Genomic DNA, 56,034 nt, shown 5'->3' with positions numbered 1-56,034 from the left:
CCGCCGAGCTCAGCCGACGACCTCATGTCCGGCCGCGGGGCCGCGGACCGACCCGCGCAAAACGCCCACAGCGAACCAAGCGCTTGCTAGTGTCGGTGGGATGATCTCGACGATCGTCTGGGGCACGGGCAATGTCGGCCGTGCCGCGATCCGCGCCGTGCACGCACACCCCGAACTGGAATTGACCGGGGTGCTGGTGCACGATCCGGCGAAGGTCGGGCGCGATGCGGGCCGGCTGGCCGGACTCGACCACGACCTCGGCGTCACGGCCTCGGCCGATGTCGACGCCCTGCTGGCGCGCCATCCCCGGGCGGTCGTGTACGCCGCGTCCGGCGATATCCGGCCCGACGACGCACTGCGCGATATCGTCGGCGCGATCCGCGCCGGCGCGGTGGTCGTCACGCCCGCGCTGTACGCGCTCTACGATCCCCGCAACGCCCCCGCCGAGGTGCGCGAACCGGTGCGGGCGGCGATCGCGGCGGGCGGCGGCTCACTGTTCGTCTCCGGTATCGACCCCGGGTGGGGTAACGACGTGCTGCCGTTGCTCGTGAGCGGGCTGGGTCACCGGGTCGACACGATCCGCTGCCAGGAGATCTTCGACTATTCCACCTACGACCAGCCGGATTCGGTACGTTACCTGGTCGGGATGGGCCAGCCGATGGACTACGAACCGCCGATGACCGCACCCGGCGTCCCGACCATGGTGTGGGGCGGGCAGATTCGGCTGATGGCACGCGCCCTGGGCGCCGAACTCGACGGAATCCGCGAGACACTGGACCGCCGCGCCCTCGACACCACGGTGACCACCGCGGCGATGGGCGACTTCGAGGCGGGCACCCAGGGCGCGGTGCGGTTCGAGGTGCAGGGCATGGTCGGCGGCCGGCCGCGCATCGTGATCGAACACGTCACCCGCATCCATCCCGGCTGTGCACCGGACTGGCCGTGCCCGCCCGACGGTGCGGGCGCGCATCGCATCATCGTGGAGGGCGATCCGCGCATCGAGGTGACCGTCGAGGCCGAGACCGAGGGCGGTAACCGCGCCGCGGGCGGAAATGCCACTGCCGTCGGCAGATTGGTCAATGCCATCGACTGGCTGGCCGCGGCCGAGCCCGGTCTCTACGACGCCCTCGACGTCCCGTTGCGCCCCGCCGTCGGCAGATTCGCGAGCGACCCATCCGAAAGGACACCGCAATGAACATCGATATCCCCGAGGGGAAGGATCCGATCGGCTACGTCTGGGGTGAGATGGTGCCGGGCATCGGGCCCGCCGCCTCGAAGTTGTCGCTGGCGGTCTACTCGCACAGCACCCTCGGACTGCGTGAGTTCGAGGCGGCGCGGCTGCGGATCGCCCAGATCAACGGCTGCCTGTTCTGTCAGGACTGGCGCACCGAGCGCGACGGGCAGAAGGTCGAAGTCGGTTTCGACCAGGCCGTCACCGAGTGGCGCACCACCGATTCCTTCGATGATCGGACCCGGCTGGCCGCCGAATACGCCGAACGTTACGTACTCGATCACCACAACCTGGACGACGAGTTCTGGACCCGGATGCGGGCGCACTACAGTCAGGCCGAGATCGTCGAGTTGAGTATGTGCATCGGCTCGTGGCTGGCGTTCGGCCGGCTCAACCGCGTGCTCGGACTCGACACCGTGTGCGTCCTGCCGGGCCACTGACCGCCGCTACTGCTTTGGCAGGGCCCCGGCCATCCCGCCGACGTCGGTCACCTTCCAGCCGCTGCCCGGATCGATGTCGACCGTGTAGGTGACGGTGGTTTGTGCACCCTGTGGCGTCTGCGCGCTGGTGGAGTTGACGTTCAGGAACACGTCGACCTTGTAGACGCCGTTCTCGGTGCTCATCACCTTGGCCGCGATCGGGGTCGCCGACGAGGTCCACTTCAGCGGGACCAGGATCTCCTGCAGTTTCGGTGCGGTGGCGTCGAATTTCTGCGCCAGCTGCGACGAGGTGCCGGCCTTCAGTTTGCCGATCCACGCGCCGACGTTCTGGTAGTCGATATTCGAGGCGCCGACCGCGTAGTCGGTGGCGACCTGTTCGGCGTGCTGCTGCGCCGCCGCCCGGTCGTCGCGGTCGTGCAGATCGCCGCGCGCCGACAGCCACAGCGATCCGAAAACCGCGGCGAGCGCGATCAATACCACTGCGGCCGCCGCGGTGACCACGGTGGAGAGCCGGATCGACAGTGTGCGAGGTGCTTTCGCGGGTTCCACCCCCGTCCCGGCGGTGGTGGGCTCGGCGGTGGTGGGCTCGGAGGACTCGGCCTCCGCGTCGACTGCCCGCTTCGGTTCGGTACCAGTGTCGTCCGACATGGTGTCCTCCTTCTCGGTGGTACTACTTGACATTGATCCGCACCCGCACGGTTCCGTCGGTGCCCACATCGTCGAGGGCCTGCGTGATCAGGCTGGAGATGTCGATGCGCGGCGCGGCATTCGTGGTCGCCTCCGCGAGCGGAGCGAGCGCCGGGCCCAGGGACTTCAGCTCCGGGCCGAGTTCTGCCAGCCGGTCGGTCAGCTTCGCCAGGAACGGCGCCAGACCGTTGCCCTCGGTGTAGCTTGCGGCGGGACGCGCGTCCACCATCCGGCCCACCGCCGCCACCAGATCGTTCAGGGCGTGGGTGAACCGCACGAACGCCGGCGCCGCGGTACTGGTGGCCGGACCGGCCCACTCGATGTCGGCCGCCGCGGCCTGAAAGCTGTTGAGCAGATCCGCGATCCGCGGGCTGCGGCTCATGATCGCGGCCGCCAGCAGATCTCCGGATCGGGTGAGATTCGGAATCGCGGCGTCGGTGCCGTTCAGCGCGGAACTCGCGGTGGCGACCAGCGAGCCCACCACCTCGGGATCGAGCTGATTCATGGTCTTGGTGACCAGCCGCGCGACGTCCGGAATCGACAGCGGCATGCGCACATTCGACGTTTCCAGGCGCTGGCCGTCGTGCAGATACGGCCCGTTGCCCGAGACGGGCCGGAATTCGACATACGGTTCGCCGAGGGCCGACAGATGTTCGATGGTCACCGTGCTGTCGGCCGGCACCCGTTTGGCCGCGGCCAGCCGCATGCCGACCTCGACACCCGCGGCGGTATGGCGCACGGCGGTCACCCGGCCGACCTCGAGCCCGGTGAGCAGCACCGGCGATCCGACCCCCAGCCCCCCGGAATCCGTCAGCACCATGGTGGTTCGGTTGTAGTCGGCGAAGGGGTCGGCGCGGACGACGCCGAAGGTCAGATAGCTCGCTCCCAGGACGGTGATCGCGACGATGCCGCCCAGCGAGGTCAGCGCACCCCACCTCATCGCACCACTCCGATCATCCGCAGGGTCGCCAGGATGCGGTCGGTCTGCTGATCGGGCGGCACGTCCGCCGACGCGTCCGAGCGCACCCCGACGATGTTCACCTTCGGCCCGCGCTCGACGAACGGAATCAGCTTGTCGCGCAACAATTCCACGACGGCCTGCAGATTCGACGGCCGGCTCAGATCCACCGGGCCGGCCGAGAGCAGCAACGGCGCGAACGCCTGGGCCGCCCCGTCGGCATCACGCAGCACGGGCCCGAGCCAGGTCAGCGACGCACCCACCGGCCCCAGCCCACCGAAGATCTTCGTCACGCCCACGATGGAGTCGGTGATGCCGTTCATCTGATCGACCGAGGTACGGCTGAGGATATCGTCGAGTTCGGGCTGAATATCGTGCAGCACCTGCGCATTCGTGCCCAGGCCGTCGAGCAGCGCGTCGACGCTGTCCAGGTTGTTCACCAGATCCGTGGCATCGGTGGCCATGGTGTGCGAGATCCGGGCGGTCTGCGCCGGATCCTGCGGCAGCGTGCGATTGAACTGCTCGATGACGTCCTGTAGCTGGGTCACCGCACCGCCCTGGGTGAACGCGGCGATCAGCGCCATCGTGTCCTCCAGTTGCACAGGCGGTTTCGTCTGTGCCATCGGAATCGTGGACCCGTCGTGCAACAGGGTGGCGAAACCGCTCGGTGGGGTGGTCAGCGCGACGTGGATATCGCCGAGCACCGTGTTCTGCCGCAGCTCGGCGACCGTGGCCGCGGGAAGGCGCACCGACCTCGAGATGTCGGCGTCGACCACGACGTAGCCGCCGCGGCCGTCCGCGGCGCCCGGTTTCACGACGGTCACCCCGGAGACCGTGCCGACCTGCGCGCCGTTGGCCATGATCTTGGCGCGCGCCGGCAGGTTCAGCACATTCGAGAACTCGATGCGCACGTGGTAGGTCGGACCGGACACCGTGGTTCCCGGCACCGGTACCGACGAGGGGTCGAACGCGCATCCGGCGGCCGGCAGCGCGGCCGCCACGACGATCGCCGAGCCGAGCGTGAATCGCCGAAATCTCATCGCGCACCTGCCAATCCGAATATGAGGGCCGCCATGTCCACCTTCGCCAGACCGTCGGCCGGGGTGCAGCGTCCGGGGGCGAGGGTGTCGATCGCGGCGCACACCTGGTCGGCGTGGTCCTGCGCAATCGCCACCTTCGGCGGGGCGTAGCCGATCCCGGAGTCGCCGACCGTGTGCACGGCCTGAGCCAGAACCGGTGTCAGCGAGATCATCTGGGCCAGTGAGCCCACGTTCGCGCGCAGGAATTTCACCAGCGGGACCGTGTCGTCGAGGGCGCGCATGATCGGATCGCCGAACAGGGTGGTGATGTCGTTGAGCATCGGCAGCACCTGACCGAGGCCGTCGAACAGCGCGGCGCCGGGCCGCAGCAGATCCTCGGTGGCCTGGTCCAGGACCGGGCCCAGGCGGGTGAGCATCGTCTTCAGCTCACCCCAGTGCGCCTCCACATCCTTGGACACCGAGGCGAACGCATCGAAAATACCTGCCAGATGGGCGATATCGGCGTCCGGCGCGGACAGTGCGGCGCCGAGCTTCTGCACCAGCGCGTTGATCTGCGGTCCGGTGCCCGCCGTGGCGTCGTTCAACGAGGTGAGTCCGCGCTCGAGCGCATCGGGGTGCGCGGCGTCGGGACCCTGGATCTGCGACGACAGCTGGGCCAGCGCGTTCAGGGTGTCGCTGATGCTCTTGGGAGTCAGAGTTCTGGTGAGGCAGTGAGCGGGATCCCAGCGTGCGGTCTCCTTGCCACCGGAGACCACCGCGAGTTCGCGGGAGGCGACGATGCTGTCCGACAGCGTCGTGGCACCGGCGTCGGCGAGGATCGGGTGATCGGAGTCGACATCGAATTCGACCTTGACCGCATTACCTTGCACGGCAACGGATTTCACCGTGCCGACGGTGATGCCGCGCATGGTGACCTGATTGCCGGGGTAGAGCCCGACGCTTTCGGGCATGATCGCGCAGTAGGCCGTGGTCGCCTTCAGCGGCTGGAAGGCGACGAGATAGCCGACCACCGCGACCGCGACGACGGCCACCGTCCCGGCGATCGACATGAAGGCCCGCGAACCGAGCAGCTTGTGCAGCATCAGCAGTCCTTCCCCGGTACCGGAATACACAGGTGGCCGGCCGGTGCGCTGACCGTCTGCCCCGACTGATCGACGGTCACCGGCCCGTCGGTCCCGGCGAGCTGGGAGAACTTCTGCTGCAGGCTCTGCACCGTGCCGATCACCGGCTCGAGTTCGCCACCGAGCTTTTCCAGCTGCGGCAGTGCGTCACCGAGCTGCTGGAGTTTCGGTTTCAGCGCCGAATCGTAGGTGGGCGCCAGGGCCGCGACCCGCTCGATGACCGCGCGCAGCAACCGCACGCCCTCACGCAGTTCGGCGCGCTTGTCGACCAGCAACGTCTCCATCTGGTTGACGTTGACCATCAAGCGCCCGAGATCGTGTTTGGCCCCGTCGTACATGGTGACGTATTCGTCGGCCACCGCGATCGCATCGGTGACCTGGGTGCGCTGCCGGTTGAGTGCGTCGACGTAGGTGCCGAGCGTGTTCAGGGTGGTGCGCAGCGCATCCGGCGCGGACTCGATCGAGGTGTCCAGGGCGGCGAGATTGCGGCGCAGCGTGTCGCCGTCGATCTGCCGCAGCGGTTGCGCCGCGTCCTGGAAGGTCTGCACGAGACTGTAGGGCAGCCGCACGCGATCCGTCGGAATCGCCTTGTCGCCCAGCGGTTTATCGCCCGCGGGAAACAGCGCGACGTAGTTGCCGCCGACGATGGTCAGCATCCGGATGTCGAGTGTGGACCGGTCGCCGACGAAGACGTCCGAATCGACGGTGAACCGCATCCGCACCCGATCCGGATGCAACTCCAGCGATTCCACCTTGCCGACCGGGATACCGGCGACGCGAATATCGTCGCCGACCTTCACCGACTGCGCTTCGGACAGTTCGGCGCTGTAGGTCTTCTTGCCGAACGGCACCACGTACAGGATGCCCGCGGCGGCCGCGCAGACCACGACGAGCGCGACGCCGACGATACCGAGCCGGATTTCGCGGCGGCGGGTGGTCGCCGCGTCCGCGACGCGCCGATCGCGCGGCCGGAACAGGCCGGACCCGAACCGATTCAGCTGTTGCATATCGCCACCTGCTGTCCCGCGACGAGCACCCGCACCACCTGCGGCAGTTCAGCATTTCCCTTGGAGCACTGCGGTTTCCAGCCCGCCACCGGCTTCGGTGTGGCCGCGTCCAGACCGCCGAGCAGGGCCGGCAACCTGCCGAAGACGTCCACGGCCTCTTTCGGGTCGGGGAACAGCCGCCGGATGAGCGCGTCGACATCGGTGCCGGACTGCAGGCCGAGCGCGTCGAACAGGCTGTCCAACGGTCCCAGCACCGACGGCGCGGCCATCGCGAACTGCGCCAGCCCGCCGATATTGGTCTGCAGGGACTCGAAGATGTCGGTCAGCCGGGCCAGCAGCGGCACCAGGTAGTGCACCCGCCCGCCGACGCGCTGCGACAGATCGGACATGTTGTGGATGAGGGCGCCGATCACCTGCTGGCGGTTGTCCACGTAGGAGGCGAGCCGGCCGATCGCGGCCAGCACCGGTTCGACGTTGCTGCCGTCGCCCTCGATCAGCGCGACCATGCTGGCGCTGAACTGGTTGATCGCGTCCGGGGAAATGGTGGCCAGCACCGGTTTCAGGCCGTTGAACATGCTCGTCACATCGAACGACGGCACGGTGTGGTCGACGCCGATCGTGCGGCCGGCCGGCAGCCGCGTCCCCGGCTTCGGCTGCTGCTGCAGATCGATGTAGCGCTGACCGGTGAGATTCTGATAGCGGATGGCGAGCTTCGAATCGTCGAAGATCGGCGTATCGGTCTTCAGCGACAACCGGACTCGCGCCAGAGCGCCGTCGAGCGAGATGTCGTCGACCTTGCCGACCTGCACACCGAACTGGCGCACGTCGTCGCCCACCTTGAGCCCGTTGGCATCGGTGAACAGCGCCTGATGCGTCTCGGTGTCGCCGGCGACGGGCCGCTTGATCGCGGTGAACACCACCGACAGCACGACGATCATCACCACGGCGAACAGACCCAGCCGCCAGGCGGCGGCGCCGACCTTCATCGGATTCCTCCCAGCAGCGGTGCCAGCACCGGCACGCCGCGCACGTCGATTTCCGTGTCGAGCACCGGGCCGTCCGGGGTGTCGTGCAGGCCGGCGCGCAGGCGGCGCACGAGTTCGGCGAGATCTGCGCCGGATTGCTGCGGATGCGGTACCAGCCGCGCCGGCACCGCGAGCATCGGCGCCAGAGTGTCTGTGGTGCCGGATAATTCGGATCCGGCACGTGCGCCCAGACCGGCCAGCGCGGGCAGCACCGAACCGGTCAGCGCCGAGGTTCCGGCGTCGTAGGAGCTTCGATGATCCTGCAGCCGTGGAATATTGCGCAGCAGATCGAGCACCTGGATCGTCGCGCCCGCGAAACGCCCGCCGCCGTCGAAGGCCGGGCCGAGCCGTCCGACCAGTTCGGAACTGGGCATCTTCTGGTTGTCGGTGATGGTCTGCGCCACCGAGATCAGGGCCTGGGCCAGCGGCGTGAAACCGCGTACGTCGTTGGAGACCTGAGCGATCACCGTGGCCATCTGCGGAGTCAGCAGAGCGTTGCCGGTCTGCGAGAGCCCGCGCAGCAGACCACCCATGGTCGCGTCGTAGACCGCGTCGGCGTGCTGTCCGGTCAGTTCGATCGTCGATCCGCCGCGCAACGGGGCGCCGCCGGCGCCGGGCCGCAGTTCGATCTCGCTGATGCCGAACAGATTCACCGGCGCGTAGTCCACCCGCAGGCTGTCGTCGATGCCGTGCAGCTGAGATCGGTCCAGTCGCAGGCTGATTCGCTGGGTACCGCCGTCGGCGGGCACGATCGCCGCGACCTCGCCGACCTGCACACCGTCCACCCGCACCGGCGTGCCGGCCAGCACGCCGTCACCGATCTGCTCGGTGTGCAGGGCGATGCGCAGACTGTCGTCGGAGCGCAGCCCGCGATAGGCCAGCGAGGCGATCGCGACGGCGGCCACGACCGCGATCGCCACCCCACCGACGAGCAGCGAGCGCCGCTTGTCCACCGCCACTCCGGGCATTCCGTAATTCGGCACCTGTACTACCCCGTGAAGTCGATCGACGCGTTGAAACCCCAGAGCGTCAGCGTCAGCACCATGTCGATGGCCACGATCGCGACCGACGACGCACGCACCGCGCGGCCGGACGCGATGCCGACACCCTCGGGCCCGCCGGTGGCGAAGAAGCCGTAATAGCTGTGGATGAGGATCACGACGGTCGCGAAGATCGCCACCTTGAGCACCGCGGCGATCACGTCGAATCCGGAAACGAACTGGAAGAAGTAGTGGTCGTAGACACCGGCGGACTGGCCGTGGACCAGTGTGATGAGCCCGCGGCAGGCCAGATACGACAGGATCAGCCCGATCAGGAAGGTCGGCACGATCGAGATGGCGCCGGCGATCACCCGAGTGGTCACCACGAACGGGACCGACCGCAGGCCCAGCGCCTCGATCGCGTCGATCTCCTCCGAGATGCGCATCGAGCCGATCTCGGCGGTCATGCGGCAGCCGGCCTGGGCGGCGAATCCGATGGCGGCCACGATCGGCGCCAGCTCGCGGGTGGTGGCGTAGGCCGAGACGATGCCCGACACGGGACCCATTCCCAGAATGTTGAGCATGGTGAAGGATTCGACGGCCACCGAGGCGCCCATCACCAGGCCGAGCACGATCATCATCGGCACCGTGCCGCCGCCGACGATCACCGACCCGCGCCCCCACGTCATATCGGAGATGATGCGCAGCGTCTCGTCGCGATATCGCCTGAGCGTCAAGGGAATCGACGACAGCACCTGCCAGATGAAGGCCAGGACGAAGCCCAGTCCCTCGACGCGCGCCAGGAGCAGGCCGCGGCGGCGGTAGAAGCGCACGAAGCGGCTGAGCCCCTTGGGCATATAGGTCGAAATCGCCACGTCAGACCAGCCTCGTCGGCAGGAACATCTCGACCACCTGGGTCACGCCGAGATTGACGATGGCGATCGACACCACCGACAGCACCACGGCCGCGTTCACGGCATCGGCCACCCCGCGCGGACCACCCTTGGCCTCCAGTCCGCGCTGACAGGCGATGATCACCACCAGGAATCCGAACAGCACGGCCTTGAGCAGCGAGACCCACACGTCGGCGACGGTGGTGAAGGATCCGAAAGTGGCCCAATAACTTCCGGGCGTCACGTTCTGCCCGCCGACGGCCACCGCATAGCCGGCGACGATGCCGACGAAGATGATGAGGATGTTCAGCAGCGGCGCGACGAGGATCATCGCCACCAGCCGCGGGATCACCAGCCGGTGGATCGGCGAGATGCCCATGGTGTTGAGCGCGTCGATCTCCTCGCGGATGGTGCGGGCGCCCAGATCGGCGGCGATCGCGGCGGCGCCCGCGCCGCCGAGCAGGAAGCCGGTGGCCAGCGGTGCGCCCTGTTTGATCACGCCGAGCCCACCGGTCGCGCCGAGCAGCGAATCCGCGCCCAGGGTGTGGATGAGGTTGCCGACCTGCACCGAGACGATCACGCCGAACGGGATGGCGATCAGGATCGCGGGGATCGCGGTCACGGTCACCAGCCGCCACGCCTGCAGAATCGCTTCACGCCACTGGAATTCGCGCCGGACGATGTCGGTGGTCGTGCCGGTCACCGATTCCCGGGCGATATCCACTGCCCTGCCGAAGGTTCGCAGTGCGGACACGACGGTGTCCGAGAAATTCTTGCGAACGATACGAACAGCGGACGCGCCCGAGGAAGCCCGGGTCACCGGCGCCATGAGCGGCGGGCCGGGTCCGGGCGGTGTGGCTCGAATTTCACAATCGTCTCTCCGTGATCGGCAACACTGCCAACACGAAGCTATCGGTTACAACTAGTTACAGTAAAGCTGATCACGGTGTGAGGGTGACCGCTCCGAGACCGGCTCGAAGGACGGTAAGAAATCCAGCTCACGTGCATGTTTTATTAAGTGAACGAGTGTTCTGAAACCTGTTATCAGCACTGATCTGCTATCGCTATGACCCGCGTCACGTGTGGCCGGCCACAACGATTCGCCGTTACGGACTCGCCGCGAGAAAGACGAATCCGGCCAGCAACACCAGGTGAACACCACCTTGCAACGGAGTGGCGCGACCCGGGACAACTGTGAGCACACCCGCGCCGACGGTCAACGCCAGCAACACCATCTGGGTGGCGCCGAGGCCGAGGGTCAACGGCCCATCGAGCCAGATCGACGCCAGGGCGATCGCCGGAATGGTGAGACCGATGCTGGCCATCGCCGAACCGAGCGCCAGATTCAGACTGACCTGCACCCGATCGCGGCGGGCCGCGCGCACCGCTGCGATCGTTTCGGGCAGCAGCACCAGCAGGGCGATCACCACACCGACCGCCGAGCGCGGCAGTCCCGCGGCGGCGACCCCGCGCTCGATCGAGGGCGAGACCATCTTCGCGAGGCCGACCACGCAGATCAGCGCGAGGACCATCAGCGCGAGCGACAGTGCCGCGGTGCGAGCGGCCGGGCGGACCTCGTGCTCGTCGATCTCGGTCGCCTCGACCGGGAGGAAGTCGTCGCGATGCCGCACGGTCTGCACCATGACGAACAATCCGTAGAGCAGTAGTGACATGCCCGCCGCGAAGGCCAGCTGCGAACCGGAGAATTCCGGTCCCGGCTTACTGGTGGTGAAGGTCGGCAACACCAGGCTCAAGGTCGCCAGGGTCGCGACCGTGGCCAGGGCAGCGCCCGCGCCCTCGGCGTTGAAGACCGCCACGCGCCGGCGCAACGCCTCGACCAGCAGCGACAGGCCGAAGATACCGTTGCAGGTGATCATGACCGCGGCGAAGACGGTGTCGCGGGCGAGCGTCGAGGCATCCTGCCCGCCGGAGACCATCAGGGTGACGATCAGCCCGACCTCGATCACCGTGACCGCGATCGCCAGCACCAGTGAGCCGAACGGCTCCCCGACGCGATGCGCCACCACCTCGGCATGCTGCACCGCCGCCAGGACCGCACCCGCGAGCGCCAGCGCCACGAGTACCGCCGCCGCTCCGGTGGGATGGGTGAACCATGCGATTGCCAGCACCGCGGCGGCCAGGGGTGGAACAACGGTCGTCCAGTGTCGGGTCAACGCATACTTCATGATCACCATTGTCCCGGCAAATCGGACAAATCGACCAAAAGGAGAGATGTGCCTCCATTGGCCCGAACGATGTAACGGGCTACCAGACGCCGGGGACGAGCCGCCTGCTGCGGGCGCGATAGTCCTCGTAGGAACGGCCGAGGGTTTCGACCATCGCCGCCTCTTCCACGTCGATCCGGCGCAGAAACGCCAAGGTGGGCACGACGATCAGGAGCAGCAGCGAGATCCAGTTGCCAGCCGCGACGCCGAAACCCGTGGTGAGCAACAGAACTCCGGTGTAGGAGGGGTGGCGCACCCAGTGGTACGGCCCCCGATCGATGCCGCGACGACAATCATGATGGTGGTACGGGTTCCGCCCCTGGAATTCGATGCCACGGTAGAAACCCATCACTTCGCCCGCCCGCTCCTGCGACCGGCGGCGCGGCGGCTACTTCCACCTCGGTCGGAGAAGGAGAACCGATGAGCATTCTCGGCAAGCTGCTCGCCCATCGCCGCGCCGGTGAATCGGAACTGGCCTGGAATCAGCCGAACCTGCTCGGCGACACCGTTTTTCGACTCACGAGTCCGGACTTCGAACCGGAGGCCACGCTCGACATCCGGCACGCCTCGCACCGGATCGGTGGCGCCGACGAGTCTCCCGCCTTGAGCTGGAGCGGCGCGCCCGACGCCTCGGCGGGCTATCTGCTGGTGGTCGAGGATCCCGACGCTCCGATGCGGAAGCCGTTCGTACACTGCGTCGCGTTGCTCGATCCGTCGGTGCGGAGCCTGTCCCGCAACGCGTTACGCGCCGATACCGACGAAGCGGGTGTACGGATACTGCGGTCCGGATTCGGCCGCGGGTACCTGGGCCCCGCACCGATCAAGGGACACGGACCGCACCGATACGTCTTCGAGTTGTTCGCCCTGGGCGCGCCCCTCACCACCGCCGCGGGGAAACCGCTCGAGAGTGCGAAACCCCGGGAGGTGCTGGCGGCCGCACAGGCGGTGGGCCGGGCGCGGATCGACGGCTTCTACGAACGCCCCTGAGGCTCAGTGGCTCAGGGGCAGATTGCCGCGCAGCGCCTGCCGCAGGACCGTCAGTCGCTGTTCGCGAAAGTCCGTCCGGCCCTGTTCGACAGCGTCCAGCACGTCGAGCGCGGGATCGGCACACGCCCAGAAGCGCAGTTTGTTCTCGGTGACGGGTCCGAGATCCCGTGCGCGACACCGCTGAATCTCGCGCACGAACTCGTGCCCCGCCTCCGGGTACAGGTAGCAGAGGTCGTAGTCGGGGTCACCGATCTCCACATCGCCGAAGTCGATCAGGCCGCTGATCGTGCCGTCACTGATCAACAGATGATCCAGGCTCATATCGGCATGGATGAGCGTCGGTTCGAAGTCGAAGTTGGCGTCGTCGTCGAGATATCGCTGCCACGCACCGGACAGCGCCGCGGCCTCGGCCGCGTCCAGCAACGGAAGCACTTCGGCACGAACGGACTTCAGATCCGCAGCGAAATCACCGCGCATATCCGTGACCTCGACACCGAAGTCCCGGGCGCGGTCCACCGGAAACGAGTGGATCCGTTCGATCAGCTGCGCGATCGTGCGTGCCGTATCGGGGCGCAGCAGCCCCCGCTCGGCCCAGTCCGCTTCGTCGAGCGATTCGCCCGGCACGAGCGGATACACGCAGAACTTCCCCGGCCCCAGCGGATTCGGCGCGGTGAACAGGAATTGCGGAATCGGCACCGGCAGCAGCGGGGCCAATTCCGGAAGCAGCCCGGCCTCGCGGGCGATCCCTTCCGCCCCGTGCGGATCCTGCGGCAGGCGCAACACGTAGGCATCCCGCGCCGAATCCAATTGGAGCGCAACGCTGTCCAAACCCGCACCCAGCAAGCGCAGTGCACCGTCGGCCAACTCCGGCCGGGGTGAGTCCGCGAGAGCGCCGCGTACCCGGGCCTGCCAATCGGAAGGAAGTTCCACGCTCGCGCGCATATCCATGTCCGCATCGTAGAACCGGTGTCCAGCGGTTATCGGCGCCCGGCGATCCGCGCCCGGACGGGCGGGGTGGCGGCCGTCTAAGATCGGCGGCGTGCCGGAATCCGGGAGCTCAGTACCCGCCTCGGTCCAGGTGTGGCGGGCGCTGCAGCGGGTGTACGTCGACCTGCGCCCGGAACTGGATGCCGCGCTGCGCCGGGGCCACGGCATGCCCGCCAGCTGGTACGACATGCTCGTCGAACTCGCGGGCACCACCCGCCTGCGGATGAGCGACCTCGGCGAGACCATGGTGCTCAGCCGCACCCGGGTGAGCCGGCTGGTCACCGAATTGGAGGCGCGCGGCCTGGTCACCCGCGAAACCAATCCCGCGGACGGCCGATCGGCGTATGTCGCCATCACCGCGGCCGGGCGGCAGCGGTTGCACGAGGCCACCCCGCATCACCATGCGGTCGTCGATCAGCATTTCGCCGGTCTGGCCGCCGACGAACTCGGCGCCCTCGCCACCGCCCTGCACAAGGTGCTCGCCGACGACCGGCCTTGACCCGGTCGCGCACAATGGACCGATGTCCACTCTCTCGACGGTGCTCGATCCGCTTCGGCACACCGCCGGCTATGCCCGCTACTTCCTGAACAAGAGCGCGGGCGACCGTGCGGACGCGCAGGCGTTGCGCGAGCTCGAGGCCCGGCCGCTCACGCTGCCGGCCGGTCTGGAGATCGAATGGCTGGGCACCGCCGGATACCGGATGACCTACGAAGGCGTGACGCTGCTCGTCGATCCGTTCCTCACCCGGGTGCCGCTGTCGACGGTGGTACGCCGTCGCACCGCACTTCCCGATCCCGCGTCGATCGACCGCTTCCTGCCGGCCCTCGAAGACGTGGCGGGAATCGTTGTCGGACACGGCCATTGGGATCACGCCTTGGACGCACCCGAGCTCGCGCGCCGCTTCGGCTGCGCGGTCTACGGCTCACGATCGGTGCGCAACCTCATGGAGCTGCACGGGCTCGGTGCGCGCGGTGTGGAGGTGGAACCCTACCGCCGCTACGAACTCGGGCCCTTCACGGTGACCTTCGTACCGAGCGTGCATTCGAAGATCCCCTTCGGCACCCGGATTCCGTCCCCCGGCGACACCAGTTGCGAATCCCTGGCCGCGCTGGCGCCGATGGCCTACGGCTGTGGACAGACCTGGGGTATCCACATCGCGGTGGCCGGTGTCGAGATCTACCACCAGGGCAGCGCCGACCTCGTCGACGAGGCGATCCGGCATCGCGATGTCGACATCTTCCTCGCCGGAGTGGCCGGACGGTCGGTGACACCGGATTACTGGCGCCGAATCCTGACCCGGCTGCGCCCCACCACGGTGGTGCCCATGCACTACGACGATTTCCTCCGGCCGCTCGACGCGCCGATGGGCTTCACCGTCGATATCGCCCTGGCCTCGGTGCCCGACGAGATCGGCGCCGTCAGTCGCGCGATCGACGTGGTCGCCCTGCCGCTGCTCAGTCCTCGCGCACCCGGCGGCCGATGAGCAGATGAGCCGGAATCGGCTGCCGGTCGATCCGCCGGTGTTCGACCGCCAGCCCGGCTCGTTCCAGCGCATCCGATACGTCGTCGACCGGCCGCAACCGGAAACCGTGCGCGGTGAACGGCATCCTCGCCATCGCCGCCGGATCACCGATACCGACCACCACCCGCCCGCCCGGACGCAGCACGCGCGCCAACTCCGCGCCGGCCCGGTCCAGATCATCGACGAAATAGACGGTATTCACCGTGATCACCGCGTCCAGGCTCGCCGAGGCCAGCGGTAGCTCGGTGAGTCCACCCTCGACGATCCGCAGCCGGCCGGTGCCGATGTCACGGGTGAAGCGCGCACGGGCTCGAGCCGACATATCCGGAGAGATCTCCACACCGTGCACGGTCCCGGCATCGCCGACCTCGCGCAGCAGGATCGACAGTCCCACCCCGCCACCGAACCCGATATCGGCCGCGGCCTGCCCCGCACCCACCTCGGCCGCCTCGGCCGCGGCGTCGATGGCGAAGCGATTGGCTCGGTTCAGCATCGGCGCGACCACCTTGCCCAGCACCCCGTGCGGATTGCCCAGCTGCGCGGCGACCGTGGACATTGCGCGCGTGACAAGGGAATTCATGCCACGCATGCTACCGATCCGGAGTGCCCCGCAGCGGCGCGCGGCTCGCCTGCGGCGCGGATCCACCGCCCGGCCCGGCCGGCGGCCTACTCTGCATCCGTGGCCGACTCCGACAATGTGCGCGACACCGGGAGCTGGAAACATCCGCACGAACCACACGGCGGAGGTTTCGCGTCCCGGCTGAACTGGTTGCGCGCCGGGGTGCTCGGCGCCAACGACGGCATCGTGTCGACCGCGGGCCTGGTGGTCGGCGTCGCCTCGGCCACCGCGGCCACCACACCCATCCTCACCGCGGGTGTGGCCGGGCTGGTGGCGGGTGCGCTGTCGATGGCGGTCGGCGAATACGTCTCGGTCAGTACCCAGCGCGACAGCGAACGTGCCCTGCTGTCGCAGGAGAAGCGGGAGCTCGCCGAAGATCCCGATTACGAGCTCGCCGAGTTGACCCAGATCTATCGGCACAAGGGACTCACGGAGGCGACCGCGCGGCAGGTCGCTCGGGAGTTGACCGCGCACGATGCCTTCGCCGCCCACGCCGAGGCGGAATTGGGCCTGGACCCGAACGAACTGACCAACCCGTGGCAGGCCGCGCTCTCCTCCGCGGTGTCGTTCACCTGCGGCGCCCTGCTGCCACTGCTCGCGATTCTGCTGCCGCCGCCGACCTGGCGCATCCCGGTGACCTTCGCCGCGGTGCTGCTGGCACTGGCCGCGACCGGGTCGCTGAGCGCGCGCCTGGGTGGCAGCAATCGGCGCCGGGCCGTCCTTCGCGTGGTGATCGGTGGCGCGCTGGCCATGGCGGTGACCTACGGTATCGGCCAGATCCCCGGGGTTTCCAGCGGCTAGCCGCGGATTCGGTTGTCGCGCACGATGATTCCCGCGGCACGCGCGAAGGCGGGAGCCATCTCCATCAGCTGGGGTGTGGTGATGATCGCGCCCTTCAGTGTTCCGATATCGGCGACGAGATCGAGCGCGGCCGCGTCCCGCAGGTCCACATCCTTCAAGGTTGCCCCGTGGAGGGCGACGCCTTCGAGCCGCGATCCGGGAAAATCGACCTTCCGCAGTGTGGCGGCGGAGAAGTCGGTATCGCGGAAGACGCATTCGGCGAAGGTGACGTTCTGCAGTGTGGCCGCACGGAAGTTCACCGATTCGAATTTGCAACCCTCGAATCGGATGCGGCGCAACTGCGCGTCGACGGCGACCACCCCGGACCACGCGGAGTCGACGAATTCGGCATCCAGCCAACGAGTTTCGCAGGCGTCGATCCCGATCCACCGCACCCCGCGCAGCCAGACATCGTCGAATCGGCAGTGATTCAGACTGCCACCGCCGAGCACCACACCGGTCAGCGCCGACTCACTGAACCAGGAGCCGCCGGCCGACACCTCGTCGACGGCGGTGGCGTCGAGGTGGACCCGCTCGTACTCGGTATCGGGCGCGAGCGGTTCCAGCAGCGGCGTCAGACTCCGGGCATAGGGCAGATCGGCGAGGTCGCGAGGCATTCCTGCACCCTAGACATGCACACCGACAGGTCCACACCGGCTCAGTTCACGAATTCGTGGTCGGTGCGCACCCTCCCGTCCGGATCGAAGGTCAGCACCTCGAGTCCGGAGCCGGCGACGGTGCCGTCCGCACGCGAACGCATCACCCAGGTCAGCACCACCGCCGCCCCGGCATGCCGAACCGGCTCACCCTCGGCCTCGAAGAAGTGCTCACCATCGGCGACGAACATTTCGTACGCCCGGGTGACGCGGGCGAACATCGCGTCGTAGCCGCGAACCTCGACCGCCGGGGCGGGCACCCCGTACTGACGGGCGGTGTCGCGAATGCCCTCGGGCGGGTTGACCAGGATCTGATAGCCGTCTTCTGCCCAGACCTCGCGGATCAGCTCGCGGCGCCGGTCGGCATCGGGCTCGTTCCACTGGCCGATCCAGTGGTCGAGCAGATTCTTCAGTTCGATATCGGTCGGTTCGTAGCTCATGCCGCCGAGTCTGTCCGCCGGCGCGCACTCGCGCGATTCCCCGCAGGGTATGGCGGAGCGCCGCACAGCAGCCGACGATGATCCCATGACGACAGTCGCGCAACCGGGCCCCTTCGCGCAGGAACTGCGACGCTGGCGAGGGCTGCGGCGGTGGAGCCAACTCGATCTGGCCATCCGCGCCGACACCACCCAGCGCCACCTCAGCTATCTCGAACAGGGGCGTTCCCGGCCGGGTCGCGCCATCGTGCTGCGGCTGGCCGAATCGCTGGAACTGTCGCTGCGCGAACGCAATGCCCTGCTGGCGACGGCCGGCTACACCCCCGCCTACGACGAATCCGGCGTCGACGCACCGCAATTGGCTCCGGTACGCGAGGCGCTGCGCACGATCCTGTCCGGGCATATGCCCTATCCGGCGCTGATCGCCGACCGCTACGGGAGCCTGATCGAGGCGAACGCCGCCTTCGACGTCTTCACCGACGGCTGTGCGCCCGAACTGCTCACCGCGCCGATCAATGTGCGCCGCTTGGCATTACATCCGGACGGCCTCGCGCCGCGGGTGGTCAACTTCGCCGAATGGGGCCGGCACGTCACCGAATCCATGCGGGCACGCAACCGCACGTCACCGGACCCGCGCGCTGAGGAACTGGTCGCCGAACTCGAGAGCTATCTCCCGGAGACCGACCCCGGACCCGGCTACCTCGGCTTCGCGGTGCCGCTGCGACTGCGCAGCGAGGCCGGTGAATTGCGATTGATCACCACGCTCACCTCGTTCGCCACCGCCACCGACGTCTCGCTGGCGGAACTGCACCTCGAGGCCTTCCTGCCCGCCGACGAGTCCACCGCCGAGGTGCTCCGGCAGCGCGCCGGGTGAACTGTCGCCGACGATCGGCGGGCTTCGAAACTACTGCACCGGTTCGAAATCCACGCGGCCGTCTTCGGTCACCGCGTAGATGCCCGAGGCCAGATCCAGCGCGACCACCGTCCGCGCCGCGGCCTCGGCGATGTGAATGCGCGGCGGATCGGGCCGGTCCGTGTTCTCGGGATAGTAGGTGCCGGGACCGTAGAACTGGCCGTAGCGCAGGACGACGCCGCGGACGCCGAGCACCGCGTCCTCCAGGAACTCTTTGGCGGCCTGTCCCTCTCCGGTCATCTCCCACGCGACGCTCTGGGCGAGAAAACGTTTCGCGCCGGCCGCCTGTGCCGCGGCGAGCAGGTTGGCGGTGCCCTCGCGACGCATCCGCGAATTCGCCGCCCGGCCGGCGGGCAGATCGGCGGGATCGTCGGGCAGGTCGGTGAGCTGATGCATCACCAGATCGGGCGCGAAATCGCGCACCGCCTGTTCCAGCGCCGCCGCGTCGTAGACATCGCAGACGACGGGCCGGGCGCCGAAACCGGTCAGCATCGATGCCTTCGACTCCGAGCGTGTGAGCCCGGCGACCTCGAATCCGGCCGAGACCAGCAGGGGTGTCAGTCTGGCGCCCAGTACTCCGGTCGCGCCCGCCACAAAGATCCGCACGACGAATCACGATAACCGCCCGGCGCCGGTCGGCCGGTTCGACACTCTTGACCGACCCGGGCCGTTAACCTACTGTCTACGTACACAAATAGTAGATGTGGTGACGCCGAGCGCGTCATCACCCTCGAACGTCACGCCGTCTCGCGCGGGGCGCGAGCGACGGGGTAACCCTCATCGGCCCCGGTCGCCGTCGCCCACCGGCAGCCCGCCCCTCGGCGGTCGCGCGCGTCGCTCGTGACGATCCACCCCCGGGACGGCGCCGGCACGCCATCTCCCGGGGGTGCTCGTCGTGCGTCTTCATCACGCCACGGAGACTCTTGCCCAGCCATACTCGTAGACGTATATTCGTAGACGAGTAAGGAGGTGCGGGTGATGCCCAAGAAGCGAAAAGTCGCCAATCTGCTGGCCCTGGCGGTCCTGGCGACGCTGATCGAACGTCCCATGCACCGCTACGAGATCGCGGCCCAGATGCGCGAACGCGGCAAGGACCGCGATATGGACATCAAATGGGGGTCGCTCTACACGGTCGTGCAGAATCTCGAGAAGCACGGATTCGTCGAGGTCATCGGCAGCGAGCGCGACGGCGCCCGCCCCGAGCGGACGATCTACCGGCTCACCGACGCCGGCCGCGCCGAGGCCGAGGACTGGATCCGCGAACTGATCTCGACCCCCGAACCCGAACCCCATCGGTTCGTGGCCGGCCTGTCGGTGGTGGCCCTGCTGCCGCCGGACGAGGTGATCCCGCTGCTCGACGAACGCGCCCGGCTGCTCGCCGCGGAGATCGCCGTGCGGCGCCGCGAAATCGAGGAGCAGACACAGTTTCTGCCCCGGCTCTTCCTGGTCGAGGCCGAATTCGGCGTGGCGATGCTCGAGGCCGAGGCGGCGTGGGTCGCCGGAATGCGCACCGAACTCGCCTCCGGCACCTTCCCCGATATCGATTTCTGGCGGCGCGCCCACTCGGAGCAGATTCCGCCCGCCGAGATCGCCGCGATGGTGGAGGGAGGGACGTTCCGACAGCCGACCGACGACTGAAATCCCCAGGACGACAACCACGATACGAACCGGGCCCGGCGAAGTGCGGCAACACCGCGCCGAGCCCGATCCACCTACCTCTCGAACCGCATTCACGCAGGCGAACCCAGCCCGAGTATGGCAACTTCAGGATAACTGGGCAGCGCGTGCGCGGATCGGATCGGGTTCATCCACTCGAGGAGAACTCCCATGTCCGCAGTCACATCCGCCCTCGTCATCGGAGGCGGCGTCGCCGGCCCCGTCGCCGCCACCGCCCTGCGCGCGGCCGGGATCGAGGCCACCGTCTACGAGGCCTATCCGGGACCGGCCTACAACATCGGCAGCGCCCTGGGCTTCGCACCCAACGGCCTGGCCGCCCTGGACGTCATCGGTGCCGGCGATGCCGTGCGCGCGGTCGCACTGCCGATCCGTCACATGGTGATGTCGTTGGGCCACAAGGACATCGAGCTGCCCACCACAGCCGGCCTGGAACCGCTGCACGCGATCGATCGCAGCGATCTGCACCAGGTCCTGCACGATCATGCCGTCGACGCCGGTGTGGCCGTCGAATATTCCAAGCGCCTGGTCGGCGTCGAGGAACATCGCGACGGTGTGACCGCTCGCTTCGCCGACGGCTCCACCGCCACCGCCGATATCATCGTCGGCGCCGACGGCATCAAATCGCGCGTGCGCACGCTCATCGATCCGAACGCCCCGGGGGCCGACTACACCGGCATGCTCGGATTCGGCGCCTACACCGAATGCTCGGCTCCGGTTCCCCCGGAGACCATGGTGTTCGCCTACGGCCGCAACGCCTACTACCTGTACTGGTCCATGCCCGACGGCCGGATCGCCTGGGGCGCGAATCTGCCCCAGAAGCACTATCTTTCGCTGACCGAGGCTCGGGAGGTTCCGGCCGAACAGTGGTTGCGGACACTGCGGGAGGTCTACGCCGAGGACACCCCCGGCGCCCACCTGGTGCGCAACACCCCGCCGGAAGAGCTGGTCGTCACCGGCGGCCTGCACATCATGCCGCCGGTGCCGCACTGGTATCGCGACCGTATGGTCCTGGTCGGCGACGCGGTGCACGCGCCGTCCAACAGCACCGGCCAGGGAGCGTCACTGGCCATCGAGAGTGCGGTGCAGCTCGCCCGGTGCCTGCGCGATTTCGATTCACCGGCAACGGCTTTCGCCGCCTACGAACGAATCCGCCGTCCGCGGGTGGAGAAGGTCGCGGCCCGCGGAGCCAAGATCAACCAGTCGAAGACCGTCGGCCCGGTGATGCGCCGGATGATGCCGCTGGTCATGCCGCTGGCGACCAAACTCTTCAAGATGGAGGAGGTCATGGCCCGCGAGCAGAGCTACACCATCGACTGGGACGCACCGGTCGACGAGCGCGCCGAACTCGCTGCGGCATGATCGTAACGCCCTGTGGTGCAGGGTAATTCGGTGCGGCGCTGCGGCCGGCGGTGATCACACCGTCAGCCGCAGCGCCTCCGGTCGTTCCACTTCCTCCAGAAGTTTCGCCGCGATATTGTCCAGCGCCCGGTCGAAGAGTGCGCGATCGTCCGGATCGGCGCAATCCCAATCATCGAGATAGCGGCACAGCCACTTGCGCCAGGCGGCGAGAATGCGGTCGTATTCCGCCTGGCCGCTCGCGGTCAATTCCATTCGGTCGCCGTCCACGTCGATGTAGCCGGATCGAATGGCCTTGTCGTACACCGGTTCCAGCACTTCCGGCGGCATCCAGTGCGCCCGGGCCACCGCCGCCAGATCTGCCGATCCGCGGGCGCGCTGCAACATCTTCACCTGCCCGATGGCCCAGGCCTGATCCCGGCCGAGCGGACTGTCGGCGGCCGCCAGGATCCGCGGATCGGGCAGTTCGTCGTCGCGCAGCCTGCGCAGCACGTTCGCCAGCGAATGTTCCAGGCGGACAGTGCGATCCGGGGAATCGGGCACCGAGAAACCGCCACCCACGTCGGCCGCCTCCGCGCGGACGCTGTCGCGCAGCGGTACCTGTTTCAGGAACCACGCCACGACGAAGCCGACCACGGCCACCGGCACCACCCAGCGGAAGACGTAGTCGATGGTGTCGGCATAGGCGTCGATGATCGGGATCGCCTGCGCGTACGGAAGCTGGTGCAGCAGTTGCGGACTCTGCGCCACCGCGGGCGGCACCCCCGGCACCTCGGTGAGGGCCTGACGCAGATTCGGTTCCAGCTGATTGCTGTAGAGCGTGCCGAAGATCGCGGTGCCGAAGGTCGACCCGACGGTCCGGAAGAAGGTCACACCCGAGGTGGCGGTGCCCAGGTCCTGATACGGGACGGTGTTCTGCACGACGATCGTGAGCACCTGCATCGCCAGGCCGATGCCCAGACCCAGGATCAGCATGTACAGCGATTGCAGCCAGAAGCCCGTGGTCCGGCCCATGGTCGACATCAGATACAACCCCACCGCCATGACCGCGGTGCCCGCGACCGGGAAGTATTTGTAGTAGCCGGTCCGGCCGACCACCTGCCCGGAGATGATCGAGGTGGTGAACAGGCCGACCACCAGCGGCAGCGTGCGCAGTCCGGAAGCGGTGGCCGAGACGCCGTTGACGTACTGCAGATAGGCCGGCAGATAGGTCATCGCCCCGAGCATGGCGAAGCCCACGATGAAGCTGAGGATCGAGCAGACGGTGAAGACGTTGCTGCGAAACAGATGCATCGGCAGCATCGGCTCGGCCGCGCGAGTCTCGACGAAGACGAACGCGGCCAGCAGTACCACCGCGGCCGCGAACAGTCCGAGGATGGTCGCCGAACCCCACGGATATTCCTGGCCGCCCCATTCCAGTCCGAGAATCAGACAGCTGACACCGATCGCCACCAGTGCGATACCGGCGTAGTCGACCACCGGCCGCACCGCCGCGCGGATCGACGGAATCGCCCGCGCCGCAACGGCGATCATCAGAATCGCCAGCGGCACGTTCACGTAGAAGCACCACCGCCAGCTGGCATGGTCGGTGAACAGCCCGCCCAGCGTCGGGCCGACCACGGTGGTGATACCGAAGACCGCGCCCAGCGCACCCTGGTATTTGCCTCGGTCGCGTAGCGGGATCACATCGGCGATCAGCGCCATCGAGGTCACCATCAACCCGCCCGCGCCGACGCCCTGGATACCGCGCGCGACGATCAGCAGCGTCATGCCGTGGGCGAGCCCCGCCACCATCGACCCGATGATGAAGATCAGGCCACTGAGCTGGAAGATCAGTTTGCGGCCGAACAGGTCGCCGAATTTTCCGGCCAGCGCGGTGGCGACCGCCTCGGCCAGTAGATATGCCGTCACCACCCAGGCCATATGCCCGGCGCCGCCCAGGTCGGCGACGATGGTGGGCAACGCGGTCGACACGATGGTCTGATCCAGCGCGGCCATCAACATCCCCAGCACCACGGTGATGAAGACGACATTGGCGCGGGTATGACTCACGGGTGCGGGCGATTCGGCGACTGCGGCAACACCGGACATTAGCTCAGTATGTGCCCTGAGTCCGATTCGGTCGGCGCAACACGGCAATACGCCAGCTCGCTCGCCGACACCGCAAATCTCCGGCACTCAAATCGGGCGTGCCGAAACCACGATCGATACCCTGAGGACACTGTGACAGAACCCTACCGCCGGAACTTACTCTGAAGTAAGGTCGTGCGGTGAGGATGCGACGAGGCTCCTTTCCCCAACGGTAAAAAGTGAGGTCTCACCATGGCGTGGAATCCCAGCGAGATCCCGGCGCAGCACGGACGCACGTTCGTGATCACCGGGGCCAACGGCGGTATCGGCAAGCACACCACCCGGGCGCTGGCGGCCAAGGGGGCGACCGTGATCATGGCCTGCCGCAATACCTCGACCGCCCAGCAGGTCGCCGACGGCATCGACGGAGACGTCCGGGTATCCGCGCTGGATCTGGCCGACCTCGCATCGATTCGCGAATTCGCCGAGCGCACCGGGGAATTCGATGTGCTGATCAACAACGCGGGACTGATGAACATCCCCTTCTCGCGTACCGCGGACGGATTCGAAACCCAGTGGGGGGTCAACCATCTCGGGCACTTCGCGCTGACCGGACTGCTGCTGGACCGCATCGGCGACCGTGTGATCAGCCTCGCCAGCATCGCGCACCGGCAGACCCCGAAGCTGTGGATCGACGACCTCAACTACGAGAACCGCCGCTACCAGCGCAACCTCGCCTACGCCCAGTCGAAGCTGTCGAATCTGATGTTCGCCCGGGAACTGCAGCGACGCCTGGCCGAATCGGGATCGGCCATCCGGTCCTACGCCGTACACCCCGGCGTCTCGCCCACCGATCTGTTCACCCGCACCGAGACCCCGCTCGACAAGGTCGCCAAGCCCTTCATCGCCCTGGCCGGGCACTCGCCACGCAAGGCCGCCGAGTCGAGCCTCTTCGCGGCCACCGTGCCGGACGCCGATCCGAACACCTACTGGGGGCCCACGCTGCTGTTCGGTTCCCGCGGCCCGGTCCGGCCGTCACCGTCGAGTTCGCTGTCGAAGAACACCGATCTGCAGCGGCGGCTGTGGGAGGAATCCGAACGGCTGACCGGCGTCACCTATAAATTCTGACCAGCGGTGATCGGCGGGCACCTCACACTACGGGCCGTGTAGTAGACCGGGTACCGTGGTAGGCGTGTCCGCACCACATCGTCGCCCGGCCCTGATCATCTTGGTGGTCGTGGCCGCGCTGGCCTGCCTGGGGCTGGGCTGGTGGCAGTGGGGACGGTTCGAATCCTCGTCCGGAACCGCGCAGAACCTCGGCTACGCGCTGCAATGGCCGCTGTTCGCCGGATTCGTGGTCTTCGCCTACTTCCGGTTCGTGCGGCTCGAGCGCGATACCGCCGCCCAGCACACCGAGGCGCCGGAGACCGCCGAGCCATCGCGCCCGGCCGACTCCGCGGCCCCGGCCCGGCGACGGGTCGAACGGGCTGCCCCGCGCGAGATCCCGGCCGGGATTCTGCCCGAACGGCCGACGGCCCCCCGCGACGACGATCCGGTGCTGGCTGAATACAACAAATATCTTGCCGATCTGCACGCACAGGATGTGCGCGAGCGGATGCACGCCGTGGGGCTCGACGGCCCCGACACCGAGAGGAGAGCCGGTTGAGCGCCGACCACCCCACCACCCCGGCCGCCACCACCACACCGGCACCGGCCGCCACGCCGGCCCCCGCGGCCCGCGACACCGCCCGCATCCGCTCGGCGCTGACCCGCTACCGCGTGCTCGCCTACATCACCGGTGTCTGGCTGCTGCTGTTGTGCGCGGAGATGGTGTACAAGTACCTGCTGCTCGACGACAGCAGCAAGGCGCCGCACTGGCTGTTCTACGTCGGCCAGATCCACGGCATCTTCTACATGCTGTACCTGGTGTTCACCATCGACCTGGGCATCAAGACGCGCTGGAAGCCGCTCACGCTGGTGATCACCGCCCTGGCCGGCACCATCCCGTTCCTGTCCTTCGTCTGCGAGCACTACCGCACCCGGCAGGTCCGAGCCGAATTCTTGAGCTGAGACTCAGCCGCTGAGCCGCCTCTCCGAGTCTTCAGGCCGGACTCAGGTGCGGGAAAACTCGCGTTGGCGGCCGACGGTCAGTCGGTAGCAAGTCGGCCCGTACCCGGTGAGTTACCCATGTGCTCACCAGATCAGCGGTGACCGAGATCTGTTCGAACAGACTCCCGCGCACGCGGTCAGGGGTGCGCGGGAGTCATGTTTCAGGACTTCGCCAGGTCTGCCAGTGCGGGGAGCAGGGCGCGGAGGGCCCGGCCGCGGTGGGAGGCGGCGTCCTTGTCCGCCGGGGTGAGCTGGGCCGCCGAGACCTTTTCGCCGTCCGGGAGGAACAGCGGGTCGTAGCCGAAACCGCCGTCGCCGACCGGCTTTCGCGCGATCGTGCCCGGCCATTCACCGATCGTGACGACCTCGCGGCCGTCGGCGACCAGGGCGCAGGCCGAGACGAAGCGGGCGCCGCGGCGGTCTTCGGGGACGTCTCCCAGCTGGGCCAGCAGCAGGTCGTTGTTCGCCGCGTCGTCGCCGTGGCGGCCCGACCAGCGCGCGGACAGCACGCCCGGCATCCCGTTGAGCGCGTCGACGGCGAGGCCGGAATCGTCTGCCACACAAGGTAATCCGGTGGCCGCCGCGCCGTCGCGAGCCTTGGCGAGCGCGTTCTCCTCGAACGTCGCACCCGTTTCGGGGGCCTCCGGGAACGGCGGCACCTCGTCCAGGCCGACGATCTCGAGACCCGCGACTCCCGCCTCGTCGAGGATGCGGCGCAATTCGCCGAGCTTCTTGGCGTTGCGGCTGGCCACCAGTACCCGGCGCGCCATTACTTCCTCTTCTCGCCCGGCTCGGGCAGCTGCCCCGGATACGGCAGCGCGAGCGCCTGCTTCTGCACCTCGAACAGCTGCTCGCAGCCGGCCAGCGCGGAATCCAGCAGCTTGTCCAGGGTGGAGCGGGGGAAGGTGGCGCCCTCGCCGGTGCCCTGGATCTCGACCAGCGTGCCGGTATCGGTCGCGACCACGTTCATATCGACCTCGGCGCGCGAATCCTCTTCGTACGGCAGGTCCAGGCGCACCCGCCCGTCGACCACGCCGACGCTGACCGCGGCGATCATGCACGAGATCGGCTGCGGGTCGGCCAGGCGTCCGGCGGCGGCCAGGTAGGTGATCGCGTCCGACAGCGCAACGTAGGCGCCGGTGATCGCGGCGGTGCGGGTGCCGCCGTCGGCCTGCAGGACGTCGCAGTCGAGGGCGATGGTGTTCTCGCCGATCGCGGCCAGGTCGATGCATGCCCGCAGCGACCGGCCCACCAGTCGGCTGATCTCCTGGGTGCGCCCGCCGACCCTGCCCTTCACCGATTCGCGCCCGCTGCGGGTGTGGGTGGCGGCCGGTAGCATCGCGTATTCGGCTGTGAGCCAGCCCAATCCGGAATCGCGCCGCCAGGGGGGCACCCCCTCGGTGACGCTCGCGGTGCACATCACCCGCGTCTGACCGAATTCGACCAGTACCGAACCCGCCGGATGCGTGGTGAATCCCCGGGTGATCCTTACCTCGCGGAGTTCGTCGTCCGCTCTGCCATCGGCTCGTCTAGACACAACGCCAGCCTAAGGGATGGGTACGACGCCCCTCCCCCGGCGGGGCACCGACATCTTCGCCCCGGTGGGGCACCGACATCTCCGCCCCGGCGGGGTGCGTGCTCAGATTTCGATGACCTCACCCGGCGAGACGGCGTGCACGGGTCCGCTGAACTGCTCTTTGGCCTCCGCGATGACATCCTCGCGCGAGGTCCACGGCGGGATGTGGGTGAGCAGCAGTTCGCCGACACCCGCACGGGCGGCGATCATTCCGGCCTCGGTACCCGAAAGGTGAATGCCCGGTGGGCGATTGGCCGGATCGTGGGTCCACGAGGCCTCCGAGAGCAGCACGTCGGCGCCCTCCGCGAGTTCGAACACCGCGGGGCACAAGGCGGTATCACCCGTGTAGACCAGGGTCCGGCCGGCGGCGGTGGTGATGCGCAGGCCGTAGGACTCCGGCGGGTGGTACATCCGGCGGGCGACCACCGTGTGGCCGGGACCGAAACGCACCTCGGCACCCTCTTCCCAGGCGCGCATATCGATCACGTCGGACCAGTCGTCGCATTCGCCGCCGATCTCGGCCGAGGCGTTGCCGATCCGCAGCGCCGAATCCGAGGGGCCCTGCACGATCGCCTTCCCGGTCGGCGGGTTCGGGTGATACCGCCGCCACACCAGCAATCCGGGCAGGTCCAGGCAGTGATCGGCGTGCAGATGGGTGAGGAAGATGTCGACCTCGCCGGGATCCAGGTAACGCTGCAACGCGCCCAGCACGCCGGGACCGAAATCGATCACGGTGGGGGTCATATCCGGACCGGTCAGCAAATAGCCCGACGCAGGGGAATCCGGGCCGGACACACTGCCCGAACACCCGAGGACGGTGAGTCGCATTCCCCCATGCTGCCACGCTGCATTCTCACTCAACTGGGGATCCCCCAAATCGCCGGCCGAGTTCCGCAGTCACCCCGACGATGCGAGGCGGCCGGCACTCTCCCCGCGACGATGACGACGTTCATTCGATGAGAGTACCCAGCCGGCCAGCAGTCCACCCAACGCACCGAAAAGATGCCCTTGCCAAGAGATTCCGGCCTGGCCGGGCAGTACACCCCACAGAATCGAGCCGTACAGCAGACCCACGACGACACCCACCAGAATCTGCCACAGGTTGCGGGTGAACAGGCCGCGCGAGATCAGATAGGTCAGCCAGCCGAACACCAGCACCGAGGCGCCGATGTGTACCGAACCACTCGCCCCGGTGAGCCAGGTGCCGACCCCGGCCACGACCCAGACGATCGCGGTGGCGGCCAGTCCGCGACCGATCCCGGTGAGCAGCGTCAGCAGTCCCAGCACGATCACCGGCAGGGTGTTGCCGAGCAGATGCGCCCAGTTCGCGTGCAGGACGGGGGCGAAGACGATCCCCTCCAGACCCTCGGCCGTCCGGGGCCGCACCCCCGCAGCGTCGAGGTCGTGATGGGAGACGGTGTCGACTCCCTCGACCGCGTAGAGCAACGCCACGAACGTGAGAGTCATCGCAATTGCCCGCTGCCACAACAACTTCAGCGCGGCGGTACGTCCGGGCTCCGACGCGGACGGCGGTGCTGCGGCGGCGGGCCGGGGCGAGGGAAACTGCGAACCGGACGGTACGGAACCGGCGGGCGTTCCCGCGGACTTCTGCAATTCGGCCCGCAGTGCGGCAATCCGATCCGGGTCGAAGGACGGACCCATCTGCTCGGCCATCGCCATCACCTCCTCGCGAGACCGGTCGTCCGGTCGCTCGCCCTCAACGGTACCGCTGCGGCGAGGACCGGCACTCGGACCGGCGATGCGGACGGGGCGACCGGTTCACCGGAACCACTAGGCCCAGAGCTGACCGTCGAGCCGCTCCTCGGCTTCCTCCAGCGTGCCGTCGTACGCGCCGGTCGACAGGTATTTCCAGCCGCCGTCGGCCACCACGAACGCGATATCGGCCCGCTCACCCGCGCGCAATGCCTTGTTGCCCACCCCGAGAGCCGCATGCAGGATCGCACCGGTGGAGATACCGGCGAAGATGCCCTCCTCCAATACCAGCTCCCGGGTACGCCGCACCGCGTCGTACGGCCCGACCGAGAACCGCGAGGTCAGCACCGATTCGTCGTAGAGCTCCGGAATGAAGCCCTCGTCGATGTTGCGCAGCCCGTAGACCAGTTCGCCGTAGCGCGGCTCGGCGGCCACGATATCGATCTCCGCGACGTTCTCCCGCAGGTAGCGGCCGGTCCCCATCAGGGTCCCGGTGGTGCCCAGCCCGGCGACGAAGTGGGTGATCTCCGGCAGGTCCGCCAGGATCTCCGGGCCGGTGCCCCGATAGTGCGCATCGGCGTTGGCCGGATTGCCGTACTGGTACAGCATCACCCAGTCGGGATGTTCGGCGGCGATCTGCTTGGCCTTCGCCACGGCCTGGTTGGAGCCACCGGCGGCGGGGGAGTCGATGATCTCGGCGCCGAACATGGTCAGCAACTGCCGCCGCTCGACCGAGGTGTTCTCCGGCATCACACAGATCAGGCGATACCCCTTGAGCTTGGCGGCCATGGCCAGCGAGATGCCGGTGTTGCCACTGGTCGGCTCCAGGATCGTGCAGCCGGGCCGCAGCGTGCCGTCGGCCTCGGCCTGCTCGATCATGCGCAGGGCCGGGCGGTCCTTGATCGACCCGGTCGGGTTGCGGTCCTCGAGTTTGGCCCACAACCGGACGTGGTCGTCACCGTCCCATCGGGGCGACAGCGTCTTCAGACCCACCAGCGGGGTGTTGCCGAGGGTCTCGATCAGCGATTCGTAGCGTGCCACGGAAATCAGCGGCCGAGCGCGCCGCCGGCGACGGCAGGCAGGATGGTCACCGAGCCGTTGGCCGGAACCTCGGCCTCCAGCCCACCGGCGAAGCGCACGTCCTCGTCGTCGACGTAGATATTGACGTAGCGGTTGAGCTTGCCGTCGGACAGCAGGCGCTGTTCGAGTCCGGGGTAGTTGGCCTCGAGGTCGCCGATCACCTCGGCGAGGGTGGAACCGGTCGCCTGGACCCGCTTCTCACCTCCGGTGAGGGTGCGCATGATGGTCGGGATGGACACGGTTACCGACATGGGTGCTCCTGTTTCTTCTGGTCGCCTGGTTCGCGGACGCGTCGGGCTCAGGCCGAGGGGTACTCGGTCACGATCTTCACCGGTTCCTCGGTGACCACACCGTCGAGGATCCGGTAGCTGCGCAGTTCGTGCTCCTGCGGGTCGCGGGTGGACACCAGCACGTAGTGGGCGTTGGGCTCGGAGGCGTACGAGATGTCCGTCCGGCTGGGATAGGCCTCCGTGGCGGTGTGCGAGTGGTAGATCACCACCGGCTCCTCGTCACGGTCGTCCATCTCCCGCCAGACCCGCAACTGCTCGCCGGAGTCGAACCGGTAGAAGGTGGGCGAGCGCTCGGCGTTGATCATGGCCACGAAACGCTCGGGGCGGTCGGAGCCCTCGGCGCCGGCGATCACACCGCAGGCCTCGTCGGGATGATCGGCGCGGGCATGCGCCACCATCGCATCCACGAGATCGGCCCTGATCACCAGCACAGTTCGAATCCTTCCGCTCACGCCCGCGACGCGCCCGGCCCGCGCGGGTCGTATCGCTGCCGTCAACGGCCGAGGATATTCGGCTATTCCCACCCACCGCGCGGGCGGGCCTGATATAGCGCATCACACGGCGCGAAATGCCTCGCCGGAGGCCGGCCGGGGCTCAGCCGAACAACTCCCGGTAGGTCGGGATGCCGGCCACCGGGTTCGCCCGCAGGATCGCGTCCACGATCGCCCGCTCCACACAGACCGCGGCCGCGGTGCACAGTTCGTCGAGCAGCAGCAGGTCCGCCGGAAACGCGGGTGGCAGTGGGATATTCGACTCCGCGGTGGTCGTGCCGGTGGCCAGGGCGAACAGCGTGTCGCCGTCGAGCGGGGAATGAGCGGGCCGGATCGCGCGCGCCAGACCGTCGTGCGCGGTGACGGCGAGGCGGCGACATCCCGCCGGATCCAGCGCGGCATCGGTGGCCACCACACCGATGGTGGTGTTGAGCACCGTTCCCTTCACCGGCAGGGCGTTGGCGCGGGCCAGCGCTTCGGCGGTCGCGGGTGCCAGACCGAAATGCTCCGGTCCGGAGGTACCCGCACCCCACGGCAGGCCGGTACGCGGATCGAATACCGAGCCGACCGGATTGGCGACCACCAGCGCCCCGACGGTGTGACCGGCGGCCGGACCCGCGGTGAAACGCACACTGGCCGTACCGATTCCACCCTTGATGGAACCGGCTCGCGCACCCGTGCCGGCACCCACACTGCCGCATTCGAAAGTCTCGCCCGCCGAACACGTTGCGCGATAACCGAATTCCGCGGTCGGCCGGATATCCCACGCTCCCACCGGTAGATCGAAGATCACCGCACCGGGAACGATCGGCACCACTCGCGAGGGGTCGGCCGGATCCATCGGAATGCCCTCGCCGTCCTCCTCGAGCCGGCGCATCACCCCGTCGGCGGCCGCCAGCCCGTAGGCGCTGCCGCCGGTGAGCAGCACCGCGTTCACCTGCCGCACCGTCTGGCCGGGATCGAGCAGATCGGTCTCGCGGGTCCCCGGTCCGCCGCCCCGCACATCGACCGACGCGGTGGCCCCGCCCGGCACGCGCACCACGGTGCAGCCCGTCGCGGCGCCGGAACCGAGCGTCGCGTCCGGATCGAGTTCGTGGTGGTGGCCGACCAGCACACCCGCCACATCGGTGATCGAGTCCCGAGATCCCGGCACCGAAGTCACATGTCCTCCTGCAGACGTGGAAATCCGCGAGCGCGAGTGGAGTCAGGGAGCGAGGGCGTGCAGCAGCGAATCCTGCATCCAGGTGAGCCAGTGGTAGACGTCCAGGTGCGGGGCGCGCGGATCGTCGGGATCGAGCTGGTCGGGCGTGTCGGCGTCGATGCCCAGTGCGGTGCCCAGCGCCAGCCGCACGTCGTTGAGGGCGTTCAGCCAGGCGTCGGCCTGTTCGGGAGTGAGCACGATCTTGCCGCCGCGCTCGGGCAGGGTTTCCAGGACCACCGTGCCGGCGGCCACCTTCGCGTCGATGATCTCGGGTTCGTGCAGACTGCGCAGGGCGCTGTTGAGATCGGCGCGGTCGGCGTCCGGAGAACCGGGTTCCTTGCGATGGAAGTCGGGCAGCAGCCGCGCCAGCCGCGGATCGTCCGGAGGAATGCTGTTGCCGGTGCGAAGTCCGGTCAGCTCCGCCAGATCGTCCTCGGGCGAGGATTGGGCCCGATCGGTGAGCAGTCCGGTGACCGCCCCCACCAGCGAACGCAGGACGTCCGCCTCCCGGGGGTCCATCTCCGACCGCAGCTTGAGCCCGCTCAGCGAGTTCTTCCTGCTCCACTTGCGCACGGGGCTACCGTAGCCGTCGCGGTCACTGGTCACGTTGCATGGTCGCCCAGAGCCCGGCGGCGTGCAGACGCTGGACGTCGTGCTCCATCCTGTCCCGGGATCCCGACGACACCACCGCCTTGCCCTCGTTGTGTACCTGCAGCATCAGCTCGGTTGCCTTGGCTTTGCTGTAACCGAACAGCTTTTGGAAGATGTAGGTGACGTAGTGCATCAGGTTCACCGGGTCGTCCCAGACCACCGTGACCCACGGCCGGTCCTCGGCCTCCAGGATCTCGGTGACCTCGACGGTCTCCGGTGTGGCCTGAGCCGCCGACAACCGTCCGGCCACGACGCCTACGCGGGTGTCTCGCCCCGCCCACGACCGTCCCCGCCACGCCGTGTCCTGCGGGCCCGTCGCTCGCGCCGCTGCCTGGTTCGCGCCGACCGGACCGGCGGCGATCCGGACGGCGTCTCTCATGCACAGACCCATACCCTCAGAGTACGACGCGGCTCCGGATAAACAACACCCGCGCCGAGCACCTCCGGAAGGCCCTCCGCGACGCCGCGCGCACCGCGGCGCCCGCCGCGCGTCCGGTATGTCTACAGTGGCCGCGTGGACACTTCGGCCGCCGCCGCGAGCACCGCCCTGCTGACCGACCAGTACGAGCTGACCATGCTCGCGGCCGCCCTCGCCGACGGTTCGGCACAGCGCCAATGCACCTTCGAGGTATTCGCTCGCCGGTTGCCACATGGTCGCCGATACGGCGTCGTCGCGGGTACCGACCGGTTGCTCACCGCGTTGCGGGACTTCCGTTTCGGCGAAGCCGAACTCGCTGTGGCGGCGCGATTCCTGGACGCGCGAACGCTGGAGTGGCTGCGCGATCTCCGCTTCACCGGCGACATCGACGGCTACCTGGAAGGTGATCTCTACTTCCCCGGCTCCCCCATCCTGTCGGTGCGCGGCAGCTTCGCCGAGTGCGTGGTGCTGGAAACGCTGATTCTGTCGATCCTCAACCACGACAGCGCGATCGCCGCCGCGGCGGCGCGGATGGTCAGCGCGGCCGCGGGGCGCCGGATGATCGAGATGGGTTCGCGCCGCACTCACGAACTGGCCGCTCCCGCCTGCGCCCGCGCCGCGTATCTCGCCGGATTCGACGCCACCTCGAATCTGGAGGCGGTGCGGCGCTACGGCATTCCCGGCGCCGGCACCAGCGCGCACGCCTTTACGCTGTTGCACAGCGGCCCGGACGGGCAGCACGAGGCGGCGGCCTTCCGCAGTCAGGTCGACGCACTCGGCATCGGCACCACACTGCTGGTCGACACCTTCGACATCACCGCCGGGGTGGCCCGTGCCATCGAGGTCGCCGGGCCCGAATTGGGCGGTGTGCGCATCGATTCCGGCGATCTGGGCGTCCTGGCGCGGCAGGTGCGCGACCAGCTCGACGCCCTCGGCGCGAAGAAGACCCGCATCGTGGTGTCCGGCGATCTGGACGAATACGCGATCGCCGCACTGCGCGCCGAACCCGTCGACGCGTACGGCGTGGGCACCTCCCTGGTCACCGGGTCGGGCGCGCCGACCGCCGGAATGGTCTACAAACTGGTGGAGGTCGAGGGCGTACCGGTGGCCAAGCGCAGTAGCCACAAACAGTCGCGAGGCGGCACCAAGCGCGCGGTGCGACTGTCTCGCGATACCGGCACCATCGTCGAGGAGATCGTGTATCCGGCCACCGCGCAACGCCCCACCGGCAACGGTTACGACGTGCGGGATCTGCTGGTTCCGCTGATTCGCAAGGGTGAGCCGGCGGCCGAGGTACCGGATCTGGCGCACAGCCGGGACCTGGTCGCCCGCGGTCTGATCAGTCTGCCCTGGGAGGGCTTGAAGCTCTCCGCCGGCGAACCGGCCGTTCCGACCACGTTCCTACAATGAAGGCGGGGCAACCGGCGCGAAACGAGGTGCGGGAGATGGGTAGAGCGCTCATCGTCGTCGATGTGCAGAACGATTTCTGTGAAGGCGGCTCCCTGGCCGTCGCCGGCGGCGCCGCGGTGGCCCGGCAGATCAGCGACTATCTGGCCGCACACCGCGACGACTATGCCGCGATCGCCGCCACCCGGGACTTCCACATCGACCCGGGTGCCCATTTCTCCGAGCGTCCCGATTACGTGGACAGTTGGCCGCCGCACTGCCGCGCCGGCACGCCGGGTGCGGATTTCCATCCGAATCTCGACACCTCCGCCCTCGACGCGGTGTTCTCCAAGGGTGCCTACAGCGCTGCCTATTCCGGATTCGAGGGTTCGACCGACGATGCGGTCGAACTCGCGACATGGTTGCGCGACAAGGGCGTCGACGCCGTGGACATCTGCGGTATCGCCACCGACCACTGCGTCCGCGCCACCGCCGCCGATGCCCGCGCGGCAGGACTGACCACCCGGGTCCTGCTGAACCTCACCGCGGCGGTGTCGCCGGAGACGACCGCCACCGCGCTGGACGGTCTGCGGGCCGCCGGAGTGGAGTTGGCGGGCAGCCTGCCCACGAATACATAGCTCGCGGTACCGGCTAGGACGCCGCGGCCAGGAATTCCACGAGCGCCGCGGCTACCGGGCCGGGGTTCTCGACCTGCGGGTAGTGACCGGTCGCGGGCGCCGCGTCCAATACCTCGAACCGGGCCCGCGGCAATCGTTCCCGCAGGCGCGGCAGCAGGTGCCCACCGCTGATCGGATCGGCCGGACCCCACACGAAAAGTACCGGGCCGGAATAGCTTTCCAGTGCCTGCTGCCAGCGTCCGGCATTCGCCCGGCGCTCGGCGTGGTAGCGATTGAGCGCCCATTGCACGCGCTTACCGCCGCCATCGGTCATCGCCAGCCACATCTGGTGCAGATCGGCATCGGAGACCGGGCGCCCGAGGATGCGGCGCAACGTCATCCGGAAGGTCGTCTCCGACATGAGCGGATTCAGTATCTTGCCGATCGGGGTGGTCATCAGATGCTGAATCGGCAAGGGCCGGTACAGGTCCGGGTACAGTCCGCCGTTGAGCCAGGCCATCCGCCGCACCCGCGCACTGTCGCGGGCCAGTAACTCCTGCGCCACGCTGACACCGTAATCGTGTGCCACGAGCGCGGTGCCGGTGATGCCGAGCCGCTGCCAGAGCTGTTCGACCAGCGTGGCCTGTTCGGTCATCCGATAGTCGTGCCCGCGCGGTTTGTCGCTGGCGCCGAAGCCGAGGAAATCCAGAGTCGTTACCCGGCAGCCGGATTCGGCGAGAGCGGGCAGGATCGAGACCCAGTCGTGCGAGGACGTCGGATATCCGTGCAGCAACGTCACCGGCCGCCCGTCGACCGGGCCGTCCTGCCGGTGGAAGATCCGGTGGCCACTCAGCTCGAGGTGTGATCCCCCGGCGATCCAGGTGCGGTAATCCGGCTCCACGCGCGTCTCCTTCCCCGTACCGCACCCCCTGATGCGGATTACCGCCAACCCTACTGGCCGTCCCGGACGCCGCCACCCGATCCGGCGTCCCCGCGACGCGCCCTGTGGACAACCGCCCGCCTGTGCACAACTCCGCGCGGACGGGCGCGGGCGACCACCGGCGACCGCCGCCGGTCGGGCCGGTTGTCGGCGGGGGGCGCTAGTCTTCCTGGGTGCCCGAACTCCCGCCCGTACCGACTTTGCTGGCGACCGCCGTGGAAGCACTCGGCGGTACGGCGCGTACCGGCCAGCAGACCATGTCGGCCGCGGTCGCGCACTCCATCGACACCAAGGAACACCTGGCCGTCCAGGCCGGAACCGGCACCGGTAAGTCGCTGGCCTATCTGGTGCCGAGTCTGCGGCACGCGGTGCAGAGCGGGCGGACGGTCGTGGTGTCCACCGCCACCATCGCACTGCAGCGGCAGTTGGTCGACCGCGATCTGCCCCGGCTGGCACAGGCGCTGGAGAAACCCCTGGGCCGGCGCGCCCGGTTCGCGATCCTCAAGGGCCGCAACAACTATCTGTGCCTGCACAAGATCAACAGTGCGATCCCGGACGAACCGCCGGAGACCGAACTGTTCGACGCCTTCGCGATCTCCCGGCTCGGGCGCGAGGTGCAGCGCCTCAACGACTGGGCCTCCGACACCGAGACCGGCGACCGCGACGAACTGGTCCCCGGCGTCAGCGACCGGGCCTGGCGTCAGGTCAGCGTCTCGGCGCGGGAATGCCTGGGCAAATCGCGCTGCCCGTTCGGCACCGACTGCTTCGCCGAACGCGCCCGCGCGGAATCCGGGCAGGCCGATGTGGTGGTCACCAACCACGCGCTGCTGGCCATCGACGCCATCAGCGGAATCCAGGTGCTGCCCGAACACGATGTGGTCGTCATCGACGAGGCGCACGAACTGGTGGATCGGGTCACCGGGGTGGCGACCGCGGAATTGTCCACCGCGACCATCACGGCGGCGGCCAAGCGCTGCACCAAACTCGTCGACGAGGGCGACCTCGACCGGCTCGAGGGTGCGGCGGAGGCGTGGCACGAACTGCTCGAAGATCTGCCGCCGGGCCGCTGGGACGAACTTCCCGCCGGCGGCGACCAGGTGCTGGCCCTGCTGCGCGATGCCGCCTGGACCGTCCGTACCGCCCTCGCGCCTCCCGGTTCCGGTGCGCCACAAGGCGATCCGGAAGCCGCCGCCGCCCGCAACATGGCGGTGGCCGCGGTCGAGGAGGTGCACGATACCGCCGTGCGCGCGCTGACGGCGTTCGAGGAACCCGATCCGGCGGCCCGCCGCGATGTGCTGTGGCTGGCCGTGGACGAGGTGCGCGGCGTCGCCCGGCGCACGCTGCACATGGCCCCGCTCTCGGTGGGCGGGTTGTTGCGCAGCCGGTTGTTCGGCACCGCGACGGTCGTTCTCACCTCGGCCACGCTGCAGGTCGGCGGTTCCTTCGACGGGTTGGCCGTCACGTGGGGGCTGCCTCCGCAGGCACCCGATCGCGCGGGAACCGACGTCCCGGGCGCCGAGCGTGCGGATCAGGGCAGCCGCCGCATCGACCCGGCGATGGCGAACGGAGCCGAAGCTCCCGCCGACACCTCGGCCATGCGCTGGAACTCCCTGGATGTGGGCTCGCCGTTCGATCACGCGAAATCCGGCATCCTCTACGTCGCCAAACATCTCCCGCCTCCGGGCCGCGACGGATTGGCCCCGGCCTATCTGGACGAGATCGAGCGGCTGATCGAGGCGGCCGGCGGCCGCACACTGGGCTTGTTCTCCTCGACGCGCGCCGCCAAGGCCGCCAGCGAAATCCTGCGCGAACGCCTGGACACGCCGATCCTGTGCCAGGGCGAGGACGCCACCGGCACCCTGGTCCGCCGCTTCGCCGAAGATCCCGCGACCTCGTTGTTCGGCACGCTCTCGCTGTGGCAGGGCGTGGATGTTCCCGGACCGTCACTGAGCCTGGTCATTCTCGACCGCATTCCGTTCCCCCGGCCCGACGATCCGCTGCTGGTCGCCCGGCAGCAGGCCGTGCAGGCGCGCGGCGGCAACGGCTTCCTGACCATCGCGGCCAACCACGCCGCCCTGCTACTTGCCCAGGGCACCGGGCGGCTGCTGCGCAGCGTGCACGACCGGGGCGTGGTGGCGATTCTGGATCCGCGGCTGGTGACCGCCCGCTACGGCGGGTATCTGCGCGCCTCTCTGCCCCCGTACTGGGAGACCTCCGACCCCGAGGTCGTCGCCAAGGCGCTGCGGCGATTGACCGCCACGGCCCCCGATCCGGCCGTGGCCGCCGAGAATTGAACCGAACTGTTATATGACACGCGCCACATCGGCTGGGAAACTACTTCTGTTCGGAAGTAAGTTGGCGAGGGTACTTCCGGTGCACCCCAATTCCCACATCGGAGTATCCGAGGTCCCCGCGTCGCGAACCCTGCACGCGACGTGGGGACACTCATATCACCCGGCGCGCGAACCTACTTCACCAGCAGGGTGATCACCGCGGCCACCACGCCGATCACGACCGCGCCCACTCCCCACACGATGCCGTGCCGCTGCCACGGCCGCCCGTGATCGACCGAGAAGCGGCCCGGGCCGGTGAATCCCAGCGCCACCGCCACCGCCGCGAACAACAACGCGGATTCATATCCCTCGAGCCCGTGCGGCCAGGTCACATGCATCGCATTGATCATGGTGCCGAGCACGATCGCGGCGGCCAGGGGCGTCACCAGCCCGAGAAACAGCAGCCCGCCGCCGACCGCCTCGCACAACCCGGCGAGCGTGGCGAAGAATTTTCCGGGGTCGTAATCCATGTGCTGGAATCCGGCGGCCGTCGCGGACAGGCCGGGGCCGTTGAACCAGCCGAAGAGCTTCTGAGTGCCGTGCACGAAAAGCAGTCCGCCGAAGACCAGCCGCAACAGCAGCAGGCCGATATCGGCGGCGACCGGATCGGCCGCGGTCCGGAATTCCAGCGGGCGGGCGGCGGTCCGGGGCTCGGTATTGGCGGTCATGATCGTCGGAGTCCTCATCTCGTTAGTTGACGAAAGCAAAGCGGACCGCGGTCCGATTGATAACACGGTGACCAACCGAACCCGGTTCACGCCTTATTCCGTCGAGCGTGATCCGTCAGGCTCCTTCGGTGGAGCCTCGTTCGGTGATGCCACGTTCGGTAAGACGAGGAATGCGCGCCGAACTCATCGGGGCAGGCCTTCGCGCAACGCAGCCGGACGGCCCGATCGGCGAGGAACCTACTCGGCGAGGAAGAAGAAGTACGCGAGGAATACCGCCATCAGCACCCACATGACCGGATGCACCTCACGCCCGCGCCGCCGCGCGACCATGACCACCGGATAGAAGGTCAGCCCCATCGCGATCCCGTTGGCGATCGAATAGGTCAGCGGCATCATGATCACGGTGATGAACGCCGGGATCGCGTATTCGAGCTTGCCCCAATCGATATCGCCGAGCGCCCGCGACATCAGCACACCCACCACGATCAGCGCCGGCGCCGTCACCGCGGGCACATCGGCGACCACCGCGAAGATCGGGAAGAAGAACATCGCGGCCAGGAACCAGCCGGCCGTCGAGACCGCGGTGAGGCCGGTTCGCCCGCCCGCGCTGACGCCGGCGGTGGATTCGACATAGGCCGTGGTGGTCGAGGTGCCGATGATCGCGCCCGCGGCGGTGCCGATCGAATCGGCGGCCAGCGCCTGCGCGGCGCGCGGCAGTTTCCCGTCGGGCCCGAGCAGCCCGGCTTGGTTGGCGATGCCGATGAGCGTGCCCGAGGCGTCGAAGAAGTCGACGAACAGCATGGTCAGCACGACGATCGCCATCTGACCGGTGAACGCGTGCGGCAGATTCACGATGGCCTGGCCGAAGGTCTGATCCAGCCCGTGTGGCAGCGCCACCACCTGATGCGGCAGATGCACCAGCCCGCTGACGATGCCGACGACCGTCGTGGAGACGATGCCGTACAGCACGGCACCGTGCCAGCCGAGCACCAGGAAGACGACCGTCACCAACAGTCCGAACAGCGCGAGCAGCGTGGTCCCCTTGGTGAAATCACCCAGGTGGACGAAGGTCGCCGGATCGGAGACCACGATCCCGGCGTTCTTGAGACCGAGGAAGGCGACGAACATGCCGATTCCCGCGCCGACGGCCAGCTTCAGTTGCAGCGGAATCGCGTCGATGATCTTCTCGCGGATCTTGGTCACCGCGAGGATGAAGAAGATGATGCCCGACAGCAGCGTGCCCGACAGTGCCACCTGCCAGTCGATTCCCATCCCCAGCACGACCGAATAGGCGAAGAAGGCGTTCAACCCCATCCCCGGCGCGAGCGCGATCGGGTAGCGCGCCCACACCCCCATCACCAGCGTGCCCACCACTGCGGCCACCGCGGTCGCGGTGAATACCGCCTGGGTCGGAATGCCGCGCGATCCGAGCTGACCGTGGTCGCCGAGAACCGCCGGGTTGACCGCCAGCACATAGGACATCGCCAGGAAGGTGACGGTTCCCGCCATGAGCTCGCGCCTCATGGTCGAGCCGAGCCGAGCGATTCCGAAGTAGGAATCGAGGCGTCCCTTGGACCGCGACAGGACGTCGACACTGCTCATCTGCTGCTCTCCACCCTCGCCCCGGACCGATCGGACTGTGCCGAGGGCACCGTAACGGTCTGCGACCGTTCGATGCCATTCAGATCGGCGAACATGCGGCAAATCACGCTCCCCGAAATCCCCGCTGACCAGATGGTCTACGGTCGCGCCGCGGCGACCAGTCCGAGTTCCGCCGGGCCCGACAGCAGCGGGTGTCTGGGCAGCACGCGGACGGTGTACCCGACGGCACCGGAATGTGGCACCGGCGTGGTGACCGCGTACTGCTCGGTGCCGGCGTCCGTGGAGAGGTGGTCCATGTCGACGACCTCCGTATCGGTCAGCTCGTCATCGGAACCGACCCGGCCCAGAACCGCCTGCACCACCACGTCGCCGGTGGACAGACCGGCCAGGTCGATGCGGGCCCGCAGCGACAGTTCCGCACCGATCACCGGAATATCGGGCAGGCCGGAGCTGTCGACCTGAAGCACTTTCACCTGCGACCACACCGACTCCAGGCGGCGGCGGTATTCGGCCAGCGCCCGCGCCCCGGCGAAATCGCCGGCGGCGACCGCGGCATAGGAACCGGCGGCCGGGAGGTAGTAGCCGGTGGTGTAGTCGCGGACCATGCGCGAGGCGAGCACCTTCGGCCCGAGGGTGCGCAGCGTGTGGCGCACCATTTCCATCCAGCGCACCGGCAGACCGGATTCGTCGCGCTCGTAGAACCGCGGGAGCACCGAGCGCTGCAACATCTCGTACAGAGCGGCCGCCTCCAGATCGTCGCGCCGATGTTCGTCGCGGACGCCGTCGGCGGTCGGGATGGCCCACCCGTTGTCGCCGTCGTACATCTCGTCCCACCAGCCGTCTCGAATGGAGAGATTGAGGCCGCCGTTGAGTGCGGCCTTCATCCCGGACGTCCCGCAGGCCTCCAGCGGACGCAGCGGATTGTTCAACCACACATCGCAACCCCAGTACAGGTAGCGGGCCATCGACATGTCGTAATCGGGCAGGAACACGATCCGGTGCCGCACCGCCGGATCGTCGGCGAACCGCACCACCTGCTGGATCAGCGCCTTGCCCCCGTCGTCGGCGGGATGGCTCTTACCCGCGACCACCAGTTGCAGCGGTCGCTCCGGATCGAGCAACAGTGCGCGCAGCCGGTCCGGATCGCGCAGCATCAGCGTCAGCCGCTTGTAGGTGGGCACCCGCCGGGCGAAGCCGACGGTCAGCACACCGGGATCGAAAACCTCGTCCACCCAACCTAATTCGGCCGGCGCCGCACCGCGTTCGAGCCACGATTCCCGCAGCCGGCGACGGACCTCGGCGACCAGTACCGCACGCAGCGTCGCCCGCGTCTCCCACAGTTCGCGCACATCCACGGCCCGAAGTTGTTCCCAGCCGCGCCCCTCGGCGACGAACTCAGGACCTACCGGGTCGCGCGCTGTATCCACGGCGGCACTCCCGGGTCCCGCCGTGGTTACGCTCGCTGCCTCCTCCGGGCCCGTCGCTCGTGCCGCGATGCCGATCCATTCGCGAGCCGCCCACGTCGGGGCGTGCACACCGTTGGTCACCGAACCGATCGGCACCTCGGCCGCGTCGAATCCGGGCCACAGCGGCGCGAACATGTCACGGCTCACCTCGCCGTGCAGTCGCGAGACTCCGTTGGCACGCTGCGCGAGGCGCAAACCGAGGTGGGCCATGTTGAATACCGAAGGATCGGCCTCACGTCCCAGCGCCAGGATCCGATCCACCGAAATCCCCGGCAGCAGTGGCGATTCCCGTTCCCCGTGGGCACCGCCGAAGTAACGGCGGACCAACCCGGCGGCGAACCGATCGATGCCCGCGGGCACCGGAGTATGCGTGGTGAAGACGGTCGCGGCCCGGACCGCGGCGAGCGCGGAGTCGAAATCCATTCCGCCCGCCATATATTCGCGGATCCGCTCGATCCCGAGGAATCCCGCGTGGCCCTCGTTCATATGCCACACGTCCGGATCCGGCAGGCCGCGAGCCCGGGTGTAGGCGCGGACCGCGCGCACGCCGCCGATTCCGGCCAGAATCTCCTGTTTGATGCGGTGGTCCTGGTCACCGCCGTAGAGTCGGTCGGTCACCGCGCGCAGTTCCGGATCGTTGTCGCCGATATCGGAATCGAGCAGCAGCAACGGAATTCGTCCCACCTGCGCGATCCACACCCGGGCGCGCAGTACCCGGCCCTCGGGCATGGGCACGTGGACGAGCACCGGCGCGCCCTCCTCGGCCAGCAGCCGCAGCGGCAGGCCTTGCGGATCGAGGTCGGGATAGCGTTCGGCCTGCCAGCCGTCGGCGGTGAGCGACTGCCGGAAATAGCCGGACCGATACAGCAGGCCGACGCCGATCAGCGGCAATCCCAGATCCGAGGCCGCCTTCAGATGGTCACCGGCCAGAATCCCCAGCCCGCCCGAATAATTCGGCAGCACCTCGGTCACACCGAATTCCATGGAGAAGTAGGCGATACCGCGCGGCGCCGGGCTTTCCGGTTCCGCGGCGATATGTTCGCCGAACCAGCGGGGTCTGGTCAGATAGTCCCGCAGGTCGGCCTCCGCGGCGTCGACGGCCGCCTGATAGCCGGGATCCGCGGCCCACTCGTCGAGCCGGTCCGCGTCCACCTCACCGAGCATCCGCACCGGATCGCGCCCGACCCGCACCCACAACTCGGGATCCAGCTGCGCGAACACATCCTGAGTAGGCCCGTGCCATGACCACCGCAGATTGGCGGCCAGCTCACCGAGGGCGGCCAGCCGCTGCGGCAGATGGGCACGGACGGTGAAACGACGCAATGCCTTCACCGGGTAGACCCTACACGGCAGCACCGGCCCGTCCTCCGCACGCCGAGGCCGAGCCAGTGCGCTGACCTGCTGCGACAGGCCTTATCCCCGCAGCGTCCGATCGAGCAGGGCCAGCAGCTCGCGCCGGTGCCGCTCGTCGGCTTCGCGGTCGTAGTGCGCGGTGTCGGCCTGGGTGTAACCGTGGTGTGCGCCGGGGTAGACCTCGGTGCGGTAGCGCACTCCGGCCGCGGCGAGAGCCTTGTCGAACGTCTCGATCTGTTCCGGCGTCAGCGAGCGGTCCTGATCGGCATGGCCGAAATACATCTCCGCCGTGGCCTTCTCGACGGCCAGATGCGGGCTGTCGGGGCCGTCGACCACCAATCCGCCGGTGTGGAATCCGGCCGCGGCCGCGATCCGGTCACCGAACGCGCCGGCCGTGTACACCGCCAACCGGCCGCCCATGCAGTATCCGGCAGTGGCGATCGGTCCGTCCGCCGTGTGCTCGAACGCGGTGAGCCAGTCCAGGTAGGCGCCGGCATCGCGGACCACGAGATCCGGGGTGAGCTCGCGCAGCATCGGGACGATCGTCGCGAACAGGTCCGGACGCTCCTGCGTATCGATGAAATCCGGCAGCTCGAGCAGCGGCGCCCGGCCGTGCCGGTAGAAGACGTTGGGAACCAGCACGGTGTATCCGGCCGCGGCGACATCGTCGGCCAGCGCGCGCAGACTCGGACGCAGTCCGAACGCGTCCATGTACAGCAGCACACCGGGATATCTCCCGCCCCCCGCGGGATAGGTGACGTACGCGTCGGCGACACCGTCGGGCGTCGTGATCTCCACGGTTTGCCCCTGCACTGCTGTCATGCGAGATTCCTTTCTCTCGGCTCTCGGCGAATTCGTTCGGGCCGGCCATTCGCACCGCACCGGCGTCCACCAGAAACGGAACCACCGCCCCGGAAAGTCTGCCACGGGCCCTTCCGGCCCGCAATCGCGCAGGCCCCCGTCGCGCGTGTTCGTGGTCGCCCCCGAACTACCGGTACGGTTGGTGCCGTGACCGGTCGCATCGCCATCGATGACACCGCCCCGGCCGTCGCGGGCGGATATCCGGCCAAGGCCGTCGTCGGCGAAGTGGTCCCGGTGCGGGCCGTGGTGTGGCGCGAGGGTCACGACGCGGTGGCCGCCACCCTGGCCGTGCGCGGACCGGGCGGCGGCCGCACCCAGCGGATCCGGATGGCGCCCGAGTTCGAACCCGACGTCTTCAATGCGGTTTTCACCCCGAATACGCCGGGGCTGTGGACCTTTCGCGTGGAAGGCTGGGGCGATCCGATCACCGGCTGGCGGGCCGCGGTCGAGGCGAAACTGGCCGTCGGCCAGAGCGCGACGGATCTGGCCAACGATCTCGAGATCGGCGCCCGGCTGTTCGAACGGGCGGCACAGGCGGTCCCGAAACGCCAGTGGGAGAAACTGCGCGCCGCCGCGGCCGCGCTGCGCAGTGATGCGCAACTGCCGGCGCGGGTGGCGCCGGCCTTCAGCGCCGAGGTCGCCGAGATCCTGCGCGAGACGCCACTGCGCGACCTGGTGACCCGCGGTCCGGCCCACACCGTGCTGGTCGAGCGGCGGCGCGCGCTGGTCGGCGCGTGGTACGAATTCTTCCCCCGCTCCACCGGCGGCTGGGACGCCGACGGCAATCCGGTGCACGGCACCTTCGCCACCGCGACGAAAGAACTCCCACGCATCGCGGCCATGGGTTTCGACGTCGTCTACCTGCCGCCGATCCACCCGATCGGCACGGTGAATCGCAAGGGCCCCAACAACTCTCTGACGTGTGGACCCGACGATTTCGGCTCCCCGTGGGCGATCGGTTCGGCCGAGGGCGGCCACGACGCGGTCCACCCGCTTCTGGGGACCGAGGAGGACTTCGCCGAATTCGTCCGTGCCGCAGGCGAACTCGGTCTCGAGGTAGCACTGGATCTGGCGCTGCAGTGCGCCCCCGATCACCCGTGGGTGCGCAGCCATCCGGAGTGGTTCACCACCTTGCCCGACGGCACCATCGCCTTCGCGGAGAATCCGCCGAAGAAATATCAGGACATCTACCCGCTGGATTTCGACAACGATCCGGACGGGTTGTATGCCGCCGTCCTGGGTGTCGTTCGGCACTGGATCGCCCTGGGCGTCACCATCTTCCGGGTCGACAATCCGCACACCAAACCGGCCGACTTCTGGGAATGGCTGATCGCGCAGGTGCGCCGGACCGATCCCGACGTGATCTTCCTGTCCGAGGCGTTCACCCGCCCGGCCCGCCTCTACGGCCTGGCCCGGCGCGGATTTTCCCAGTCCTACACGTATTTCACCTGGCGCACCGGCGCCTACGAACTGGCCGAATTCGGTCGCGAACTGGCCGCCAAGGCCGACGAGGCCCGGCCCAATCTGTTCGTCAACACTCCGGACATCCTGCACGAGAGTCTGCAGCACGGCGGTCCGGGCATGTTCGCCGTGCGCGCCGTACTCGCGGCCACGCTGGGGCCGAGCTGGGGAATGTATTCCGGTTTCGAACTTTTCGAACATCAGGCGGTGCGGCCGGGCAGCGAGGAATATCTCGATTCGGAGAAATATCAGCTGCGTCCGCGACGATTCGCCGAGGCCGCGGCGCGCGGTGAATCGCTGGAACCGTTCATCACCCGGCTGAACGAGATTCGCCGGACGCATCCGGCCTTACAACAGGTGCGCTGCATCACCTTTCACCACGTCGACAACGAGGCGCTGCTGGCGTATTCGAAGGTCGATCCGAGCTCCGGGGACGCGGTGCTGGTCGTGGTCAACCTCAATCCGTTCGGCGCCGAGGACGGAATGATCTCGCTCGACATGCCGGCCATCGGGCGGGAATGGCACGATCGCCCGACGGTCCACGACGAGATCAGCGGCGAGGAATACCACTGGGCGCAGACCAATTACGTGCGGCTGGATCCCGTACGCGCCCCCGCCCACATCCTCGCCCTCCCGGCCGTTTCCGCGGCCGCGCGCACCGAATTGGCCTACCGCAGGACATTCCGGTGATCACACGCCCGATCACCGCCGGGCGGCCGCGCCGATGAATCGGCGCGATCTGATGCTGCTGGCCGCCGGTACCCACACCGACCCGCACACGGTCCTCGGCGCGCATCCGCATCCCGATGGAACGGTGATCAGAACCCTTCGGCCCCACGCCGATTCGGTGTCTGCCCGCATCGGCGGTGTCGATCATCCGCTGCACCACATCGGCCACGGCGTCTTCGAGGGTGTGGTCGGGTTCCCGGATCTGTGGGACTACCGCCTGGTCGTGGCGTATCCGGGCAGCCGGACCGTGCTCACCGCCGACGGATACCGCTTCCTGCCGACCGTCGGCGAGCTCGATCTGCACCTGCTCGGCGAGGGGCGGCATCGACGGCTCTGGGAGGTACTCGGCGCCCATCCGCGCCGCTACACCACGCTCGACGGCGAGGTCACCGGGACGTCGTTCGCGGTATGGGCGCCGAATGCGCGCGGCGTCACCGTCTTCGGCGATTTCGACAGCTGGAGTGGAACGAGTACGCCGATGCGCCGGCTCGGCTCGTCCGGGGTGTGGGAAGTGTTCGTCCCCGGCGTCGCGGCGGGCACGCGATACAAATATCGCGTCCACGGCGCCGACGGGCGGACCGTCGACCACGCCGACCCCCTGGCCTTCGCCGCCGAAACCCCGCCCGCGACGGCATCGGTCGTCACCGACACCGCCTACCGATGGTCGGATCAGGACTGGTGCGCCGCCCGCGCCCGGCGCGACCCCACTCGCGAGCCGATGAGCATCTACGAGGTTCATCTCGGCTCGTGGCGGCCCGGGCTCGACTATCGCAGCGCCGCCGAACAGCTCGCGGAATACGTTCGGGCCCAAGGTTTCACCCACGTGGAACTGCTGCCCGTCGCGGAACACCCCTTCGGCGGCTCCTGGGGGTACCAGGTCACCTCCTACTACGCGCCGACCGCCCGCTTCGGCTCCCCCGACGATTTCCGCGCGTTCGTCGACCACCTGCACGCCCACGGCATCGGCGTCGTCCTCGACTGGGTGCCCGGCCACTTCCCGCGCGACGAATGGGCCCTGGCCCGCTTCGACGGCACCGCCCTCTACGAACATCCCGATCCCCGTCGCGGCGAGCAATTGGAATGGGGCACCTACATTTTCGACTACGGCCGCAACGAGGTGCGCAACTTCCTGGTCGCGAACGCGCGGTTCTGGCTCGAGGAGTTCCACATCGACGGGCTGCGCGTCGACGCCGTCGCCTCGATGCTGTATCTGGACTATTCGCGTCCGCCCGGCGGCTGGGAGCCGAATGTGCACGGCGGACGGGAGAATCTGGAGGCCGTCGACTTCCTGCGCGAACTGAACGCCGCCGTCCACACCGATCATCCCGGCGTGGTGACCATCGCCGAGGAATCCACCACCTGGCCGGGGGTCACCCGGTCCACGGAGGTCGGCGGGCTGGGCTTCACCCTGAAATGGAATATGGGCTGGATGCACGACACGCTCGGCTACCTCGGGCGCGATCAGGTGCATCGCAGCTGGCACCACAACGAGATCACGTTCTCGGCGGTCTACGCGTGGAGTGAGAACTATCTGCTGCCGATCAGCCACGACGAGGTGGTGCACGGCAAGGGCACGCTGTGGACCCGCATGCCCGGCGACGACTACACCAAAGCCTGCGGCGTCCGCGCGGTCCTGGCCTACATGTGGGCACACCCGGGCAAACAACTGCTGTTCATGGGTCAGGAGTTCGGCCAGTTCCGTGAATGGTCACACGACCGCGGGCTGGACTGGGACGAACTCGCCAACCCGCTGCACGACGGTATCCGCGCCCTCGTCGCCGATCTCAACGTCGTCTACCGCGCCCACCCCGCGCTGTGGACGCAGGACACCGCGCCCGGCGGTTACGCCTGGATCGAGGCCGACGACCGCGTGCACAACGTGCTCGCCTTCCTGCGCTACGGCACCGACGGCTCGGTCGTGGCCTGCGTCTTCAACTTCTCCGGTCTCGAACACCGCGACTACCGCATCGGGCTGCCGGCTCCCGGCATCTGGCGCGAAATCCTCAACACCGACGCCACCCCCTACGGCGGCAGCGGCACCGGCAATCTCGGCGCGGTATCGGCCTCCGCCTGCCCCTCGCACGGCCGGCCGTACTCGGCGCAGGTCACCATCGCTCCCAACAGTGCCCTCTGGCTGACGCCCGATCACCACCGCAGCATCGGCAACGGCCGCAACGGATGACGCAGCGCCCATCGCGCTGCGCTCTCGGCCAGAAAGCGATGAAAACCGTGATACGGCAACGCGGCGACGACGGCACGCACCTCGGCCCGGGGCAGGCCGCCGCGCAGGAGGCCGCCGCTGACGTCGATACGGTCCGCGATCCGGAAGCTCTCGGCGACCGGATCGTCCACCGCGCGTACCCGGTGATGGTCGAGCACCATCCGCCGGACCGCCTGGTGGTCGGAGATTGCGAACTCTGCCGCGTACTCCTCGGCCAGTGCGGCGGAGGGAGCCAGATAGTCGAAGGTCCCGGCGGTCCAGATGCCGAGGTCGTGCACGGCCCACGCGAGCACAGCCGCCTCGGGCAGCGGGGTATCGAGCAGCGCCCGATGGTAGTTGAGGCATCGCAGCACGTGGTTGCGGTATGTCGTCAGGTCGTCGCCCAGATCGTCGCGATGCCGGTCGAGGACCGCGGTGACGATCGGATGCTCGGTTCGCACGATCATCCGGGCTCAGAACTTCCAGGGCGCCGGCAGGTCCGGGACCACGCACCCGTAGGTGTGCTCGATCGACACCGGAGTGCCGCGAACCGTACCGTGCGCATGCAACTCCACCGGGTAGTACCGGAAGCAGCGCGCTCCGGAATCCGAATCGGGGAGCGTCAGTTCGGCATCGGCCAGATACGCGCAGGCCGCGGCGGCGCCGCGATGTGAGCCGCCGATCGGATCGCAGGTCAACGTGACGGTGCGAGGCGAACGGTCCGGTTCGGTGCGGGTGAAGATCAGTTGGGTGGCCGCATCGTGGGCCGTGGCGCTGCTCGCCGGCATCAGCACCGCCGCGGCGCATGCGGCGCCGATCAGACCACGCGTCGTCACCTTCACATCGGCCTCCCGTCCCCACGCCGACGGCGGATTCCGCCGGCGCCTGCGCCGATTATCGGTCGTCGCGGCCGATCGGTCGATCAATCGCGACGACCGGGCGTGGCTCAGTACAGTGCCGTCGCCAGCTTGCGCCGGGCCGCGACCACCACCGGGTCGGCGGTGTCGAACAGCTCGAACAGTTCGACCAGCCGGGTGCGCACACGGTTGCGGTCGTCGCCCGCGGTCCGCTTGATCAACCCGATCAGCCGATCGAAGGCGGCCTCGGGCTGCTGGTTGAACAGCTCGGCATCGGCGGCGGTGAAGGCGGCGTCGATATTGCCCGGATCGGCGTCGGCCACCGCGATCGCGTCGGCCGGCAGCTCGCGGGCGCGGCCGAAGAACCGCACCTGCCGTAGCGCCGCCTTGGCCTCCTCGTTGGCTGGTTCGGCGGCCAGGATCGCCTCGTAGGCGGCCTCGGCCCCGGCGATGTCACCGCGATCCAGCGCCTCTTCGGCGGCCACGAACCGCGGATCCTCCGGCGCGGGCGCCTCGCCCTGATCGTCACCGGCGCCGGGGAGTTTGCCCCGCACCGCGTCGACGACCGCGGCCAGCCACTGCTTGACCTGTTCCTCGGGCTGCGAGCCCTGGAAATCGGCCAGCGGCTGCCCGGCGGCCACCGCGATCACGGTCGGAATGCCCTGTACCCCGAAGGCCTGCGCGATCCGCATATTCGGCTCGGCCTCGATGGTGGCCAGCTCCCAGCTGCCCCCGGCGCTGCCGACCAATCGCTCGAAGAGCTTGACCAGTTCGACACTTCCCGGGCTGCGCTGCGAATACAGGACGACGACAACCGGCACCTCGAGCGATCGCCGCAGCACCTTGGTCTCGAAATCGGCCTCGGTGACGGCATGATCGCCCGGAACGTCCGTGGCGGCCGGCTGTTTCAGAGCGGACAGATCCACCGCGCCGGCCATGGCAGCGGCAGCGGCGGGCGAGGGACGACGTGCAGCAGGTCGAGTCACGACATCCAGTTTGTCACGACGCGGCGGGTGCCGGGGTCGCGGCCGGGCTCAGCTCTCCCAATTGTCCGGTCCGAATCGCCCAGCGCTCGAACCACACCGAGGTGAACGGCACCACCGTCGACACCAGACCCAGCAGGATCGTCTTGCCGGGCCATTCGTATTCGCGCCAGGCCAGCAGCAGGCTCACCGCGTACAGCAGGAAGATGATGCCGTGCAGCATGCCGAACACCATCACCGGCCAGGTGATGGGTTCGGGCAGCCGCTTGAGCACCGAACCGAGCAGCAACAGCGCCCACGACGGCGCTTCCAGCAGTCCGAACAGACGCACCCGCTTGGCCACGGTGCTCACGTCGAAGAATTCGCCCATGGCCACCATTGTGCCCAACGACTACGCAGCGTCGTAGTAGGTGTGGGTCATGCCACAGCGCGAACCGAGGTCAGACGCGGACGATGAGGGCGTCGCCCTGGCCGCCGCCACCACACAGCGCGGCCGCACCCACACCGCCACCGCGCCGCTGCAACTCCAGCGCCAGGTGCAGCACGATCCGCGCGCCCGACATGCCCAGCGGGTGCCCGATCGCGATCGCACCACCGTTGACGTTCACCTTCTCCGGATCGATACCCAGCTTGCGGGTCGAGGCGATCCCGACCGCCGCGAACGCCTCGTTGATCTCCACCAGATCCAGATCCGCCGGCGAGATGCCTTCCTTCGCGCACGCTTTCGCGATCGCGTTCGCCGGCTGGTCCTGCAACGTCGAATCCGGACCGGCCACCACACCCGCGGCACCGATCTCCGCGATCCAGCTCAACCCCAGCTCCTGAGCCTTCGCCTTGCTCATCACCACCACCGCGGCCGCGCCATCGGAGATCTGCGACGCCGAACCCGCGGTGATCGTGCCGTCCTTGGCGAACGCGGGGCGCAGCTTGCCCAGCGACTCCACCGTCGTATCCGCGCGCACGCCCTCGTCCTCGCTCACCACGATCGGATCACCCTTGCGCTGCGGCACCGACACCGGCACCACCTCATCGGTGAAAACCCCGTTCTTCCACGCCGCGGCCGCCTTCTGATGCGAGGCGGCGGCGAAGGCGTCCTGCTCGGCGCGGCCGATCCCGTCACCGGCATTGCGCGACTCGGTCAACGCGCCCATCGCCTGATCGGTGAAGATGTCGTGCAACCCGTCATAAGCCATGTGGTCACGCAGGGTCACATCGCCGTACTTGAAGCCCTCACGCGACTTCTCCAGCATGTGCGGGGCCCGGCTCATCGACTCCTGACCACCGGCCACCACGATCTCGTACTCCCCGGCGCGAATCAGCTGATCCGCCAACGCGATCGCGTTGATACCCGACAAACACACCTTGTTCAGCGTCAACGCCGGCACATCCATCGGAATACCGCCCGCGACCGCGGCCTGACGCGCCGGAATCTGGCCCGCACCCGCGGTCAGCACCTGACCCATGATCACGTAATCGACCTGCTCGGGCGCGACGCCGCCACGCTCGAGCGCCGCCTTGATGGCGAAACCACCCAGATCCGACCCGGAGAACCCGGACAACCCACCGAGCAGCCGGCCGACCGGGGTACGGGCGCCGGAGACGATGACAGAGGTGGTGGCCACGATGAACCTCGCTTCTCGCATTCAGGGACACAGCGGGCGAGCCGCTCACATACTCGGCGAGCCGCTCACGCACTCGGTGGCGGGCCGTCCTCGTACTCGACGACGGCCGCGCTCGTACTCAACGGTAACCCTTCCCGTCCCGGCAGCTCCAGGTAGGTGCGCGCTACCTTCGTAGAGTGAGCACTACCGATACGTCCGCTTTCATTCCCGCCGATTACGTCATCGCCGTCGACCACGTCGGCATCGCCGTGCCCGATCTCGATACCGCCGTGGCGTGGTATTCGGACAATCTCGGCATGGTCGAAACCCACCGCGAGGTCAACGAGGCCCAGGGCGTGCACGAGGCGATGCTGTCACTGCCCGGTTCCGGTGACGACGCCACTGCTCTGCAGTTGCTGGCGCCGCTGAACGAGGAGTCGACCATCGCCAAGTTCATCGACCGCAACGGCCCCGGATTGCAGCAACTGGCCTACCGCGTGACCGATATCGACGCGGTAGCTACTTTCCTGCGAGGCCGTGGCGTCCGTTTGCTGTACGACGCCCCCCGCGCCGGTACCGCGAACTCGCGGATCAATTTCATCCACCCCAAGGATGCTGGCGGTGTGCTCGTCGAACTGGTCGAACCGGCCGCGAATCCTACTCACTAGTACCGCAATCCGGCCACGGAAACAGTTCATAACGACATTCGCAGTCGACTCACCATGGTGGGTCGACAGGCTGTAGTTTGTGGGGCATGTCGTCCACTGAGCCCGATCGCAATCGCTTCGTCGCGTTGCCTTTCACGGTAGTACGTAAAGGCTACGACCGTGACGAAGTACGCAATTACTTCGACCGTTTCGATGCCGAGCTGAGGGTCACCGCAACAGATCGCGATGCCGCCGCCGCTCAGGCCCGTAACCTGGCCGCCCAGCTGGAGGACGCCCGCGACGAGATCGATGAGCTTCGCAAGGAAGTCGATCGCCTGTCGGTTCCGCCCACCACCGCGGAAGGCATGAGCGACCGAATCTCCCGGATGCTGCGCTTGGCGTCCGACGAGGCGTCCGAGGTCCGCGCGCAGGCGCAGGCCGAGGCCGCCGAGATGATCTCCATCGCGGAGCAGCAGGCCACCGAGATGCGTGGCAAGTACGAATCCCTGCTGGCCGAGACCAAGGAGAAGCGCGAGGCGCTCGAGGTCGAATTCGAGCAGACGCTGTCGAACGCGCGCGCCGAATCGGCCAAGATCGTCGAGGCCGCCCAGGCCGATGCCACCCGCATCACCAAGGAGGCCGAGGCCAAGCGCAAGGCCGCCCAGCAGGACTTCGAGGCCACGATGGCCGAGAAGCGGACCAAGCTGACCAAGGCCATGGAGGAGCTGGAGGCATCCAGCCGCTCCGACGCCGCCCAGCGCATCAAGGAGGCCACCGACGAGGCCAACCGCCTGGTCACCTCCGCCACCCAGTCCGCCGATCGCAAGATCGCGCACGCCAAGGAACTCGCAGAGGAAATGCGCGTCCTGCGCGGCCGAGTTCTGGCCCAGCTGTTGGGTATTCGCGGCCAGCTCGATTCGGTCCCGGCCATGCTGGCCGCGGTCAACCGCGAGAGCGAACTGCTCGACGGCGCACCGGAGCAGCGTTCGCTGTCCGGTAAGCAGTCCGGAGCCGGCCGGCAGAAGGCCATCCCCGAGGTCAAGGCGGAAGACGAAGAGTCCGTCGACGAAGAGCGCGAAAGCGCCGAAGTCTCGAGCTGACAACACGCGCCACCCCCTCAGGGCGACAACATTCACCACCCGTTTCGAGGCCGCTCCCGCACCGCGGGGGCGGCCTTCTCTCTACTCGCCCCCGGGCCGGGCTACGACCAGCGCCGCGTGATCGTGCGGGTGTGCCGCCCGCGCCAGCAGCCGGAATGCCAATGCCGGCGGTCATTTTCGCCGCCCTCGGCCGGCCAGGCCACGATATGCGCTGTGCCGGGCGGGATCTCGTGATCACAGCCCGGGCACCGATAGGTCTTCACCGCACGCGAACCCGGAATCGTGCGCACCACAAAGGTTTCCGCGCCACCCGGCCCGTCCTCGGTGCGCCCGAAGACGTCACCGATCGGTCGCGGATCCCGGTGGAGGCGCGATGATTTCGGACGAGGTTTCCGGCGTGGCACGAGCGCCCTCAGAACAACCGGAATTCGGTGCTGTCGGTGCCACGCAGGGCATCGTAATCGAGTGTGACGCAGCGGATCCCACGATCGGTGGCCAGGGTCCGCGCCTGCGGTTTGATCTGTTGTGCGGCGAAGACGCCGGTGACCGGCGCCAGCAGCGGATCCCGGTTGAGCAGTTCCAGATACCGGGTGAGCTGCTCCACGCCGTCGATCTCGCCCCGGCGTTTGATCTCCACCGCCACGGTGGCGCCGTCGGCGTCACGGCACAGAATGTCCACGGGGCCGATGGCCGTCATGTATTCGCGCCGGATCAGCGTATAGCCGTCACCCAGCGTGCCGATGTGCTCGGCGAGCAGCTCCTGCAGATGCGCTTCCACGCCGTCTTTCACGAGCCCGGGATCCACGCCCAGCTCGTGCGCGGAGTCGTGTTCGATGTCCTCGACGGTGATCCGCAGCTCCTCACCGGCTTTGTTGGTCACCACCCACAGCTGAGAGCCGTCGGGCATCGTCTCGACATCGGTCTCACGCTCCTCCAACCAGCAGGGCGGGCTCATCCAGTTCAGCGGTTTGTAGGAACCGCCGTCGGAATGCACCAGCACCGAACCGTCCGCTTTCATCATCAGCAGCCGGCGGGCCATCGGGAGATGTGCGGTGAGCCGACCCACGTAATCGACCTGGCAACGAGCAATCACAAGGCGCACCGGTCGAGTTTAGGCCCTCGCCGAGACCGCTTGCGCGCGGGGCGATCAGCCGACGAGCAGGATGTACCCGAGTGCGGCCGCGACGACGAGCAGACCCATCTCGAACCGGTTGAGCCGGTGTGCGTGGACATGACCGCTGCGCAGCAGCAACCACCCGGTCAGCAGGCCGATCGTCAGGGCGATCAGATGCCCGACATTGGTGAAGGTATGGCCCATGATGACGCCCGCGACGGCGACGGCGCCCAGCGAGATCGCCCACGTGGGCCGCCACTTGGCCGGCAGGACCACGATCAGCGATCCGATGACCGCCATCGCGCCGTAGCTGACCCCGACGTCCTCGGCGAGGGAAATACTCGTCGGCAGCCATTTCACGCTCACCGCCACCCACAGGCCGCCGGCGACGACGAGTGTGGCACCGATATGCCCGGCGATGAAGATGCGCAGCAGTGACAGCGCCCCGAAGCGCCATTCCGCCAGAATGAGCAGACAGACCAGCAGTGGGATGAGCACAGCGCCCGCGGTGCCGTCGCCGATCACGAACGCGCTCGAGAAGAGGGTGCCGAATCGGCCGGCCAGCAGGTTGTGCAGATTGGTGCTCGCATGCTGGATGACGCGGGTCTGCTGCGTATCGCTGAGCACGGACACCAGAACGGTCACCGCGATGAGCAGGGCGCCGTAGCTGTAGGTCATCGGCAGCTTGAATCGATCCCGCAGCGTGAGGGAACGGCCGGCCTGCACGGGGCCGGACTCCAGTGCTGACTGTGTGGCCGGCTCCTGGAGTAGAACCATTCGGATCACCTTCCGCTACCAGACCGGTACCGCGTGTACCGGGTCGACACCTTCCATGATCCCGATCGATCTCGCGAATGGTGTCAGGCTTACTTAGGAAAGTCCTGTGAACCGAGAATACCCACCCGAATCGATTCC

The 56,034-nt window shown here is 68.2% G+C and carries 59 protein-coding genes; 19 read left to right on the top strand and 40 right to left on the bottom strand.

Going from position 1 to position 56,034, the window contains the following annotated elements:
• Positions 1-100: 100 nt before the first annotated feature.
• Both ON23_RS06130 and ON23_RS06125 read left to right on the top strand, forming a co-directional pair.
• Positions 101-1,195, top strand: coding sequence for an NAD(P)H-dependent amine dehydrogenase family protein (locus tag ON23_RS06130; protein ID WP_051042105.1), 1,095 nt, complete (start codon positions 101-103; stop codon positions 1,193-1,195).
• The gene (locus ON23_RS06125) at positions 1,192-1,671 is read left to right on the top strand and encodes a carboxymuconolactone decarboxylase family protein (protein ID WP_039776864.1); all 480 of its coding nucleotides are present in this window, start codon (positions 1,192-1,194) and stop codon (positions 1,669-1,671) included. The genes ON23_RS06130 and ON23_RS06125 overlap by 4 nt, the downstream gene beginning before the upstream one ends.
• Positions 1,672-1,677: 6 nt before the next feature.
• Here ON23_RS06125 and ON23_RS06120 read toward each other — a convergent pair whose 3' ends face one another.
• From ON23_RS06120 to ON23_RS06070, 11 genes are all read right to left on the bottom strand, one after another.
• Positions 1,678-2,319, bottom strand: coding sequence for a hypothetical protein (locus tag ON23_RS06120; protein ID WP_039776863.1), 642 nt, complete (start codon positions 2,317-2,319; stop codon positions 1,678-1,680).
• 22 nt (positions 2,320-2,341) lie between these two features.
• Positions 2,342-3,298, bottom strand: coding sequence for an MlaD family protein (locus ON23_RS06115; RefSeq protein ID WP_039776862.1), 957 nt, complete (start codon positions 3,296-3,298; stop codon positions 2,342-2,344).
• On the bottom strand, positions 3,295-4,356 hold the full coding sequence (locus ON23_RS06110) for an MlaD family protein (protein ID WP_083903726.1): 1,062 nt from the start codon (positions 4,354-4,356) through the stop codon (positions 3,295-3,297). Before ON23_RS06110 ends, ON23_RS06115 begins: the two co-directional genes overlap by 4 nt.
• Positions 4,353-5,438, bottom strand: coding sequence for an MlaD family protein (locus ON23_RS06105; protein ID WP_039776890.1), 1,086 nt, complete (start codon positions 5,436-5,438; stop codon positions 4,353-4,355). The genes ON23_RS06110 and ON23_RS06105 overlap by 4 nt, the downstream gene beginning before the upstream one ends.
• Complete coding sequence (locus ON23_RS06100; protein ID WP_039776861.1) at positions 5,438-6,484, bottom strand: MCE family protein; 1,047 nt, start codon at positions 6,482-6,484, stop codon at positions 5,438-5,440. The genes ON23_RS06105 and ON23_RS06100 overlap by 1 nt, the downstream gene beginning before the upstream one ends.
• On the bottom strand, positions 6,472-7,470 hold the full coding sequence (locus tag ON23_RS06095; RefSeq protein WP_039776860.1) for an MlaD family protein: 999 nt from the start codon (positions 7,468-7,470) through the stop codon (positions 6,472-6,474). The genes ON23_RS06100 and ON23_RS06095 overlap by 13 nt, the downstream gene beginning before the upstream one ends.
• Positions 7,467-8,492, bottom strand: coding sequence for an MlaD family protein (locus ON23_RS06090; protein WP_083903725.1), 1,026 nt, complete (start codon positions 8,490-8,492; stop codon positions 7,467-7,469). Before ON23_RS06090 ends, ON23_RS06095 begins: the two co-directional genes overlap by 4 nt.
• Positions 8,493-8,497: 5 nt before the next feature.
• Positions 8,498-9,364 (bottom strand): ABC transporter permease, encoded by an 867-nt coding sequence (locus tag ON23_RS06085; protein ID WP_039776858.1) that lies wholly within the window; start codon positions 9,362-9,364, stop codon positions 8,498-8,500.
• Between the two features lies 1 nt (position 9,365).
• Positions 9,366-10,211, bottom strand: a complete 846-nt coding sequence (locus ON23_RS06080; RefSeq protein ID WP_039776857.1) for an ABC transporter permease — start codon at positions 10,209-10,211, stop codon at positions 9,366-9,368.
• Between the two features lie 277 nt (positions 10,212-10,488).
• Entirely contained in the window at positions 10,489-11,577 is a 1,089-nt protein-coding gene (locus tag ON23_RS06075) for a calcium:cation antiporter (protein WP_039776856.1), read from the bottom strand.
• A gap of 70 nt (positions 11,578-11,647) precedes the next feature.
• Complete coding sequence (locus ON23_RS06070) at positions 11,648-11,956, bottom strand: methyltransferase family protein (RefSeq protein WP_051042089.1); 309 nt, start codon at positions 11,954-11,956, stop codon at positions 11,648-11,650.
• Positions 11,957-12,027: 71 nt separating this feature from the next.
• On the opposite strand from ON23_RS06070, the gene ON23_RS06065 reads away from it, so the two are divergent.
• Positions 12,028-12,594, top strand: coding sequence for a YbhB/YbcL family Raf kinase inhibitor-like protein (locus ON23_RS06065; protein WP_039776855.1), 567 nt, complete (start codon positions 12,028-12,030; stop codon positions 12,592-12,594).
• Between the two features lie 3 nt (positions 12,595-12,597).
• Here the strand turns inward: ON23_RS06065 and ON23_RS06060 are convergent, their stop codons facing one another.
• Positions 12,598-13,542 carry a phosphotransferase gene (locus ON23_RS06060; protein ID WP_039776854.1) on the bottom strand — a complete coding sequence of 315 codons (945 nt, stop codon included), beginning with the start codon at positions 13,540-13,542 and terminating at the stop codon, positions 12,598-12,600.
• Positions 13,543-13,633: 91 nt separating this feature from the next.
• Between ON23_RS06060 and ON23_RS06055 the strand changes: the two genes are divergently transcribed.
• Together ON23_RS06055 and ON23_RS06050 are read left to right on the top strand one after the other, a co-directional pair.
• Entirely contained in the window at positions 13,634-14,080 is a 447-nt protein-coding gene (locus ON23_RS06055) for a MarR family winged helix-turn-helix transcriptional regulator (RefSeq protein ID WP_063821226.1), read from the top strand.
• A gap of 22 nt (positions 14,081-14,102) precedes the next feature.
• The gene (locus tag ON23_RS06050; protein WP_244969802.1) at positions 14,103-15,065 is read left to right on the top strand and encodes an MBL fold metallo-hydrolase; all 963 of its coding nucleotides are present in this window, start codon (positions 14,103-14,105) and stop codon (positions 15,063-15,065) included.
• Here the strand turns inward: ON23_RS06050 and ON23_RS06045 are convergent.
• Complete coding sequence (locus ON23_RS06045; RefSeq protein ID WP_039776852.1) at positions 15,037-15,684, bottom strand: class I SAM-dependent methyltransferase; 648 nt, start codon at positions 15,682-15,684, stop codon at positions 15,037-15,039. The two genes, ON23_RS06050 and ON23_RS06045, sit on opposite strands and share 29 nt — an antisense overlap.
• A gap of 99 nt (positions 15,685-15,783) precedes the next feature.
• On the opposite strand from ON23_RS06045, the gene ON23_RS06040 reads away from it, so the two are divergent.
• The gene (locus tag ON23_RS06040; RefSeq protein ID WP_051042087.1) at positions 15,784-16,524 is read left to right on the top strand and encodes a VIT1/CCC1 transporter family protein; all 741 of its coding nucleotides are present in this window, start codon (positions 15,784-15,786) and stop codon (positions 16,522-16,524) included.
• Here ON23_RS06040 and ON23_RS06035 read toward each other — a convergent pair.
• Positions 16,521-17,180, bottom strand: coding sequence for a pentapeptide repeat-containing protein (locus tag ON23_RS06035; RefSeq protein ID WP_039776851.1), 660 nt, complete (start codon positions 17,178-17,180; stop codon positions 16,521-16,523). The genes ON23_RS06040 and ON23_RS06035 overlap by 4 nt on opposite strands.
• Positions 17,181-17,221: 41 nt before the next feature.
• Entirely contained in the window at positions 17,222-17,659 is a 438-nt protein-coding gene (locus ON23_RS06030) for a hypothetical protein (RefSeq protein WP_039776850.1), read from the bottom strand.
• Between the two features lie 85 nt (positions 17,660-17,744).
• Here ON23_RS06030 and ON23_RS06025 point away from each other — a divergent pair, with 85 nt between their 5' ends.
• The gene (locus ON23_RS06025; RefSeq protein WP_039776886.1) at positions 17,745-18,530 is read left to right on the top strand and encodes a helix-turn-helix domain-containing protein; all 786 of its coding nucleotides are present in this window, start codon (positions 17,745-17,747) and stop codon (positions 18,528-18,530) included.
• Positions 18,531-18,560: 30 nt separating this feature from the next.
• Here the strand turns inward: ON23_RS06025 and ON23_RS06020 are convergent, their stop codons facing one another.
• Complete coding sequence (locus ON23_RS06020; RefSeq protein ID WP_039776849.1) at positions 18,561-19,175, bottom strand: NAD-dependent epimerase/dehydratase family protein; 615 nt, start codon at positions 19,173-19,175, stop codon at positions 18,561-18,563.
• Positions 19,176-19,547: 372 nt separating this feature from the next.
• Between ON23_RS06020 and ON23_RS06015 the strand changes: the two genes are divergently transcribed.
• Complete coding sequence (locus ON23_RS06015) at positions 19,548-20,207, top strand: PadR family transcriptional regulator (RefSeq protein ID WP_039776885.1); 660 nt, start codon at positions 19,548-19,550, stop codon at positions 20,205-20,207.
• Positions 20,208-20,396: 189 nt separating this feature from the next.
• Positions 20,397-21,605, top strand: coding sequence for an FAD-dependent oxidoreductase (locus tag ON23_RS06010; protein WP_039776848.1), 1,209 nt, complete (start codon positions 20,397-20,399; stop codon positions 21,603-21,605).
• Positions 21,606-21,659: 54 nt separating this feature from the next.
• On the opposite strand, the gene ON23_RS06005 is transcribed toward ON23_RS06010, so the two are convergent.
• Complete coding sequence (locus ON23_RS06005; RefSeq protein WP_039776847.1) at positions 21,660-23,693, bottom strand: MDR family MFS transporter; 2,034 nt, start codon at positions 23,691-23,693, stop codon at positions 21,660-21,662.
• Positions 23,694-23,924: 231 nt separating this feature from the next.
• On the opposite strand from ON23_RS06005, the gene ON23_RS06000 reads away from it, so the two are divergent.
• The 3 genes from ON23_RS06000 (at position 23,925) to ON23_RS05990 (ending at position 25,742) form a co-directional block, all read left to right on the top strand.
• The gene (locus ON23_RS06000) at positions 23,925-24,800 is read left to right on the top strand and encodes an oxidoreductase (protein ID WP_039776846.1); all 876 of its coding nucleotides are present in this window, start codon (positions 23,925-23,927) and stop codon (positions 24,798-24,800) included.
• A 64-nt stretch (positions 24,801-24,864) separates the two neighbouring features.
• The gene (locus tag ON23_RS05995) at positions 24,865-25,338 is read left to right on the top strand and encodes a glucitol operon activator (protein WP_039776845.1); all 474 of its coding nucleotides are present in this window, start codon (positions 24,865-24,867) and stop codon (positions 25,336-25,338) included.
• On the top strand, positions 25,335-25,742 hold the full coding sequence (locus ON23_RS05990) for a DUF3817 domain-containing protein (protein ID WP_039776844.1): 408 nt from the start codon (positions 25,335-25,337) through the stop codon (positions 25,740-25,742). Before ON23_RS05995 ends, ON23_RS05990 begins: the two co-directional genes overlap by 4 nt.
• A 200-nt stretch (positions 25,743-25,942) precedes the next feature.
• Here the strand turns inward: ON23_RS05990 and ON23_RS05985 are convergent, their stop codons facing one another.
• From ON23_RS05985 to clpS, 10 genes are all read right to left on the bottom strand, one after another.
• Positions 25,943-26,551, bottom strand: a complete 609-nt coding sequence (locus ON23_RS05985; protein ID WP_039776843.1) for a non-canonical purine NTP pyrophosphatase — start codon at positions 26,549-26,551, stop codon at positions 25,943-25,945.
• Positions 26,551-27,318 (bottom strand): ribonuclease PH, encoded by a 768-nt coding sequence (gene rph, locus ON23_RS05980; protein ID WP_039776842.1) that lies wholly within the window; start codon positions 27,316-27,318, stop codon positions 26,551-26,553. The genes ON23_RS05985 and rph overlap by 1 nt, the downstream gene beginning before the upstream one ends.
• Before the next feature lie 102 nt (positions 27,319-27,420).
• The gene (locus ON23_RS05975) at positions 27,421-28,185 is read right to left on the bottom strand and encodes a cyclic nucleotide-degrading phosphodiesterase (RefSeq protein ID WP_039776841.1); all 765 of its coding nucleotides are present in this window, start codon (positions 28,183-28,185) and stop codon (positions 27,421-27,423) included.
• A 69-nt stretch (positions 28,186-28,254) separates the two neighbouring features.
• A complete protein-coding gene (locus ON23_RS05970; protein WP_373282170.1) occupies positions 28,255-29,031 on the bottom strand; it encodes a rhomboid family intramembrane serine protease in 777 nt (258 codons plus the stop codon).
• A gap of 117 nt (positions 29,032-29,148) precedes the next feature.
• The gene (locus tag ON23_RS05965; protein ID WP_039776840.1) at positions 29,149-30,111 is read right to left on the bottom strand and encodes a cysteine synthase; all 963 of its coding nucleotides are present in this window, start codon (positions 30,109-30,111) and stop codon (positions 29,149-29,151) included.
• A gap of 5 nt (positions 30,112-30,116) precedes the next feature.
• On the bottom strand, positions 30,117-30,401 hold the full coding sequence (locus ON23_RS05960; protein WP_039776839.1) for a MoaD/ThiS family protein: 285 nt from the start codon (positions 30,399-30,401) through the stop codon (positions 30,117-30,119).
• A gap of 47 nt (positions 30,402-30,448) precedes the next feature.
• A complete protein-coding gene (locus ON23_RS05955; RefSeq protein WP_039776838.1) occupies positions 30,449-30,871 on the bottom strand; it encodes a M67 family metallopeptidase in 423 nt (140 codons plus the stop codon).
• Between the two features lie 163 nt (positions 30,872-31,034).
• The gene (locus tag ON23_RS05950; RefSeq protein WP_039776837.1) at positions 31,035-32,093 is read right to left on the bottom strand and encodes a P1 family peptidase; all 1,059 of its coding nucleotides are present in this window, start codon (positions 32,091-32,093) and stop codon (positions 31,035-31,037) included.
• A gap of 42 nt (positions 32,094-32,135) precedes the next feature.
• Complete coding sequence (aosR, locus tag ON23_RS05945) at positions 32,136-32,705, bottom strand: oxidative stress transcriptional regulator AosR (RefSeq protein WP_039776883.1); 570 nt, start codon at positions 32,703-32,705, stop codon at positions 32,136-32,138.
• A 22-nt stretch (positions 32,706-32,727) separates the two neighbouring features.
• The gene (clpS, locus tag ON23_RS05940) at positions 32,728-33,162 is read right to left on the bottom strand and encodes an ATP-dependent Clp protease adapter ClpS (protein WP_373282169.1); all 435 of its coding nucleotides are present in this window, start codon (positions 33,160-33,162) and stop codon (positions 32,728-32,730) included.
• 135 nt (positions 33,163-33,297) lie between these two features.
• On the opposite strand from clpS, the gene ON23_RS05935 reads away from it, so the two are divergent.
• Positions 33,298-34,611 (top strand): nicotinate phosphoribosyltransferase, encoded by a 1,314-nt coding sequence (locus ON23_RS05935; protein WP_039776836.1) that lies wholly within the window; start codon positions 33,298-33,300, stop codon positions 34,609-34,611.
• Positions 34,612-34,646: 35 nt separating this feature from the next.
• Complete coding sequence (locus ON23_RS05930) at positions 34,647-35,225, top strand: isochorismatase family protein (RefSeq protein WP_039776882.1); 579 nt, start codon at positions 34,647-34,649, stop codon at positions 35,223-35,225.
• Between the two features lie 13 nt (positions 35,226-35,238).
• Here ON23_RS05930 and ON23_RS05925 read toward each other — a convergent pair whose 3' ends face one another.
• Positions 35,239-36,105, bottom strand: a complete 867-nt coding sequence (locus tag ON23_RS05925; RefSeq protein WP_039776835.1) for an alpha/beta fold hydrolase — start codon at positions 36,103-36,105, stop codon at positions 35,239-35,241.
• A gap of 212 nt (positions 36,106-36,317) precedes the next feature.
• Here ON23_RS05925 and ON23_RS05920 point away from each other — a divergent pair, with 212 nt between their 5' ends.
• Positions 36,318-38,438, top strand: a complete 2,121-nt coding sequence (locus ON23_RS05920) for an ATP-dependent DNA helicase (protein WP_039776834.1) — start codon at positions 36,318-36,320, stop codon at positions 38,436-38,438.
• A 173-nt stretch (positions 38,439-38,611) separates the two neighbouring features.
• Here ON23_RS05920 and ON23_RS05915 read toward each other — a convergent pair whose 3' ends face one another.
• From ON23_RS05915 to ON23_RS05900, 4 genes are all read right to left on the bottom strand, one after another.
• Positions 38,612-39,163: a DoxX family protein gene (locus ON23_RS05915; protein ID WP_086006840.1), complete on the bottom strand. Its 552-nt coding sequence runs from the start codon at positions 39,161-39,163 to the stop codon at positions 38,612-38,614.
• A gap of 219 nt (positions 39,164-39,382) precedes the next feature.
• Positions 39,383-40,747 (bottom strand): NCS2 family permease, encoded by a 1,365-nt coding sequence (locus tag ON23_RS05910; RefSeq protein WP_039776833.1) that lies wholly within the window; start codon positions 40,745-40,747, stop codon positions 39,383-39,385.
• A 137-nt stretch (positions 40,748-40,884) separates the two neighbouring features.
• Positions 40,885-43,545, bottom strand: a complete 2,661-nt coding sequence (gene glgP, locus ON23_RS05905; RefSeq protein WP_039776832.1) for an alpha-glucan family phosphorylase — start codon at positions 43,543-43,545, stop codon at positions 40,885-40,887.
• Positions 43,546-43,626: 81 nt separating this feature from the next.
• Positions 43,627-44,388: a dienelactone hydrolase family protein gene (locus ON23_RS05900; RefSeq protein ID WP_039776831.1), complete on the bottom strand. Its 762-nt coding sequence runs from the start codon at positions 44,386-44,388 to the stop codon at positions 43,627-43,629.
• Between the two features lie 186 nt (positions 44,389-44,574).
• On the opposite strand from ON23_RS05900, the gene ON23_RS05895 reads away from it, so the two are divergent.
• The gene (locus ON23_RS05895) at positions 44,575-46,578 is read left to right on the top strand and encodes an alpha-1,4-glucan--maltose-1-phosphate maltosyltransferase (RefSeq protein ID WP_039776830.1); all 2,004 of its coding nucleotides are present in this window, start codon (positions 44,575-44,577) and stop codon (positions 46,576-46,578) included.
• Positions 46,579-46,612: 34 nt separating this feature from the next.
• Complete coding sequence (gene glgB / locus ON23_RS05890) at positions 46,613-48,799, top strand: 1,4-alpha-glucan branching protein GlgB (RefSeq protein ID WP_051042085.1); 2,187 nt, start codon at positions 46,613-46,615, stop codon at positions 48,797-48,799.
• Here the strand turns inward: glgB and ON23_RS05885 are convergent.
• The 5 genes from ON23_RS05885 to ON23_RS05865 all read right to left on the bottom strand — a co-directional run bounded on the left by ON23_RS05885 (position 48,763) and on the right by ON23_RS05865 (position 52,279).
• A complete protein-coding gene (locus ON23_RS05885; RefSeq protein ID WP_039776829.1) occupies positions 48,763-49,284 on the bottom strand; it encodes a hypothetical protein in 522 nt (173 codons plus the stop codon). The genes glgB and ON23_RS05885 overlap by 37 nt on opposite strands.
• A gap of 6 nt (positions 49,285-49,290) precedes the next feature.
• Complete coding sequence (locus tag ON23_RS05880) at positions 49,291-49,659, bottom strand: SSI family serine proteinase inhibitor (protein ID WP_157170174.1); 369 nt, start codon at positions 49,657-49,659, stop codon at positions 49,291-49,293.
• 104 nt (positions 49,660-49,763) lie between these two features.
• Positions 49,764-50,612, bottom strand: a complete 849-nt coding sequence (locus tag ON23_RS05875; protein ID WP_039776828.1) for a tetratricopeptide repeat protein — start codon at positions 50,610-50,612, stop codon at positions 49,764-49,766.
• A 61-nt stretch (positions 50,613-50,673) separates the two neighbouring features.
• The gene (locus ON23_RS05870) at positions 50,674-51,027 is read right to left on the bottom strand and encodes a DUF3817 domain-containing protein (protein ID WP_036498619.1); all 354 of its coding nucleotides are present in this window, start codon (positions 51,025-51,027) and stop codon (positions 50,674-50,676) included.
• A gap of 70 nt (positions 51,028-51,097) precedes the next feature.
• Entirely contained in the window at positions 51,098-52,279 is a 1,182-nt protein-coding gene (locus tag ON23_RS05865; protein ID WP_223273639.1) for an acetyl-CoA C-acetyltransferase, read from the bottom strand.
• Between the two features lie 176 nt (positions 52,280-52,455).
• On the opposite strand from ON23_RS05865, the gene mce reads away from it, so the two are divergent.
• Both mce and ON23_RS05855 read left to right on the top strand, forming a co-directional pair.
• Positions 52,456-52,926, top strand: coding sequence for a methylmalonyl-CoA epimerase (mce, locus tag ON23_RS05860; protein ID WP_039776826.1), 471 nt, complete (start codon positions 52,456-52,458; stop codon positions 52,924-52,926).
• Positions 52,927-53,012: 86 nt separating this feature from the next.
• Positions 53,013-54,005, top strand: coding sequence for a coiled-coil domain-containing protein (locus ON23_RS05855; RefSeq protein ID WP_051024364.1), 993 nt, complete (start codon positions 53,013-53,015; stop codon positions 54,003-54,005).
• A 101-nt stretch (positions 54,006-54,106) separates the two neighbouring features.
• On the opposite strand, the gene ON23_RS39130 is transcribed toward ON23_RS05855, so the two are convergent.
• From ON23_RS39130 to ON23_RS05840, 3 genes are read right to left on the bottom strand one after another with little or no spacing between them, the layout of a single operon-like run.
• Complete coding sequence (locus tag ON23_RS39130) at positions 54,107-54,409, bottom strand: Rv1322 family protein (protein WP_039776825.1); 303 nt, start codon at positions 54,407-54,409, stop codon at positions 54,107-54,109.
• Between the two features lie 8 nt (positions 54,410-54,417).
• Positions 54,418-55,107, bottom strand: coding sequence for an endonuclease NucS (gene nucS, locus ON23_RS05845; RefSeq protein ID WP_039776824.1), 690 nt, complete (start codon positions 55,105-55,107; stop codon positions 54,418-54,420).
• A 45-nt stretch (positions 55,108-55,152) separates the two neighbouring features.
• Positions 55,153-55,896, bottom strand: coding sequence for a rhomboid-like protein (locus ON23_RS05840; RefSeq protein WP_039776823.1), 744 nt, complete (start codon positions 55,894-55,896; stop codon positions 55,153-55,155).
• Positions 55,897-56,034 lie beyond the last annotated feature (138 nt).

It is taken from the genome of Nocardia cerradoensis NBRC 101014 (assembly GCF_000308535.1).
GTDB classification, from domain to species: Bacteria; Actinomycetota; Actinomycetes; order Mycobacteriales; family Mycobacteriaceae; genus Nocardia; species Nocardia cerradoensis.
This window is presented reverse-complemented; position numbering and strand designations above follow the sequence as displayed.

Bases quoted from the DNA above. Each gene is read 5' to 3' on its own strand.
- ON23_RS06130 (WP_051042105.1), top strand. From the start codon at position 101: ATGATCTCGACGATCGTCTGGGGCACGGGCAATGTCGGCCGTGCCGCG.
- ON23_RS06105 (WP_039776890.1), bottom strand. From the start codon at position 5,438: ATGCTGCACAAGCTGCTCGGTTCGCGGGCCTTCATGTCGATCGCCGGG.
- ON23_RS06100 (WP_039776861.1), bottom strand. From the start codon at position 6,484: ATGCAACAGCTGAATCGGTTCGGGTCCGGCCTGTTCCGGCCGCGCGAT.
- ON23_RS05855 (WP_051024364.1), top strand. From the start codon at position 53,013: ATGTCGTCCACTGAGCCCGATCGCAATCGCTTCGTCGCGTTGCCTTTC.
- ON23_RS05975 (WP_039776841.1), bottom strand. From the start codon at position 28,185: ATGCGACTCACCGTCCTCGGGTGTTCGGGCAGTGTGTCCGGCCCGGAT.
- ON23_RS05840 (WP_039776823.1), bottom strand. From the start codon at position 55,896: ATGGTTCTACTCCAGGAGCCGGCCACACAGTCAGCACTGGAGTCCGGC.
- ON23_RS06110 (WP_083903726.1), bottom strand. From the start codon at position 4,356: ATGAGATTTCGGCGATTCACGCTCGGCTCGGCGATCGTCGTGGCGGCC.
- ON23_RS06025 (WP_039776886.1), top strand. From the start codon at position 17,745: ATGACGACAGTCGCGCAACCGGGCCCCTTCGCGCAGGAACTGCGACGC.
- ON23_RS06015 (WP_039776885.1), top strand. From the start codon at position 19,548: ATGCCCAAGAAGCGAAAAGTCGCCAATCTGCTGGCCCTGGCGGTCCTG.
- ON23_RS05910 (WP_039776833.1), bottom strand. From the start codon at position 40,747: ATGAGCAGTGTCGACGTCCTGTCGCGGTCCAAGGGACGCCTCGATTCC.
- glgB (WP_051042085.1), top strand. From the start codon at position 46,613: ATGAATCGGCGCGATCTGATGCTGCTGGCCGCCGGTACCCACACCGAC.
- ON23_RS06045 (WP_039776852.1), bottom strand. From the start codon at position 15,684: ATGAATTCCCTTGTCACGCGCGCAATGTCCACGGTCGCCGCGCAGCTG.
- ON23_RS06095 (WP_039776860.1), bottom strand. From the start codon at position 7,470: ATGAAGGTCGGCGCCGCCGCCTGGCGGCTGGGTCTGTTCGCCGTGGTG.
- ON23_RS06115 (WP_039776862.1), bottom strand. From the start codon at position 3,298: ATGAGGTGGGGTGCGCTGACCTCGCTGGGCGGCATCGTCGCGATCACC.
- ON23_RS06080 (WP_039776857.1), bottom strand. From the start codon at position 10,211: ATGGCGCCGGTGACCCGGGCTTCCTCGGGCGCGTCCGCTGTTCGTATC.
- ON23_RS06120 (WP_039776863.1), bottom strand. From the start codon at position 2,319: ATGTCGGACGACACTGGTACCGAACCGAAGCGGGCAGTCGACGCGGAG.
- ON23_RS06065 (WP_039776855.1), top strand. From the start codon at position 12,028: ATGAGCATTCTCGGCAAGCTGCTCGCCCATCGCCGCGCCGGTGAATCG.
- ON23_RS06005 (WP_039776847.1), bottom strand. From the start codon at position 23,693: ATGTCCGGTGTTGCCGCAGTCGCCGAATCGCCCGCACCCGTGAGTCAT.
- ON23_RS06035 (WP_039776851.1), bottom strand. From the start codon at position 17,180: ATGCCTCGCGACCTCGCCGATCTGCCCTATGCCCGGAGTCTGACGCCG.
- ON23_RS06050 (WP_244969802.1), top strand. From the start codon at position 14,103: ATGTCCACTCTCTCGACGGTGCTCGATCCGCTTCGGCACACCGCCGGC.
- ON23_RS06070 (WP_051042089.1), bottom strand. From the start codon at position 11,956: ATGGGTTTCTACCGTGGCATCGAATTCCAGGGGCGGAACCCGTACCAC.
- ON23_RS06000 (WP_039776846.1), top strand. From the start codon at position 23,925: ATGGCGTGGAATCCCAGCGAGATCCCGGCGCAGCACGGACGCACGTTC.
- ON23_RS06010 (WP_039776848.1), top strand. From the start codon at position 20,397: ATGTCCGCAGTCACATCCGCCCTCGTCATCGGAGGCGGCGTCGCCGGC.
- ON23_RS06075 (WP_039776856.1), bottom strand. From the start codon at position 11,577: ATGGTGATCATGAAGTATGCGTTGACCCGACACTGGACGACCGTTGTT.
- clpS (WP_373282169.1), bottom strand. From the start codon at position 33,162: ATGAGAGACGCCGTCCGGATCGCCGCCGGTCCGGTCGGCGCGAACCAG.
- ON23_RS05885 (WP_039776829.1), bottom strand. From the start codon at position 49,284: ATGATCGTGCGAACCGAGCATCCGATCGTCACCGCGGTCCTCGACCGG.
- ON23_RS05915 (WP_086006840.1), bottom strand. From the start codon at position 39,163: ATGAGGACTCCGACGATCATGACCGCCAATACCGAGCCCCGGACCGCC.
- ON23_RS06030 (WP_039776850.1), bottom strand. From the start codon at position 17,659: ATGAGCTACGAACCGACCGATATCGAACTGAAGAATCTGCTCGACCAC.
- ON23_RS06125 (WP_039776864.1), top strand. From the start codon at position 1,192: ATGAACATCGATATCCCCGAGGGGAAGGATCCGATCGGCTACGTCTGG.
- ON23_RS06060 (WP_039776854.1), bottom strand. From the start codon at position 13,542: ATGGATATGCGCGCGAGCGTGGAACTTCCTTCCGATTGGCAGGCCCGG.
- ON23_RS05960 (WP_039776839.1), bottom strand. From the start codon at position 30,401: ATGTCGGTAACCGTGTCCATCCCGACCATCATGCGCACCCTCACCGGA.
- ON23_RS05900 (WP_039776831.1), bottom strand. From the start codon at position 44,388: ATGACAGCAGTGCAGGGGCAAACCGTGGAGATCACGACGCCCGACGGT.
- ON23_RS05875 (WP_039776828.1), bottom strand. From the start codon at position 50,612: ATGGCCGGCGCGGTGGATCTGTCCGCTCTGAAACAGCCGGCCGCCACG.
- ON23_RS05870 (WP_036498619.1), bottom strand. From the start codon at position 51,027: ATGGGCGAATTCTTCGACGTGAGCACCGTGGCCAAGCGGGTGCGTCTG.
- ON23_RS05930 (WP_039776882.1), top strand. From the start codon at position 34,647: ATGGGTAGAGCGCTCATCGTCGTCGATGTGCAGAACGATTTCTGTGAA.
- ON23_RS05970 (WP_373282170.1), bottom strand. From the start codon at position 29,031: ATGGCCGAGCAGATGGGTCCGTCCTTCGACCCGGATCGGATTGCCGCA.
- ON23_RS05985 (WP_039776843.1), bottom strand. From the start codon at position 26,551: ATGGCGCGCCGGGTACTGGTGGCCAGCCGCAACGCCAAGAAGCTCGGC.